The sequence below is a fragment of the Mesorhizobium sp. SEMIA396 genome (assembly GCF_024518615.1).
GTDB lineage: Bacteria > Pseudomonadota > Alphaproteobacteria > Rhizobiales > Rhizobiaceae > Mesorhizobium.
The window spans coordinates 849463-906813 of record NZ_JANIFC010000001.1 but is presented as its reverse complement, the minus strand read 5'-3'; the positions used below and the strand labels follow the sequence as shown (position 1 = coordinate 906813).

The window sequence follows — 57351 nt, the reverse complement described above, 5'->3', positions numbered from 1 at the left end:
CGGACCTCCTGACGCGCGACGAGTTGCACTGGCTGGACTCGTACCATGCGCGCGTGCTGGCCGAGATCGGCCCGATGCTCGACGGCGAAACGCTGGCCTGGCTGGAAAAGGCCACCGCCCCGCTGCCGCACGACGCGAAGATTTGAAATCAGTCTTGGAAGGTCGGCGCCGCCCCTCATCGCCCTGCCGGGCACTTCTCCCCGTATAGTGACGGGGAGAAGGATGCCGTCATCGACGATTTCGCCAACCACCAACGTTGCAGAAAAGCGCCGAGGTTGAGACAAATCCCTTCTCCCCGTCCCTATACGGGGAGAAGATGCCGGCAGGCAGATGAGGGGCAGCGCTAACGGTTCAAGTCGATCGCGCCCAGACCCTAGCCCACAAATTGCCGCGCCAAAATCAGAACGGCCGCGCCGGCCAGAAACATCGCCATCAACCCACCGCGCAGCGAAACCACGGCGGTGACCACCAGTGCGGCCCATTCCGCCGGCCCGGCATTCAACAGTTCCGGCGCCACCAGCGTCGTCAGCACCGCCGCCGGCACGGCGTTGAGACCAGCCTCGACGCGCGGATGGATTGTTTCGAAGCGGGAGATGACCAGATGCCCGCCGATGCGCGTCAGATAGGTGGCGACCGCGCCGGCGATGATGATCCAGAAGGTCGTGCTCATGGCCGCGCCTTTACGCCGCTGTGATGGGGAGGCAGGATGACCGCCAGCAGCACACCGGCAACAGCGCCGATCGAGACATGCCAGGGCGAGCCCACGGTCTTATAGGCGATGATCGAGGCGGCGGCGCTGGCGATGACCACCGGTAGCCACAGCGGCCGCTTGCGGAAGCCCAGCACGAGACCGAGGAAATAGATCGGCAGCAGGAAATCGATGCCGAGCACATGCGTGTCGGGGATCAGCTTGCCGAACATCGCGCCAAGCGCGCTCTCGACGATCCAGAACAGATAGACCGGCAGGCCAAGTCCCAGATACCAGGCAAAGCCGACCGTCTGGCCCGATTGCGCCCGCGCTTCGGCTACCGCGAATTGCGGATCGGTGAGGATGAAATAACCAAGTGCCTGCTGGATGACAGGCCAGTGCGCGATGCGCCGGCCGATGCCTGCGGAATAGAGCACGTGGCGGAAATTGACGGCGAAGATCGACAGCACGATCAGCCACGGCGCCACATGCTGGCCGAACAGCTGGATGCCGACCATCTGGCTGGCGCCGCCATAGACCAGCGCGCTCATCAGGAAGGCTTCCAGGACCGAGAAGCCATTGTCGACGGCGAGCGCGCCGAACAGCACCGCAAACGGCGCCGACGCCACCACGACAGGCATCGACAGCCGCACGCCCTGCCAGAAATCGCTTCTATCGCCGCTCTCGGAAATTGCTTGCGCCGACATGGCCTCTCCTTGATCAGGGCCTGATGTAGGAAGCGCTGCCTGCCTTGTCACACGAATTCGCTTGAGCCAAACGATCAGCGGAAATGATCGTCGGGTTACCGGAGCCGGAGGCTAGTCAAGCGAACCCTTGCCCTCGATCGCCCTGCCCCAGTCGAGCAGCGGCTTGGCGCGCAAGGTGAAATCGACGAGTTCGTCGACCAGATCAGCCGTATGGATTCCCGCCGGATCGATGACATGCTGGACATAGAAATGCCGGTGGCGGATGGCGGCGACCAGATCGGGATCACTGATTTCCTCGAAGCCGCATGGCGTACGCTTCATACGGCCTTCGGTCTCGAGTTCAAGCCGGTTCTTCTTCAACGCCGCCACCAGGCCGCGAAAATTGTCCGGCTTTGTCGCGATGGCTTTGCGCATCGCCAGCAGCAGCGCCGGTTCCGGCTGCCACCAGGCAATGTCGGCAAAACAGCGCTCAAGCCCGATATGCACGTAGAACACACCCTGCTCCATCTTGGTGCCGTCGGGCGACAGGATGGCCGACAAATGCCTGTTGTAGGGCCGCTTGTCTTTGGCGAAGCGCACGTCGCGATTGATGCGGAACAGCGACTTCTTGCGATCACCGCGCAGGCCGAGCCCGGCCTCTTGGAAGCGTTCGGTCAGCGTGTCCACGAGATCACTGAGCGGATCGCGCAATTCCTGTTCGAACAGGTCACGGTTCTCCAAAAACCACTCTCGGCTCTGGTGGAAATCCAGCGCCTTCAGGAACGGAATGGCTTTCGGGCCGAAACCCTTGAATGCGCCTTCCATCACGCCTTGCCGATCCGTACCAGCCAGCCATCCTCGTCGATCACCTCGATGCCGAGTTCGCTGGCGAGCTTGAGCTTGGAGCCGGCACCCGGCCCGGCGACCACCAGATCCGTCTTTGCCGAAACCGAGCCCGCGACCTTGGCGCCCAGGCGCTCCGCCATCGCCTTGGCTTCGGAGCGTGTCATCTTCTCCAGCGAGCCCGTGAACACGACCGTCTTGCCGGCGACCTCGCTGTCGGCCGAGACGTTGACGATATACGGCTTCGGCTTGACTTGGCGGAGCAACGCGTCAAGCACGTCGTCATTGCGCTCATTGCCGAAGAAGTCGCGCAACGCATCGATCACGGTATCGCCGATGCCGTTGACCGAGGGGAAAACCGTGTGTGGATCCTCCGCTGCCGCTGTCTCCTTGCCGACCCGGATCATCTCCTCGATGGTCGAGAAGGTGCGGGCAAGCACGGCGGCCGTCGTTTCGCCGATATGGCGGATGCCGAGCGCGAATATGAAACGGTCGAGCTCCGGCTCGCGGCGCGAGTCGATGGCGGCGAACAGCTTGTCGAGGCCCTCATAGTTGCGATCCTCGACGCTGCGCACATTCTTGCGCGTCTTGCCCGATGCGGCCTCGCGCTGCCTTGCCTGCTCCTCGCGGCGTTCGGCCAGCGCCCTGGTGACGGCCGGACGGCGATCCCTGAGCGTGAAGATATCGGCGGCGGTCTTGATCAATCCCGCATTGAAGAACGTGTCTATGTTCTCCGCGCCGAGGCCTTCGATGTCCAGGGCGCCGCGTGACACGAAGTGGCGCAATCCTTCCACCGCCTGCGCCGGGCAGATCAGTTCGCCGGTGCAGCGCCGGCGGGAATCTTCCTTGCCGGTCTTTTCGTTGATCTCGCGCGTCGCCGGCGAGCCGCAGATCGGGCAAGTGTGAGGGAACTCGTAAGGCACCGCATCAGCAGGCCGCTTGTCGATGACGACGCTGACGATCTGCGGAATGACATCGCCTGCCCGCTGGATCACGACCGTATCGCCGATGCGCACATCGATGCCGTCGCGGATCGGCTCGCCGGTCGAGTCCAGGCCCTTGATGTAGTCCTCATTGTGCAGCGTGACGTTCTCGACCACGACGCCGCCGACAGTGACCGGCGCCAGCCGCGCAACCGGCGCCAGCGTACCGGTACGGCCGACCTGGATGTCGATCTTCTGCACGGTCGTCATCGCCTGTTCGGCCGGAAATTTATGCGCGACCGCCCAGCGCGGTTCGCCGGTGACGAAACCCCAGCGGCGCTGCAACTCCAGCTGGTCGACCTTGTAGACGACGCCGTCGATATCGTAGCCGAGCGCCGAGCGCTGCTCCTCGATCCGATGATAATGCGCGATCAGCTCCTCGGCCGATTTCGCCCGCACCATCAGCGGACTGATCTTGAACCCCCACTCGGCGAATTTCTGCACCGAATCATATTGGGTCGGAGCGGGATCAGCCGTCGTGTAACCCCAGGCATAGGCGAAGAATTTGAGGTTGCGGCTGGCGGTGACGGATGGATCCTTCTGGCGCAGCGATCCGGCCGCCGTATTGCGCGGATTGACGTAGTCCTGGCCGCCGGCCGCAGCCGATCGCTGCTTCAGCGCCTCGAATTCCGCATAGGTCATGTAGACCTCACCGCGGATCTCGATGATTTCGGGCCAGCCCGAGCCTTTCAGCTTCGCTGGAATATCGGCGATCGTCTTCAAATTGGCGGTGATGTCTTCGCCAACGGCGCCGTTGCCACGCGTCGCGCCCTGCACGAACACACCGTTTTCGTAACGCAGCGAAGCCGACAGCCCGTCGATCTTCGGTTCGGCTGTGAAGGCGATGTCGAGCTCCTTGTCGCGATCGAAGAACCGCCGCCCGCGTTCGATGAAATCCGTGACGTCATCGTCGGTATAGGCCTTGGCAAGGCTGAGCATCGGCACGGCATGGCGCACCTTGGTAAAGCCTTCCGCCGGAGCGGCTCCGACCCTGAGCGATGGCGAATCCTCGCGCACCAGCGCCGGAAAGCGCTCCTCGATGGCAAGGTTGCGCCGTGCGAGCGCATCATACTCCGCATCGGTGATAACAGGCGCATCTTCGGTATGGTAGCGCCGGTCGTGCTCGGCGATCTCTTCCGCCAGCCGCTTCAGCTCGGCTTCGGCCTCGCTTTCGGTCAGGGCATCAACTGGTTTTTCGGACATGCTTTCTTCCCCGAACGGTGGCGCTACACAATAGATCAGCATTTCAAGAAAATCATTCCTGAACAGCAGGATGGAGCCATATCCTGACTCGATCCCTGACATCAGCCGTTCTTATGCAGCTGTGGTGTTCTCGCGCAGCAACCGTTCGGCGGCCGCGCGCGCTTCATCGGTGATGGTGGCGCCGGCCAGCATGCGCGCGATCTCTTCCTGCCGCGCCGGCCGGTCCATCTCGGCGATGCCTGTGGCGACACGGTCGGTGGTGCCTGATTTGGAGATCAGGAAATGCGTCGCCGCGCGTGCCGCCACCTGCGGTGCGTGCGTCACCGACAGCACCTGGACGCGTTTCGACAGTCGCGCCAGCCGCTGGCCGATGGCGTCGGCGACAGCACCGCCCACGCCGGTGTCGATTTCATCGAACACCAGCGTCGGCGCCGAACCGCGGTCGGCCAGCGCCACCTTCAGCGCCAGAAGGAAGCGCGAAAGCTCGCCGCCGGAGGCCACTTTCATCATCGGCCCGGGCCGCGTGCCTGGATTGGTGCGCACCCAGAACTCGATCTGGTCGATCCCCTCTTCCATGCGGCTCTCGGCCTCGCTCTTCATTTCCACGATAAAGGCGGCGCGTTCGAGCTTCAGGGCCGGCAGTTCGGCCATCACGGCCTTGGTCAGGCCGACCGCCGCCGCATGACGCAGCGAGGACAGCTGCGCGGCGGCAATGTCGTAGGTCTCGCGCGCGGCGGTGGCCTGCTTTTCCAGCCCATGCAGGCGCTCCTCGCCGGCATCGAGATCGGCGAGATCGGCCGACATCGTGTCGCGCAGCTGCGCTAGATCGTCGACGGCGACGCTGTGCTTGCGCGAGGCGGCGCGCAGCGAAAACAGCCGCTCCTCCGCTTTCTCCAGCCGCTGCGGATCATATTCGGTGGCGCGCAGTGCTGCCTCGACGCCCGATTGCGCCGCGTCGAGCGACAGCATCGCCTCGTCGAGCGATTTGACGACATCGTCGAGCAGGCCGGGCGCCTCCGACACCTTGCGCTGCAGCCGCCGCAACAGGCTGGCCAGTTGCGGCAGGGGCGAAGATGGGCCCGACAGCACATCCTGCGCGTCATGGATTTCGGAAGCGATCTTTTCGGCCCGCATCATCGATGCGCGCAGTTCGGCAAGGTCGGTCTCCTCGCCCGGCTGCGGATCGAGCTTGGTCAATTCCGCCACCGCCGCGCGCAGATAGTCGGCCTCGCGCGCGGCCGCCGCCACCTTGATGCGGTGGCGCGACAGCTCCTGCTCGCAGGCGCGCCAGTGCCGCCATGCCTCGGCGGTCGAGCGGACGGCGCCGAGATGGCCCCCGAAAGCGTCGAGCACCTCGCGGTGTGCTCCGGGATCGACCAGCGCGCGCTCGTCATGCTGGCCGTGGATCTCGACCAGCGCGCGCCCGACATCGCGCATCAGCGTGACGCTCGAAGGCTGATCGTTGACGAAGACACGGGTGCGGCCGTCCGCCGTCTGCAGGCGGCGCAGGATGATGTCGCCGTCGTCCTCGATCGCATTGTCGGCAAGCAGCGTACGCGCCGGATGATTGCGCGGCACGTCGAAGACGGCGATGACCTGGCCTTGCGCCGCGCCATGGCGCACCAGCGAAGCATCGCCGCGCGCACCGAGCGCCAGCGAAAGGGCGTCGAGCAGGATGGATTTGCCGGCACCGGTTTCGCCGGTCAGTACCGAAAGACCCGGCTGGAAGTCTATATCCAGCTTCTCGATCAGGACGATATCGCGGATCGACAGTCTGGAAAGCATCAGAACCCGAATCTAGAACGGCACGCGACCATTTGCAGTCGCAGCGCCGCACTATCTTTTTGTTTGAGCACCGGATCAATCCGAAAAGCGCTGTGGCGCTTCAGTCGATGCTCATACGTCAGGCGCCGGTGATCATCTTCCCGGCTTTGGATATCCACGACCCGGCATTCTCGCGCGGTGCAAGCCCATTGCTCTGCAAGAGCTTGTAGGAATCCTTGTACCATGGGCTGTCGGGGTAGTTGGTGCCGAGCACGGCGGCGGCGGTTTGTGCCTCCGAGGTCAGACCCATCGCGTAATAGCTTTCGGTCAAGCGGGCGAGCGCCTCCTCGACATGGCGGGTGTTGGAATAGTTCTCGACCACGGTGCGGAAGCGCTTCACGGCAGCGATGTATTCACGCCGCTCAAGATAGTAACGGCCGATCTGCATTTCCTTGCCGGCCAACTGGTCGTTGGCGAAGCGGATCTTTTCCTTGGCGTCTTCGACATATTCCGATGTTGGCCAGCGCGTGACCAGATCCTGCATCGTCTGGACGGTCTGGCGCGCTTCCTTCTGGTCCTGCGTCACGTCCTTGATCTGACGGTAGTAGCTCAAGCCGATGATGTACTGCGCATAGGCGGCGTCATCGGTCGACGGGTAAAGCGTGAGATAGCGCTTGGCCGAGCCGATCGCCTCATCGTAATTGCCCTGGCGATAGTCGGCGAAAGCGCCCATCACCATCGATTTGCGGGCCCATTCCGAATAGGGATGCTGACGGTCGACGGCGTCGAACTTCCGGCTCGCCTCCTGCAGGCGCCCGGCATTGAGATTGGCAAGGCCCTGATTGTAGAGAACATCGGCCGGCTCGGTCTGCTCGACATAGGTCGACAGGTCGATATCTTTCTCCGACGACATGCAGGCCGACAGAAAGAGCGATGGAACAACTACTGAAAGCGCCAGGAAAACAGCCCTCTGCGGTGCTTTCAATTGACCAACTCGCTTGAAGAACATGATTGGATCTCGCCCTTTCGGCGCTATTTCAATGCCAGTTGCACGCCATTGTTTCAAAACTGGTCCCCACTTTTGAATGACATGCATTAATCGACGGCAGCAGCCATAAACCATAACCGCCTTGCCCGGCAACGCTATCTCCGGCCAATCGCGCATTTTTGTGGCGGCCGGACGCCACTTGGACATCAATGCAATTTCACTGGCGGGTGGTGCATTCCTGCAACATTCGCTATCACCATGGAACCCGAAAAAAACCTGGGAAATCAGATCATCCAGGGTGCGTAGAGTGGCGCATTGACGGCGTTCATCTCGGCGCTGCGGCCACGCTCACGGCGCGTCGTCTCGACGATCTCGAACGCCGTGCGGTCCGAGAGCAGACGGCGCAGGGCCGCGGCATTCATCCTGTGGCCGCCGCGATAGGAGCGGAAGCAGCCGATGAAGCGGGCGCCGGCCAGCGCCAGGTCGCCCATGGCGTCCAGCGTCTTATGTCGCACGAATTCGTTGGGGTAGCGCAGGCCGCCCATATTGATGACGCGGTTGTCGTCGCCGATGACCAGCGAGTTCTCCAGCGAGGAGCCGAGCGCGTAGCCTGCGGCCCACAGCCGCTCGACATCCTTCATGAAGCCGAAGGTGCGGGCGCGCGCGATGTCACGACGGAAAATATCGGCATTGAGGTCGGAGGCAAACAGCTGACGACCGATCGCCGGGCTTTCGAAGTCGATCTCGATCTCGAAACGGGTCCCGTCATAGGGCCGAAACTCCGCCCACGAGGCGCCGTTCTCGATGCGGACCGGCTTGATGACCCTGATATAGCGCCGCTTGACCGAGAGCGTCTCGATACCCGCCTGATCGATGGCTTCGACGAACGCCATGGCGCTGCCATCGAAGATAGGAACCTCGGAACCATCGATCTCGACAGCGACATTATCGATGCCGAGCCCAAACAGCGCCGCCATGATGTGCTCGACCGTGGCGATATGCTCGCCGGCGGGATCACCAAGCATGGTGCACAGGTCGGTAGCGCCGACTTCCGAAACCAGGGCACGAAACTCGCGGCCCTGTTCCGCACCGTTGAAAAGCTGGAAAACGATGCCGGTGTCGGCATCCGCGGGCACGAAGCTGATGGACACTTCCTTGCCGCTGTGGACGCCGGTGCCGGTAAGCGACGCGCGCGTCTTCAATGTCGTCTGATAGTCGTGCAAGACAATCCCCATAAGCCCGTAATGCCTAGGTCCGCTTCTCCAGCCCGAGGGCGCGGCTCTTGTGTGAATCGGCTGGCAGGGTGACTTCCCCCGAAATCCCGGCAAACCGATGATGGTAGGCAGCGAAGATAATGTCCCGTCAGGGAGACTCCAAATCACGGTTTCTTACTCTGTGTAACCGCAAAATGGAACGAGTGCGACTTGGTAAGTCGTTGAAATCACATCATTTAAAACATTAACAGGCAAGCGATTCCTCGCTTGCCTGTTAACAAATGTTACAGTCCGTTTACCAATCAGTTGGCCTGGCGGCGCAGGAACGCCGGAATCTCCAGCTGATCGTCTTCCTGAGTCGTCCTCACCTGCGGCGTCAGGCGGCCCTGATCGTCGAGCTGGCCGCGGCGCGGCGCATAGAGCTGCGCATCCTGGCTGGCGAGACGGCGCACTTCGGGCGCGGCCTGGCGCAGCTTGGGCTCGCGCGGCTGCGCCGGCTGCAGCCGTGCGGGTTCTTCCTCGCGACGGGTCAGGCCATTGGTCAGGCGCTTCAGCAGGCCCATCGGTCCGCTGTTGTTCTCGTGGTCGACCGGGCGGCTCTTGGCATCCACCTCGGCCTTGACGACCGGCGGAAAGTCCTCGACGCGCGGCATGCGCTGCGGCGCCATGGCAACCGGCTGCGGCGCCTCGCGCTGCAGCATCTCGCGCGGCTGCGGGGCCGGCTGCATCTGCTGGACCACCGGCTGCGGCATCGGCTGGGCGGGCGGCGCCTGGAAGATCTTGCTCTGCGGGCGGAAATCTTCAGCGTGGGCGACCGGGGCCGGGCGCGCCTGCGCCATGGCCGCCGCATTGGCTTCGGCCAGATGGATGGCTTCCGCGACCGGGTCGATAGCGCGTGGCTCGTATGCCGCCTGCTGGACAGGCGCCGGACGAACCTCCGCGATCTGAGCCGCCGGGCGGCTGGCCGGCTTCGGAGGCGCCGTGCGGATCGAGATCGGCGCGGCGGCGATTTCAGCCGCCGACTTGTCGATGCCGGTGGCAACCACCGAGACGCGGATGACGCCTTCGAGTTCCTCGTCGAAAGTGGCGCCCAGGATGATGTTGGCGTCCTGGTCGACTTCCTCGCGGATACGGGTCGCGGCTTCGTCGACTTCGAACAGCGTCAGGTCGCGGCCGCCGGTGATCGAGATCAGCAGGCCCTTGGCGCCCTTCATCGATGTCTCGTCGAGCAGCGGGTTGGCGATCGCCGCTTCGGCGGCGGCCATCGCGCGGCCCTCGCCGGAAGCCTCGCCGGTGCCCATCATCGCCTTGCCCATCTCGCGCATGACGGAACGGACGTCGGCGAAGTCGAGATTGATCAGGCCTTCCTTGACCATCAGGTCGGTGATGCAGGCGACACCGGAATAGAGCACCTGGTCGGCCATGGCGAAGGCATCGGCGAAGGTGGTCTTGTCATTGGCCAGCCGGAACAGGTTCTGGTTGGGGATGACGATCAGCGTATCGACGCATTTCTGCAATTCCTCGATGCCGAAATCCGCTGTCTTCATGCGGCGCTGGCCTTCGAAGTGGAACGGCTTGGTGACGACGCCGACGGTGAGGATGCCCTTTTCGCGCGCTGCGCGGGCAACGACCGGAGCAGCACCGGTGCCGGTGCCGCCGCCCATGCCGGCGGTGACGAAGCACATATGGGTGTTGGTCAGGTGATCGAGGATTTCATCGATGCACTCTTCCGCCGCCGCACGGCCGACTTCCGGCTGCGAGCCGGCGCCAAGGCCTTCGGTGACATGCGCGCCGAGCTGGATCAGGCGGCCGGCCTTCGACATGGTCAGCGCCTGCGCGTCGGTGTTGGCCACCACGAACTCGACACCGCGCAGACCGGCGGTGATCATGTTGTTGACGGCATTGCCGCCGCCGCCGCCGACACCGAACACGGTGATGCGCGGCTTAAGCTCGGTGATGTCCGGCTTTTGCAGATTGATGGTCATTGTCTCCGTCCTTTGCCTTTCACGCCGCTTCGCCGCCGCGGCCGCCTATGGGGCTGTCCCCGTCAATTTTAGAAACTGTCTCTCAACCACTGACTCATGCGATGCAGTTTTCCGCCCGTTCCGGTCATTTTGAGACCGGAAATTCCTTTCGCCGGATGGCTCTCGAAGCTCGCCATCTGCGGATAGATCAGAAGCCCCACCGCAGCCGAGAAGGCCGGCCCCTTCGCCGCTTCCGGCAGACCGGCCACGCCGAGCGGGCGGCCGATGCGCACATTGCGTCCCAGGATGCGGCGCGCCGCCTCCGGCAGGCCGGCAAGCTGGCTGGCGCCACCGGTAAGAACCACACGCTTGCCCACTGCATTGCCATAGCCGGACTTGTTCAGCCGGTCGCGCAGCAGTTCGAGCGTCTCGTCGATGCGGGCGCGCACGATGCGCGTCATCACCGAGCGCGGGATCTGCAAGGGCACGTCACCGTCGTCGCCGATCGGCTGGATCGAGACCAGGTCGCGGTCGTCGGCGCTGCCCGGCAGTGCCGAGCCATGCATCACCTTCAGCCGTTCGGCGGCATCGAGCGAGGTCGACAGCCCCTTGGCCATGTCCATCGTGACGTGGTTGCCGCCGATGGCGATGGCGTCGCCATGGACGAACTTGCCTTCCGAAAACACCGAGATCGTCGTCGTGCCGCCGCCCATGTCGATGCAGGCCGCGCCCATTTCCAGCTCGTCGTCGACCAAGGCCGCCAGGCCGCTGGCATAGGGCGTCGCCACCATGCGCTCGACCGACAGATGCGAACGGTTGATGGAAAGCTCCAGATTGCGCATCGGCGCGGCGTCGCCGGTCAGCACATGCATGTCGACGCCGAGTGCGTCGCCGACCATGCCGCGCGGATCGCGCACGCCGCGTTCGGCATCGAGCGAGAAACCGACGGGAAGCGAATGGATCACCTCGCGCTCGGCCTTCAGCGCCTGCTTGGCGCCGGCACCGAGAACGCGCTTGATGTCGGCCTCGTCGGCCTCGTGGCCGCCTAGATTGATGGTGGCGGAGAAGGCTTCGCTCTTCAGCCGGCCGGCCGTCATGTTGACGATCAGCGAATCGACCGTTAGCCCGGCCATGCGCTCGGCCGCGTCGACGGAAAGGCGGATGGCATGTTCCGCCCTATCGAGGTCAACCACGACACCCGACTTCACGCCTTGCGATTTCTGATGGCCGATGCCGATCACCTGGATCCGGTGCGAGCGGCCGCGCAGCAGCTTGCCGTCATCGCATGGCTTCAGCTTGGCCACCATGCAGCAGACCTTGCTCGAACCGACATCCAGCACCGTCAGGGTGCCGGACCGGCGCGACGCGGCATCGCCAGGACCGCCAAGCCAGTTCATATCTTCGTCTCCGGCTTGCGCTTCAGGCTCTTGGGTTTCTCGTTGAGGGCGGCTTCGCGCTGCGTCGCCGCTTCCGCCGTCAACTGCACGACCAGCCGGTCCGTCAGGCGCATGTCGACGGCGGCGATGTCGCGCGACAGCAAGCCGTTGTCATGATCCATCTTGACGAGTTCGGCGAGCGCCTGTTCCTCGTCATCCTCGGGAAGCTTGATGGTGATGCCATTGTCCAGCTTCAGGTCCCAGCGCCGTTCGCCAACACGGATATAACCCTTGATCCGGCTCGCGAGCTCGGGATATTTCTCGACCTTGGCCAGGAAATCGGGCGCGCTCGCCGGCGCGCCGATGCCGATCAGCAGCGGCAGGAGCGCCTGCTTGCCGCCCGAGAACGGCGCGATCATGGCGCCATTCCGCTCGATGACCGAAAGCGCGTCACCCTGTTGCCAGAGCGCGAAAGCCTCACGCTCCTCGACGCGCACTTCCAGAGTATGCGGGTAGACCTTGCGGACGGCCGCGACCTCGATCCACGGCAATGTCGCAATTCGTTCCCGCGCGGCCTCGGCATTAAAGCCGATCAGCGACGTCCAACCGTCGAGTTCAAGCCTGTCGAGTATGTCGATTTCCGAGGTCTGGCGATTGCCGACCACCTTGACCTGATCGACGGCAAAGCCGGTACGGGCGGTGATGCTCTGCACGATACCCTCGACATGACCGCCGAGATAGGCGCCATAGGCACTGCTCGAGAAAATCAGCACGGCCGACATCATGGCCGCGGAAAAGCGCGGCGCCTGGAATTCCCCGACGCCCAGGCGCGCCAGAATGCGCACCGGGCGGCGCAGCATGCGCGGCAGCACGAAATGGCCCGACGACAATGGCAGGCCGAACAGCGCCGGCCCCGCCGCGCCCCTCTCCCAACCTTGTCTCCATTTCAACGCAGGCACGAAGCGTCCTCCACCATCCAACTCAACAAATCGCCAAACGAGTGCCCGGCCTGGGCGGCGATTTCAGGCACCAAGGACGTCGGCGTCATACCCGGCTGGGTGTTGACCTCGAGCCAGACAATCTCGCCGTTTTCGGAATGACGATCATCGTAACGGAAGTCCGAACGGGAAACGCCGCGACAGCCGATCGCTTGGTGAGCCTTGAGCGCCAGTGTTTGTATTTTTTGGTAAATATTCGGTGAAACTTTTGCGGGGCATTCGTGCTTTGATCCCCCGGCGACATATTTTGAATCATAGTCATAGAAGGAATGGCCGGTCGGGATGATCTCGCAGACCCCCAGCGCCACATCACCCATCACCGCGCAGGTCAGCTCCCTGCCGTGGATGTAGCGCTCAACCATGACGGTATCGCCATATTTCCACTCGGACGAGCCGATCACCTGCGGCGGATGCGACTGGCCTTCATGTACGATGACGACACCGAAGCTCGAACCCTCATTGACCGGCTTGACCACATAGGGCGGCTTCATCGGGTGCTTGTTCTGGATGGCGAAGCGGCTGGCGACCTTCGATTCGGCGATCACGATGCCGACCGACTTGGCAACCCGCTTGGCCTGCTCCTTGTTCATGGCCAGAGCCGAAGCGAGCACGCCGGAATGGGTGTAGGGAATGCCGAGATATTCAAGGATGCCCTGAATGGTGCCGTCCTCGCCAAAAGGGCCGTGCAGCGCATTGAAGGCGACATCGGGCTTGAGCTCGGCAAGCACGGAGCCGACATCGCGCCCGACATCGACACGGGTGACCTGGTAGCCTTCCTTCTCGAGTTCATCGGCACAAGCCTTTCCCGACGAAAGAGACACGGGCCGCTCGGACGAAAAACCACCCAGCAAGACGGCCACATGCTTGTTTTTCATTCCCCGGCATCCCCTCTCTCACGGCGGACCAAAACCAGATTTTCCGCAACATTGAGTCAGAGTCTCCCGGCAGGTTGCCCCCCCCAGACGGAAACCGCTGAAAACGCGTCGAACGACTCAAATCAGGAAACGCTTTCGAGCAGAGAATCAGAGAGTTGATTCACTGGCAAGTGCTTACGATTCCGAGAGATTCACTTTCTGAGAAAATGGATGCGAAAAGCGTGTCGTTGAGTCTTTGCGGCAACGGTCGCGGACCGTTTCGGCCTCGTTGAAGTTCATGCATCACATGAACTTCAACTCGCGCGAAGGTGTGTTGGGATTCAGGTCAGGCCGAGTCGAAAACGATGGCTTTCGAGAACCGGAGCGGAGCGTACTCAAAGTACGTGAGCACCGGAAGCGCAGGAAGCCGTCGTTTGCAGGCCGGCATCACCTGAATATCAACGCACCTTAAAGGAGCTGCCCGAGAAACTCCTGAACTGCATGTCCCGGCCGGAAATTGCCGATGCGCTTGATTTCCCATTGCAGCCGGATACCGGAATTCTCCAGCACCCGCGTACGCACCGTCTCGCCGAGATATTCTAGGTCGTAGCCGGTCGCAGTTCCCGTGTTGATCATGAAGTTGCAATGCATCGGCGACATCTGCGCCCCGCCGATCATCAGGCCGCGGCAGCCCGCTCTGTCGATCTCCTTCCAGGCCGACGTGCCTTCCGGATTCTTGAAGGTCGAGCCGCCGGTCTTCTCGCGGATCGGCTGCACGGTCTCGCGATGGTTCTGCACGGCCTCCATCGCCGCCTTGATCGCCGCTCTGTCCTCGGCAAAGCCCTCGAACACGGCCGAGGTGAAGATCAGCCCGGCAGGCGCCGCCGAATGGCGATAGGCGTAACCCATATCGGCATTGCTCAGCGTCTGCACATTGCCCTTGCGGTCGAGCGCTCGCACTTCGACGACCCGCTCGCGCGTCTCGACGCCGTTGGCGCCTGCGTTCATCCGCAGCGCACCGCCGATTGCACCCGGAATGCCGTGGTAGAAATGAAAGCCGCCAATGCCGGCCTCGAGCGCCACCGCTGCGACGCGCTTATCGGGGGTCGCGGCTCCCGCCTTGATCCTGATCGGCGAAATCACCTCGGCCTCGCCGAAGCCCTTGGCCGAAAGGCGGATGACAAAGCCCTCGATGCCGCCGTCGCGGACCAGAAGGTTCGAGCCGACGCCGACGACGGTCAGTGGTATCTCTTCAGGAACGGCTTTGAGGAATGCTGCAAGATCTTCCTCGTCGGCCGGCTGGAACAGCACCTCAGCCAGACCCCCTGCACGGAACCAGGTGATCTTGTCCATCTCGGCGTTCGGCGTCAGGCGGCCGCGCAGGCCGGCAAGCCGGTCGCCCAGTCTGTCGATCAGGGCCTGGCCGTGCATCATGAGACGGTCCCGCCAAGCTCCTTGGGCAATGCATAGGCCCATTGGGTGATGTTGCCGGCGCCCAGGAAGACGACGAAGTCACCCGGCTTTGCCAGATCACGGATGACGGGCGCGATCGCCGCCGGACCCTCGATGTAGCGTGCGTCGCGATGGCCGCCGGCGCGGATGCGCGACACCAGCGCGTCCGAGCTGACGCCGTCGATCGGCTCTTCGCCGGCCGCGTAGACCGGCGCCACCATCACTGTGTCGGCGTCGTTGAAGCAGGTGGAAAACTCGTTGAACAGATCATGCAGCCGGGTGAAGCGATGCGGCTGGGCAATGGCGATGACGCGACCTTGGGTGGCGCTGCGCGCCGCCTTCAGCACCGCCGAGATCTCGACCGGATGGTGGCCGTAATCGTCGAATATTTCGACGCCGTCCCACGAACCGGTATGGGTGAAGCGGCGCTTGACGCCGGCGAAGGACGACAGGCCCTTCTTGATCGCCTCGGCCGACAGGCCGAGCTCATGCGCGACCGCGATCGCTGCCGTCGCGTTGGAGACGTTGTGGCGGCCGGGCATCGGCAGGCGCAGGCCTGCTATGACAGTCTGGCCGCCTGTCTTGCGGTCGCGGATCACCACGTCGAATTCCGAAATGGCGCCTGCCATGCGGTGATTGGTAAAGCGCACGTCGGCCTGCGCATTCTCGCCATAGGTGATGACCCGGCGGTCCTCGATGCGGCTGACCAGTGCCTGCACCTCGGGGTGATCGGTGCACATCACGCCAAAACCATAGAACGGCACGTTCTCGACGAACTGGCGGAACGCCTCGCGCACCTTGTCGAAGCTGCCATAGTGATCGAGATGCTCGGGATCGATGTTGGTGACGACCGCGATCTCGGCCGGCAGTTTCAGGAAAGTGCCGTCGCTTTCGTCGGCCTCGACCACCATCCATTCGCCGTCGCCCATGCGCGCGTTGGTGCCATAGGCATTGATGATGCCGCCATTGATGACGGTCGGATCGAGCCCGCCGGCATCGAGCAAGGTCGCCACCATCGAGGTCGTCGTTGTCTTGCCATGCGTGCCGCCGATCGCCACCGCCTGGCGAAAGCGCATCAGTTCGGCCAGCATTTCGGCCCGGCGCACGATCGGCAGCAGCTTTTCGCGCGCGGCCTTTAGCTCTGGATTGGATTTCTTGATCGCCGTCGAGACGACCACCACCTCGGCATCACCGAGATTTTCGGCCCTATGGCCGACGAAGCATTCGATGCCCTTGTCGCGCAGCCGCTGCACATTGGCGCTTTCGGCCTGGTCGGACCCTTGCACCTTGTAGCCGAGATTGTGCAGCACTTCGGCAATGCCGCTCATGCCGATGCCGCCAATGCCGATGAAATGCACAAGGCCGATGGTCTGCGGCATCTTCATGCTTGCGTCCCCTTCCTGAAATCCGAAACGGTTTTTTTGGACGCAATAGCCTCTGTAAGATCAGCGAGCAACCGTGCCGCGTCCGGCCTCCCGGCCGATTTCGCACCCGCCGCCATCGCCGTCAGCCGATCGGGGTCTTCCATCAGCTCGCCGATGAGCGCTGCGATGCGTTCGGACGAGAGCGAGGATTGCGGATGCACTTCGCCGCCGCCGGCAGCGGCAAGGGCCGCCGCGTTCGCCGCCTGGTCGTGATCGAGCGCATAGGGGTAAGGCACCAGCAACGCCGGCCGGCCGATGACGGCGATCTCCGAGACGGTCGAGGCGCCGGAACGCGAGATCACCAGATGAGCGGCCGCCATGCGTGCCGCCATGTCGGTGAAGAAGGGCGAGACCTCGACGGCGACGCCAAGCGCGGCATAGGCCGCTTTGACCCGCGCCACGTCATCCGCGCGCGCTTGTTGGGTGATCACCAGCCGCTTGCGCTGGGCGTCGGAAAGCAGCGCGATGGCGCCCGGCACGGCATCGGAAAAGAACTGGGCGCCCTGGCTGCCGCCGAACACCAGCAGGCGGAACGGCTGTTCCCCGGTCGATGCCGCATAATTCGTCCTGGCCGCTTCCAGCACGGCCGGCCTGACCGGATTGCCTGTCGTCACCGTCTTGACCCCGGCAGCACTGGTGTCCTGCGGCAGGAAGCCGCCGGCGATGGCGTCGACACGGCCGGCCAGCGCCCGATTGGCGCGCCCCATCACCGCGTTCTGCTCATGGATCAGCGTCGGCACCTTGCGCCGTGTCGCCGCGTAGAGCGGCGGCAAGGTCGGATAACCGCCAAAGCCGACGACGGCATCCGGCTTGATTCTGCCAATGACGGCAGAAGCCTGGCGCACGCCGCGCCAGATCTTCCAGAAGGCGCCAAGCAGGGCAAAAGGATTTTTCGAGCCCATCGTCGCCGACTGGATCGGGTGGACGGCGGCGGCCGGAAAATGGCCGGCGAAACGCTCGGCACGGTCGTCGGTCGCCAGATGCACCGACCAGCCGCGCTCGTTCAACTCATGCGCCAGCGCCTCGGCCGGGAAAAGATGCCCACCGGTGCCGCCTGCCGCGAGAAGGATGACGCCTCTGGCCATATCACTCCGCCGGCACGGCGCGTTGCGACAGGCCAAAGCCCACCTGCTTGCGCTTTTCCGGCCGCTTGCGTGTCAGCGCCAGCACCATGCCCATCGAGATGGCGATGGCGATCTGCGAGGAGCCGCCATAGGAGATGAACGGCAGCGTCATGCCCTTGGCCGGCACAAGCTGGAGGTTGACGCACATGTTGATGACAGCCTGCAGGCCGAACACGGTGACGAGGCCGCCGACCGCATAGCGGGTGAAATCGTCATGCTCCTTCAGCGCCGTGTTGAGGCCGCGCAGAACGATGAAGGCGAAGATCGACATGATGAAGAAGCACATGATCAGCCCGAACTCTTCGCCGGCAACCGAGAAGACGAAGTCGGCATGGCTGTCGGGGATGACGCGCTTGACGGTGCCCTCGCCCGGTCCGACTCCGAACCAGCCGCCATTGATCAGCGCTTCGCGCCCCATGTCGACCTGGAACGTGTCGCCCTCGCCGGTGAGGAACTTGTCGATGCGCAGGGCAACGTGCGGGAACACCGTATAGGCGGCAAAGACGCCGCCGACGCCGGCCGCACCCAGCGCGACGATCCACAGCCAGGGCAGCCCGGCCATAAAGAACATGATGCCCCAGGTGCCGGTCGTCAGCATGGTCTGGCCGAGGTCCGGTTGCGCCACCAGCAGCGATACGACCAGCACCAGCAGCAGCATGGCAAACAGATTGCCCGGAATATCGGGCTGGCGCTTGTGCTCGGCGAAAAGCCACGCGCACATGATGACGAAGGCCGGCTTCAGGAATTCCGACGGCTGGATCGACAGGCCGGCAAGCGACACCCAGCGGCGCGCACCCTTCACCTCGACGCCGATGTAGAGCACCGCCACCATCAGCACCAGCATCAGGCACAGGATGACCAGCGCCATGCGCCGGATCTGCCTGGAATCGAGGAAGGAGACTGCCAGCATCACACCGAGCGCCGGCACGGTGAAGATGATCTGCCTGGTGGCAAAGTGGAAACTGTCGAGGCCGATGCGTTCGGCCACCGCCGGACTGGCGGCGAAGGACAAGACGATGCCGAGCCCCATCAGCGACAGGAACGCCGCCAGGAACCAGCGATCGATCGTCCACCACCAGGTTGCCACCGGGCTTTTGTCGAGACGGCTTTGCATTATCGTGCCCCTCCGATGGGTTTCACACCCTCGATAGCATTCGCAGCTTGCCTGAAGGCTTCGCCGCGGACTTCGAAATTCTTGAACTGGTCGAAACTGGCGCAGGCCGGCGACAGCAGCACCACCGCCTCGCCGCTGTCGTCCTTAGCGGCATCATGCGCGGCGTGCTCGACCGCGGCGGCCAGCGTGCCTGAGATCTCGTAGGGAACTGCCTCGCCCAGCGTCGCCGAAAAGGCCGGCGCCGCCTCGCCAATCAGATAGGCCTTGGCGATGCGCGGAAAGAAGCCGCGCAACGGCTCGATGCCGCCTTCCTTGGGCAGGCCGCCGGCGATCCAGTAGATGCGCGTAAAGCTGGATAGCGCGGGTGCTGCCGCATCGGCATTGGTCGCCTTGGAATCGTTGATGAACAGCACATGGTCCTTGCGGCCGACCTGCTCCATGCGGTGAGCGAGGCCGGGAAAGCTTTCCAGCCCCGACTGGATTTCGCCAAGCTCCAGTCCGACCTTGAGGCAAGCGGCGACCGCCGCCAGCGCGTTCTGGGCATTGTGCTGGCCGCGCAGCGAGCCGATGCCTTCGAGGAAGGCGACGCGGCTGTAACGGCCGTGCACCGCTTCCATCAGATTGGTGCCATCGGCGAAATAGCCGTCCGTCAGTGGCAGGCGCTTGGAAATGCGGGTGACATGCCGCCCCGCCCGCTCCAGCCGCTCGGCGATCTGCGCGCACCAGGAATCGTCGATGCCGACGATCGCCGTCTCGCTGCCGGCCACCAGCCGCTCCTTGATCGCGGCGTAGTGCTGCATGGTGCCGTGGCGGTCGAGATGATCGGGCGTCAGGTTAAGCAGGATGCCCGCCGTCGGATTGATCGAGGGCGCGAGGTCGATCTGGTAAGACGAGCATTCGACCACATAGTGCCGATCGGGCTCGGGCGGATCGAGCGTCATCACCGCGCGGCCGATATTGCCGCCCATCTGGGTGTCGCGTCCCGCGGCTTTCAGGATATGCGCGGTCAGCGCGGTCGTCGTCGACTTGCCGTTGGTGCCGGTGATGGCGATGAAGGGCGACGTCGGCGCGCTCAGCATCCGCTCGCGGCAGAAAAGCTCGACGTCGCCGATGATCTCGACGCCTGAACCGCGCGCCAGCTCCACCGTCCAATGCGGCTTGGGATGCGTCAGCGGGACGCCCGGCGACAGCACGAAAGCCGAGAATTTCGCCCAGTCGGCGCCGCGCAAATCAGCGGTCGCGATACCGGCAACGGCGGCCTTGGCAACGCTTTCGGGATTGTCGTCCCAGGCCAGCACGTCCGCGCCGCCCTCGATCAGCGCGCGCGCCGTCGCAATCCCCGAGCCACCGAGCCCGAAGAGGGAAACGCGCTTGCCTGAAAAGGATGCGGCGGGGATCAAAGGGCTTCCTATCTCAGCTTGAGGGTCGACAGGCCGACCAGCGCCAGGATGACGGCGATGATCCAGAAGCGGATCACCACCTGGCTTTCGGTCCAGCCTAGCTTTTCGAAATGATGGTGGATCGGCGCCATCAGGAACACCCGCTTGCCGGTCATCTTGAAGTAGCCGACCTGGATGATGACTGACAGGATTTCCACGACGAACAATCCGCCGACGATGACCAGCACGATCTCGTGCTTGGTGGCGACCGCGACGGTGCCGATCAGGCCACCCATGGCCAGCGAGCCGGTATCGCCCATGAAGATCGCCGCAGGCGGCGCGTTGAACCAGAGGAAGCCGAGGCCAGCGCCGATGACAGCGCCGAGCACGACCGCCAGTTCACCGGTGCCGGGCACGAAATGGATCTGCAGATATTCGGCGAACACGGCGTTGCCGGAGAGATAGGCGATGACGCCGAAGGAGGCCGCCGCGATCATGATCGGCACGATCGCCAGCCCGTCCAGACCGTCGGTGAGGTTCACAGCATTGCCTGCTCCGACGATGACGAAGCAGGAGAACGGAATGAAGAACCAGCCGAGATTGACGATGAATTCCTTGGCGAAGGGAAACGTCAGCGACGAAGAGAACGGCGCCTGGCCATTGTGCATGATCACCCAGGCGGCGATGCCGGCGATAACGAATTCAAGCGCCAGCCTTGCCTTGCCGGAAAAGCCGAGATGTGACTGTTTCGTCACCTTCAGATAGTCGTCGTAGAAGCCGATCGAGCCGAAGCCCAGCGTCACCAGCAGCACCACCCAGACATAGATGCTCGACAGGTTGGCCCACAAAAGCGACGAGCCGATGATGCCCGACAGGATCATCAGTCCGCCCATGGTCGGCGTGCCGGCCTTCTTGAAATGCGTCTGCGGTCCGTCGGCGCGGATCGGCTGGCCCTTGCCTTGCCGCAGCCGCAGCGAATTGATGATGGTCGGCCCGAAGATGAAGACGATCAGCGCCGACGTGATCAGCGCCCCGCCGGTGCGGAAGGTGATGTAGCGGAAGACATTGAAGACCGAGACCTTGTCCGCAAAATCGACGAGCAGTGTAAACATGCGCTTTTCGTCCCCCGACCTAGGTCTGTTTTCTGGCTGTCGATTCAGCCGGGAATTTGCCCAGCAGCGCATCGACCAGTTTTGCAAAGCCGATGCCCTTCGACGATTTGATCATCACCACGTCGCCCGGCTTGAGCGCGGCAAGCAGCACCGGCTTCAACTCCTCGACACCGGCGCGGTATTCCGTCTTGATCTCAGCCGGCAGCGCTTCTGCCAGCGCCCGCATTTCCGGGCCGCCGAGAAAGACGGTCCGCGTGCCCGTGCCGACGATGAGGTCGGCAAGGGCTGCATGCAGCTTGGCCGAATGGTCGCCAAGTTCGAGCATGTCGCCGAGCACGGCGATGCGGCGGCCCTCGCCCGTCACAGGCGTCGCGTTGAGCAATGCCATGGCAGCAGCCATCGATGCCGGATTGGCGTTGTAGCTTTCGTCGATCAGCGTGATCAGTCCACCTGGGTAGCTCGAAGTCGAGCCACCTGGGTGGCTCGAAGTCGAGCCACCGGGATGGCGCAGCACATGGCGCTTGCCGCGCCCGCGTTCGGCAGAGAGATCGGCCAGTGCTGAAGCCACCTTGTCGAGATCGGCGCCGACCAGATGCGCAGCACCCAGCACCGCCAGCACGTTCTGCACCATATGGCGGCCGGGCGCGCCGATCCGCGCCGCCACTTCGTGGCCGCCGATCCTGGCGATGATGTCGGAATGATCCGCATGCAGTTCGCATTTGGTGAGCTTGAAGGTAGAGCGCGCATTCTCGCCGAAGCCGTAGACGTGCTCGACACCGGCGGCATGGGCCATCTTGTCGAGCAGCTTGAAGCGCGCATCGTCGCGGTTGAGGATGGCGGCCCCCTCGGGCTCCAGCCCTTCGAAAATCTCGGCCTTGGCCTTGGCAATCTCGTCGAGATTGCGGAAAAAGCCGAGATGCGCCGCCGCGATCATGGTGACGATGGCGACATGCGGCCTCACCATTTTTACCAGCGGCCGGATTTCGTCGGGATGGTTCATGCCGATCTCGAATACGGCATAGTCGCAATCATCAGGCATGCGCGCCAAGGTCAGCGGCACGCCCCAGTGATTGTTGAAGGACTGCGCCGAGGCGTGCACCTTGCCGACGGCTTGCAGCACATGGCGCAGCGCTTCCTTGGTCGTGGTCTTGCCGGCCGAACCGGTCACAGCGATGATTTTCGCGCTCGAGCGGGCGCGCGACGCAATTCCAAGCTTTTCCAGTGCGACCAGCACGTCCTCGACGACGATGATCGGCGCCGTCAGCCGGCCGAGCGACGGCAGCTTGCCTTCGGCCACCACCAGCACGCCGGCGCCGGCCTTGATGGCGGCGGTGGCGAAGTCATGGCCGTCCATCGCCTCGCCCTTGATGGCGAAGAAGGCGTCGCCCGGCTGCAGGCTGCGGCTGTCGATCGAAATGCCGGAAATGCCTTCCGGCATCGGCCCCAACGGCCGCCCGTCCATGGCGGCAACCAGCGCCTCGCAGGTCCACAGCAAGCTCATGCGGCACGCTCCGTAAGTGCCGCGCGAACTTCCTCGTGATCGGAGAAATGCAAGGTCTCGGAGCCGATCGTCTGGCCTTCCTCGTGCCCCTTGCCGGCCACGATCAGCGTGTCGCCGGCATGCAGCATGGCAACCGCCTCGTGGATCGCCTGGCGCCGGTCGCCGATCTCGATGGCACCGGGGGCGGCGGCCAAAATAGCGGCGCGGATCGTTTTCGGCACTTCGGAGCGCGGATTGTCGTCGGTGACGATGACGACATCTGCAAGCCGCGTTGCAATCTCGCCCATGATCGGTCGCTTGCCGCGGTCGCGGTCGCCGCCGCAGCCGAACACGACGATGACGCGGCCGGTGGTGAATGGGCGCACCGAGGACAGCACGTTTTCCAGCGCGTCGGGCTTGTGGGCATAATCGACATAGACCGGCGCGCCATTGCCGGTGGTGCCGACGAGGTCGAGCCGGCCCGGGGCGCCCTTCAATTTCTCCAACGCCAACAATGCCTTGGCTACAGGTGTTCCCGTGGAAATGGCAAGACCCGCCGAAACCAGCGCATTCGAAATCTGGAAATCACCGGCCAGCGGCAGGTCGATCTCGTAGAGCACGCCATCGGCCTCGACCTCGGCCCGCTGGCGGTGGCGCTCGTGCTCGACCCGCTTCAGCCTGAGGAAATCGCCATGGCGGCCGACCGTCAGCACTTCGAGCCCGGCGGCCCGCGCCGCCTGAATCGTCGGTGCCGACCATGGATCGTCGGCGAAGATGACGGCCGGTGCGCCTTTCGGCAGCAGCGCATCGAACAGACGCAGTTTGGCGCGGTGATAGTCCTCGATGGTCGGATGATAGTCCATATGATCGCGGCCGAGATTGGTGAAGCCGCCGGCCGCCAGCTTCACACCGTCCAGACGGCGCTGGTCGAGCCCATGGCTGGAAGCCTCCATCGAAGCGTGGGTAACGCCGGCATCCGCCAATTCCCGCAGCAATTGATGCAGGGCGACCGGATCGGGTGTCGTCAGCGAGCCATAGTCGTTGCGCCCAGGCGCCACCACGCCAGTGGTGCCGATCGAAGCGGCGGCATAACCGGACTGCTCCCAGATCTGCCTGGTGAAAGCCGCGACCGAAGTCTTGCCGCTGGTGCCGGTCACCGCGACCATTATCTCAGGCTGCTTGCCGAAATAGCGGGCCGCACTCAGCGCCAACGCCAGGCGCGGATCGTCGACTGCCAATACCGGGACCGACAGCCCGGCAATGGTGCTGCCCTTGCCCGCTACGATCGCGGCCGCACCGCGCGCGGCGGCGTCGGCGGCATAAACGGCACCGTCGGCCTTGGTTCCCGCGAGCGCAAAGAAGACAACACCCGCTTTTACCTGACGGGAATCCGAAGAAATCCCTGTAACCTCCAGATCGACGGAAGCTATTCCCTCGACGGGCAGGATACCGGCTAGATCTCTGAGCTTCATCGAGTCCCGTTCACCGCAACAAAATAGCGCGCTGTTGCCGGCGCGCCCTAAGAATCACTGATAGGAAACCAGCGTTGCACCATTTTCATGGCTGAAATCTGGCTTCACGCCAAGCATGGCAGCTGAACGCCTGATGATATTGCCGGCCATGACCCCCGCATTTGCGGCCGCGACATCCGTCATGCCAGGCTTTTCCGGGTGCGGGGCATCGGCAATGGTAAACACCAGATACTGCGGATCGTCCATCGGGAAGGCGGCGACGAAAGTGTTGAAATTCAAGTCCTTGGAGTAGCGGCCATTGACGACCTTCTCGGCCGTTCCGGTCTTGCCACCAACGCGGTAGCCGGGGACTCTGGCGTTTCGGGCAGAGCCCTTCTCGGCATTGAGCGAATAGAGGTAGCGCATGCCTTCGACGGTCTTTTCGCTCACCACTTTCTTGGCGGTGGCCATCGCTTCCGCCTGCGTGCGCACCAAAAAGGTAGGGTTCATCAGGAAGCCGCCATTCATCAACGCCGCGCAGCCCACAGCCGCTTGCAGCGGCGTCGTCGACACGCCATGGCCGAAGGCGATGGTGAATGAATTGACCTGTTTCCAGACCTTCGGTTCAGTCGGACGGGCAGTCTCCGGCAATTCGGTCTGCATCCTGTCCAGAAGGCCAAGGCGATGCAGGAATTCGCGATGGCCCTCGATGCCGACCATCTCGGCTTCCCTGGCCGACCCGATGTTGGACGAATAGAGGAACACCTCCGGCAACGACAGCACACGGTTCTTGCCGTGGAAATCGTGAATGGCCTGATGGCCGACGCGGATTGGATGCGAAGCATCGAAGCGGCTCGCCATCGTCGCCTTGCCGGAATCGAGCGCCATGGCTGAGGTGAAGCTCTTGAAGGTCGAGCCCATCTCGTAGAGGCCCGCCGACATGCGATTCAGCCGGTCCTTGTCCTGTGCATTGTAGGGATTGTTCGGATCGAAATCCGGCACCGAGGCCATGGCCACCACTTCGCCGGTCTTGACGTTGAGCACGACGGCGCCGGCGCCCATGGCACGATAGCGCTCCAGGCCGGCGGCGATCTCGTCGCGCACCACATGCTGCACGCGCAGATCGATCGAAAGCTTTACCGGCTTGAGATCCTTGGCAATGGCAAGGCCCGATGCCTGCAGGTCGCTCAAGCCTTGCTCGTCGACATATTTCTCCATTCCGGAGATGCCCTGGTTGTCGATGTTGGTGAGGCCGACAATGTAGGACGAGGTCTCGCCGCTCGGATAGAAGCGGCGCTTTTCGGTACGGAAGCCGAAACCGGGAATGCCGAGTTGCATGATGTCGGACTGTTGCTTGGGCGTCAGCTGCCGCTGCAGCCAGACGAAACCGGCGCCGCTCTTCAGCTTGTGGTAGGTCTGCTCATAGTCGATGTCCGGAAGCACCGTCGACAGCTTCTCGATCGCCTCGTCGGCGTCGACAATCCGGCGTGGTTCTGCAAACAGCGACGCTGTCTTGATATCCGTGGCCAGCACTTCGCCGTTGCGGTCGACGATGTCGGGCCGCGATGCCGTCACCCGGCTCTGCGGACCGCCCGACATGTCGGGGGTCTGGAAGCCGAGGTAGACCAGCCGCCCTGATATGGTCGAGAAGATACCGAAGAACACCGCCATGGTCATGACGATGCGCGTCCTGCCCTTGCCGCCGGTCGCCTTGCGGGCGCCCTCGACCACGATCGATCCATCTTCACTCGTCCTGGCGCGACGCTTCAGCAGTTTGCCGATCATTGGGCGATGCCTCCGGTCACGACGGGATCCTTACTGTCCGAAGGCGCTTGGTCGGAATTGTCGGCCATGCCGCCCTGGCGTCCCGACAGGATGTCCTGGATGTCAAGGGATTTGGCCGGCAGGTCGCCGATGCCGCCGATCTGGCGAGCGCTGACCGGCTCGAGTTCGAGCTGCGACTTGTAGAGTTCGGCGAGCTTCTGCAGCCGCGACGGCTGGGTAAGCAGGCTCCAGTCGGCCTTGAGCAGGTCGATCGTGTCCTCCTCATAGCGTATCTGCGCATGGATCTTCTGCACCGCGGCCAATTGTTCCTCGGCCTCGCGCTTGGCCTTGTAGGTAAGGGCCGCGACCGCAACCATGACGGCGATCAGGACAATGTCGCTGGTACGAAACACTTAGCTACCTCTCCCCCGGCCGGCCTGTGCCAGGAAGTGTTGGGCCGGGAAGCTTTGGAAGGCCGAAAATCGAAAAATCGCTGCTGCGCGCTGGCGCATCCGTGCGGATTGCCGCGCGCAGCCTAGCCGAACGGGCGCGCGGATTGGCCGCCACCTCGGCGTCGCCGGCAGTCACGCCGCCACCCGCCTTGCGGAACGTCGCGGTGCGGGCATGCGCCTCGGGCAAATGCCGCGAGCCGGTCGCGACATCGGCCCGGTCGGCGATGAAACGCTTGACGATGCGGTCTTCCAGCGAATGGAAGGTGACCACGGCGAGCCGTCCGCCCGGCTTCAGCGTGCGCTCGGCCGCGAACAGGGCCTTGGCCAGTTCGCCAAGCTCGTCATTGACGAAGATGCGCAGCGCCTGGAACACGCGCGTAGCCGGATGGATCTTGTCCTTCGGCGCACGGCCGATATGCGTCTCGATGGCGTCGGCCAGTTCCAGCGTGCGCTCGAACGGGCGCTTTTCACGGCGAGCCTCGATCATGCGGGCGATGCGCCCGGCATGACGCTCCTCGCCGAGGAAGCCGAAGATGCGGGCAAGATCGCCCGGCTTGAAGGAATTGACGACGTCGGCGGCGCTAAGGCCCGATTGCGCCATGCGCATGTCGAGCGGCCCGTCGGCGCGGAACGAAAACCCGCGCTCCGCCTGGTCGAGCTGCATAGAGGACACGCCGATGTCGAGCACGATCCCGTCGGCGCTCTCGACATGTTCATCCAGCGTCGAGAACGGCGCGTGCACCAGGCGCAGCCGACCGCCCGATTGCACTTCCAGATCGCGCCCGGCCGCAATGGCATCCGGATCGCGGTCGATCGCCACCACGGAAGCGCCCGTCGCCAGAATGGGCCTGGTGTAGCCGCCGGCGCCGAACGTGCCGTCGATGATGAGGTCGCCCTGCGCCGGCGCCAACGCTTCGAGCACCTCGGCAAGGAGGACCGGAATGTGGCGAGCCGATCCGCCAACGGCGTGCCCATCTACGGCGCGAGGAAGGTCATCGCCGTGGCCTGCCGTCATTCCGGTCGCTCCCCAGGCTTCGTCCCCTGCCGAAGCTGCAAAAGCCGTGCCCGCGCCTGCGCCCCATAGGCGGCAAGCCGTCCCGGCTCCCAGATCTGAAAGAAATTGCCGCGCCCGACAAAGGCCACTTCCGCCGAAATGCCGGTGTGTTCGCGAAGGAAATCGCTCATCGTGATGCGGCCGTCCTGGTCGAGTTTCAAGAAGGTTCCGTCGCCATGGCAGAAGAACGACATATCGTCCGCCGTCTGCAGGAAGGGATCCTCGAGCGCGATGCGCTGCTCGTAGCGGTCGAGCAGATCGAGCCCGCCGACATCCATCGCCGGCAGATCCAGGCAGCGCAGCGCATAGAGTTCCGAATAGCCGCGCTTCTGCACGACCGCACGGAAATGCGCGGGAACGGACACCCGTCCCTTCGCATCGATCCTGCTCACCGTGCTTGACAGAAACCGGTCCATTAAACGCTACAGCCGCTTGCGCCGCCGCACCCCTCTCCATCTTGTCGCACGCGCCGCCGCAGCGCGCTCCCTGCCCCGCATCAGCCTCATCCGCACGGGCAAAAACCGGCAAACGCGCAGCCGCCGCGGCTGCCCGATTGGCGTACGCTTTACCCTGACACGGAACGAAGGCTTTGATGTCTAGATGGGATATCATGGGGCACTATGGGCGTCAACGGGATTAGGCTTCACAAACACGCGCGCCGCGACCAATGAGAGCAGCCTCGCCGACACGTCTCGTCTTTATGGTCTATTAAGCCTAACGAACCGTTTAGAGCCGCCTGGCCCACCCGGACGCGCCTTGCCGCGCGCCGCTGCCGGGCATAGCGTCTCGCCACATATCGCCGGTCGCAAACAGGGTTGGAAATTCGATGTCTGAAACTGCAAAGTCACGCGCTGCAGCGCTTCCTCACCTGCGTCGCAGCGGGCTTGCCATGGGCGATTCCATTCCCCTGCCACTGACCATGGCCGCCATCTTTCATGCGCCCGGCGACGCCACCGGTTTCAACCAGTACGGGCGATTCAGCAACCCGACCTGGGACGCGGTCGAACATATGCTGGCCCATCTGGAGGACGCGCCTTGCGTCGCCTTCCCTTCAGGAATGGCGGCAATCTCGGCGGCGTTTTTTGCCGTGCTCAAGACTGGCGACCGTATCCTGCTGCCATCGGACGGCTACCACACGACAAGAGCGCTGGCCGATCGCTTCCTCAAGCCGCTCGGCATCGCCTACGATGTCAGGCCTACCTCGACCTTCCTCGACGGCGGCTTCGATGGCTATCGCCTCGCCTTTGTCGAAACCCCTGCCAATCCGGGGTTGGATATCTGCGATATCGCCGCCGTTGCCGATGCTGTTCACAAAGCCGGCGCGATCCTTGTGGTCGACAACACGACCATGACACCCTTCGGCCAGCGGCCGCTCGACCATGGCGCCGATATCGTCGTTGCCGCCGACACCAAGGCACCCAACGGCCATTCAGATGTGCTGTTCGGCCATGTCGCCAGCCGCAATGCCGAGATCATCGCCGCCGTGACCGGCTGGCGCGAAGTTTCCGGCAGCATTCCCGGACCATTCGAAGCCTGGCTGGTGCATCGCGGCCTGGAGACACTGGATGTGCGCTTCGATCGCATGTGTTCCTCGGCGGAAGTCATCGCGCGGCGGCTGCAGGGCCACCGGGCAATCAGCGGCCTGCGTTATCCCGGACTGGAAGGCGATCCGTCGCACAACCTTGCCCGTGCCCAGATGGAGCGCTTCGGCTTTCTGATCTCTTTCGAGCTCGCCTCGGAGGACAAGGCCGAGGATTTCATCAACAATTGCGCCTTGATGCAGGCCGCGACATCCTTCGGCGGCGTCCACACCTCCGCCGAGCGGCGCTTGAAGCGAGGCGATGCCGTTGCCGCCGGCTTCGTTCGCCTCTCGGTCGGCTGCGAGCCGGTGGAAGAGCTCTGGAAGGCAATCGAGACGTCGCTGGACAAGATCGGCGGCTAACCGGACCGATCACGGGCCGAGATCGTCGGCTTCTATGTTGCGATAGCCGTGCAGTACACGAATGATCTCGATCGCGTCGTCACCTACACGATACAAGGTGAGATAGTCGCCAACGAGCAGATGACGGACGCCGGGCGCGATGTCATCGCGCGGCGCGCCGGAGAAGGGATAGGTCTCCAGTTGCTGCCACCGTGCCTCGATGCGATCGAGCAACCTATCCGCTGCGACCTCGCTATCGCGTGCAACATGAAGCCAGATCGCGATCAAATCGTCTTCTGCGCGCGCGTTCCGGGCGATGAATAGCGAATTCATGCTGCGTCGTCAGATCGCAAGCGCCTCCGCGCCTCGGCCTTGATTTCATCCATCGACGCAAATCGTCCCGGCCCGCTGTCTATCCCTTCCTGCACCAGCTTGCGCAACTCATCGAGCGTATAGCCGAAGAGATCGCGCCGATCCTTCCATTGCCGCAGCGCATCGCGGATCACTTCGCTGGCGGAGGCATATTCGCCGGCGGCGACGACATCATCCACCGCCTGCGCCAGTTCCGGCGACAGCGTGATGCTGCGTTTGTCGACCTGTCCCATGAGAGGCTCCCGATACCATTTCCCGATCATGGTACGATTTAATCGCACCGGTTTCAAGCAATGGCCGACTCTCGCTCGCACGGATGAACGGCCGGGCAGGCTTGAATCAACAGGCGCGCCCGAGGGCGCAACCTGCTGAATTCAAGAGACTTCTCTTGATATCGGGGGAGAGAAATTGCCAGCTGGCCTGTAAGCCGGGTTCTGTATGGCCCCCGCCCCTTGCGGGGCGAGAACGTGGCGGCCATTCATCTTGGGCGCATGTTGCCATGCGCCTCACGCAACCTACCCGGACGGTGAGCCGGAAACAGCCCTCGAGGGTTTCCCCTCGCACCGTCCCTATTCGGTCTTGCTCCCGGTGGGGTTTACCGTGCCGCTCCTGTTGCCAGTCGCGCGGTGGGCTCTTACCCCACCCTTTCACCCTTACCCCGAATCCGGCAAGCCGGATCGTGGCGGTTTGCTTTCTGTGGCACTTTCCCTGGGGTCGCCCCCGCCGGCCATTAACCGGCACCGTGTTTCCATGGAGCCCGGACTTTCCTCACCCACGACCTTTCGGCGTTTGCGGGTGCGGCCGCCCAGCCAGCTGGCAGAGCGTATAAAGGGGTTCGCGCCCGAAAACGCAAACGAAAAAGCAGACTTATGCGGGCGATCCCAGCGCAGCCATCTGCACCTTGACCTTGCCGCAATAGGCGGCCGACACCGGGTTCATCCGCGTTGCGGCGTGGCCGGCATTGTATTTCAGAATGGTGCCGCAGGTCGTGCCGCCGCCGAGGCTCCGCGCCATGGCAAGGTATTTCATGCCGTATTTGATGTTGGTGTCGGGATCGAACAGGCCCTTGGCGGAGCCGCTATAGCCCATCATCCGAGCCGTGGCCGGCTTGATCTGCATCAAGCCGATCTCGCCGGCGCCGCCAACGATGTTGGGCCGGTAGTTGCTTTCGATCTGGATAACCGCCGAGGCGAGCGATACCGGAACGCCTTCGATCGCCGCATAGCGGGCAACGATAGCGGAATACTGACCGCTGCTGGCCACCGCGGCCGCCGAGGCTGCCGCGTTCCGGACACCGATCGACGCCGTTGCCGTCATGTCGACGGTTTTTCGGCCACGCTTCGTCTGCTTTCTGGCGGACTTCTTCGGCTTGGACCAGCTTGCTTTTTCCATTTTCGCGGAAGCCCGCTTCGTCGCCTTGGCGTCGTGGCCTGCCTTGCCGCTTCTGGCCTGTGGGGCCTTGCCGCTTTTCGCGGATGCCACGACAGGCCCTTGATCGGCTCGCGGGCTGAGGGGCGCGGCATCTGCGGCACTGAAGGCAAAAGTCATTACGCCGGCAGCAAGAGCTGCCGTTAAAACGGTAAATTTCTGCATGTGATCCTGTTCTGTCTGAACCGCGCGAAGATGTTCACGCAGCAACGCCTAACCAACGTCGGAACAACCCGGGGGGCTTGGGGTCCGACATCTACACGTCAGCCGTTTGACGCCCGAATTGGTGTCAAACAAGGCCAGGCAAGTCACTTTGAGTGACAGCTTGTAACTTAAGGATTGGAAAGAATTGCTTGGGAGAGGCTCTCCCGGGGGTCAGCGCCTCATGGAAGCAAGCAGCCTTTGCAGCGTCCGCAGCGTCGAGCCGTCGGCAACGCCGTCCACCTTGCGCGGCCGGAAATGACGCTGGAAGGCCTCGACCACCGCCTCCGTCTGCCGGTCGAAAATGCCCGATATTTCAACGCCATAGCCGTAGAGGGCCAGCATCGACTGCAACGCTTCGACGTCGCCGCCGGTATCGCCGGTTGTCAGAGTGGCGCCTCGCCTGACGGGCGCGGCCGCCACGAGATGGCCAACACCGGCCTCGAACAGCGTCCGCCACGGAAACTTCTCGCCGGGATCGATCTTGCGCCCCGGCGCAACATCAGAATGCGCGAGTACCCGCTCGGCGGCGATCGAATGCCGACCGGCGATCCCACGGCACAGCGCGATCACCGCATCGATCTGCCGCCGGGGAAAACCGGGATAGCCCAGCGAATGCCCTGGATTGACGATCTCGATGCCGACCGAACAGGAATTGATGTCGGCCCGTCCGAACCACGAACTCTTGCCGGCATGCCAAGCGCGGTCGCTTTCCCTGACCATCTGCACGATATGGCCATTCTCGTGGACGAGATAATGTGACGAGACCTCGCTGGCCGGGTCGCAAAGCCAGGCCTCGGCCCCGGCGCCGGTCGCCATACCGGTGTAGTGCAGCACGATCATGTCAGGCCTGGGCGTCTCGCGCCGCGGGCCGAAATTCGGCGATACCCTGACTTCGGCACGTGGCTCGTCGGGCAGAAAGCCGCTCATGCGTGGCGCAGGCCCCGCTCGATCATCTCGTAGGCAACGTTGATCGCCGCCACCCTGGTGGTCGCGATCTTGATGAATTCCTGAGGCAGGCCGCGCGCGATCAGCCGGTCCGGATGATTGTCGGAAACCAGCTTGCGATAGCGCTTCCTGACCTCTTCGAACGGCTTGCCGCGCTCGATGCCAAGCACGACATAAGGATCCCCGGCGCCCAGGTTGACATGTCGCGCCATGATGGTCTCGTAATGCGCTTCGTCGATGCGGAAAATCTCGGCGATGCGGTGCAGGAAGTGGCCTTCGCGCTCGTGCACCAGCCCGTCGGCCTTGGCGATGTGGAACAGACCGTCGAGTATGTCTTCCAGCATCACACAATTGGAATGCCCGGAACCGCACATCTGCGCCATCCGCTCTGCATAGGTCTCGAAACCGGCCACGTCGCGCTGGGCGAGATCGAACAGACGCGCCACATTGCGCGTCTCCTTCGGCGGCACTTCGAATATTTCCTGGAAGGCGCGCACCTCGTCCTGGGTGACGATACCATCGGCCTTGGCCATCTTGGCCGACAGCGCGATCATCGCCACCGAAAAGGCGACACGCCGGCGCAAATCCGCATCGCCGGCGAAAACCGTGCGCACGGCCTCGACCACGTCGGCGACACCCGACGAGGCTGAGGATGAAACGCGGGTGATGAATTCGCCGAGGCGATCCCAAATGGACATGGCCTGCTTCTTAGAGCCACCGCCCGCTCCTATCAAGCCGGGACAGTGCCGCAGGCTTTGCGCGACAAATCGATCGGACTCGAACGCCACGGCGCTCGGACAATATGAAAAAGGCCAGCGCGAGCCGGCCTTTCTCATTCATCACACGAAGTACTGCTTGCTCACTACTGCGCGGGCGCAGGAGCTGGTGTTGCCGGAGCCGGCTCGGCAGGCTTCTCGGGTGTGATGCTCTTCGTGGTAGAATTATCCGTTGCCGGAGGCGTCGCGGCCGGCGGCGTGGCTTCCGGAGTAGCCGGCTTCATCGGTTCCTCGGCGGCCGGCGGATTGGTGCTCTGGGTGGTGGTATTGTCCGTACCGCTGTCACTGCAGGCGGCGACGCCAAGCAAGGCCAGAGCGGAAACGGACGCGAGAATGAGCTTTTTCATTTGTCTCTCCTTCAACACACGCTCACGTTGCCGTGAGCGGTCGAAGGACAAATGCGTCAGACGGCCATGAGTTTCGTAACGTTGCGTTTCGACATGTAACATCGTCTGGTTCATTTGCGATTGCCGCTCAGGCCGTGGCGAACTAACAGCATGTGCCGAACCACCGATTGAACGTAAAAGCGCCAGGGGCTGTCATGACCGCAAAATGGGATTTCTGGATCGACCGCGGCGGCACATTCACCGATATCATCGGCCGAGATCCGGAAGGCGGGCTGCACCCGCGCAAGCTTCTCTCCGAAAATCCCGAAGCCTACAACGATGCTGCCATCCAGGGCATTCGCGACCTTCTTGGCTTGTCGGCCGGCGACACGATCCCGAGCGGCCTGATCGGCGACATCAAGATGGGCACCACGGTTGCAACCAATGCGCTGCTGGAGCGCAAGGGCGACCGCGTGCTTTTGCTCATCACCAAGGGCTTTCGTGATGCGCTGAAGATCGCCTATCAGGCGCGTCCGGACATCTTCGCCAAGGAGATCATCCTTCCCGAACAGCTCTACGAGCGGGTCATCGAAATCAACGAGCGTGTGCGCGCCGATGGCTGCGTCGAACAATTGCTCGACATCGCCGCCTGCCGGCCGGCGATCGAACAGGCCAGGGCCGATGGCATCGATGCGGTCGCCATCGTCTTCATGCACGCCTGGAAATACCCCGACCACGAGAAGGCGGTGGCAAAAGTCTGCCGCAAACTTGGTTTCGCCCAAGTCTCCGTCAGCCATGAGGTCTCGCCGCTGATCAAGCTGGTCGGCCGCGGCGACACCGCGGTGGTCGATGCCTACCTGTCGCCGATCCTGTCCCGCTATGTGCAAAGGGTTGGCCAAGAGCTCGGCGTCCTCTCCCCCCTCGAGGGGGGTGAGGAGCGATGGGCCGAAGGCCGAGAAAAAGCCAGCGATTTGGCTTTTTCAGCGACGAACGCCCGAAGCCATAGCGAAGGGCAGTCGGCAAAGCGGGCAGAGGGGGTCCTCTCGGAAGGCACCGCCACGACGTCGAGCCCGGTCGATCCGACCCCACCCGGCGCCTTTGCCGCCATCCTCCCCTCGAGAGGGAGGGAAAGCCCTCGCCTCATGTTCATGATGTCGTCGGGCGGTCTCACCGCCGCCGACATGTTCCAGGGCAAGGATGCGCTGCTGTCAGGACCGGCCGGCGGCGTCGTCGGCATGGTCGAGACAGCCAGGCTCGCCGGCTTCGACAAGGTCATCGGCTTCGATATGGGCGGCACCTCCACCGATGTCGCCCACTATGACGGCGAATACGAACGCGCCTTCGACACCGAGGTCGCCGGCGTGCGCATCCGCGCGCCGATGATGCGCATTCATACCGTCGCCGCCGGCGGCGGCTCGATCCTGCATTACGAGGCCGGCCGCTTCCGGGCCGGACCGGATTCGGCTGGCGCCAATCCCGGCCCGGCAGCCTACCGGCGCGGCGGCCCGCTCGCCGTCACCGACGCCAACGTCATGCTTGGCAAGCTGCAGCCCGATTTCTTCCCGGCGATTTTTGGACCCGGCCAGGACGAGCCGCTCGACGTCGAGACGGTGCGAGCAAAATTTGCGGCACTCGCCGCCGAAATCGGCGATGGGCGGTCGCCCGAGACTGTCGCCGAAGGGTTCGTCACCATCGCCGTGGAGAACATGGCCAATGCCATCAAGAAGATCTCCGTGCAGCGCGGCTACGACGTCACCGAGTATCTCCTCAACTGCTTCGGTGGCGCCGGCGGCCAGCACGCTTGCCTGGTCGCCGACGCGCTCGGCATGGAGGCGGTGCTGATCCATCCCTTCTCTGGCCTGCTGTCGGCCTATGGCATCGGCCTGTCCTCGGTCTTTGCCTCGCGCCAGCAAGCGCTGCTGAAACCGCTTGCCGAAGAGTCCAGAACGGAGATCGGCAACCTCATTGCCATTTTGAGAAAAGCCGTTGTGGCCGAACTCGCGGCGCAAGGCATCGGCGAGGATACCGTCGCCACGAAGCCGGTGCTGCACATTCGCTATGATGGCACCGACACGACACTGCCGGTGAATTTCGAGGCGGATTCGATTTTCCAGGCCAGGCGCGATTTTGAAGTCGCCCACAAGGCGCAGTTCGGTTTCGTCTATGACGACAAGCCGATGATCGTCGAGACCGTCGGCGTCGAAGGCACCGACACCGGCGGTACCGGGCGCGACGAAACTGAATCACGAACCGAAGACCTTGCCGTAAACCCTTCGCAAACCCGCGAAATCTTCACCGAGGGAGAGTGGCGCACTTCACCCATCTTCCGCCGCGAAGCGCTGAAACCGGGAAACAGGGTTGCCGGACCTGCCTTGATTATCGAGCCTAACCAGACGATCGTCATCGAGCCGGGCTGGCTGGCCGAAATCACCGCCAGGAACCATGTGCTCCTGCGCCGTGTCGAGAAAAAGCGCCGGCAGGCAGCGCTCGGCACGGAGGCCGATCCGGTCATGCTGGAGGTCTTCAACAACCTGTTCATGTCGATCGCCGAGCAGATGGGCGTGACGCTGCAGAACACCGCCTATTCCGTCAACATCAAGGAAAGGCTGGATTTTTCCTGTGCAGTCTTCGATCGCACCGGCGCACTGGTCGCCAATGCGCCGCACATGCCGGTACATCTCGGCTCGATGGACCGCTCGGTCGAAACCATCATCCGGCTGAATTCCGGCGACATCCACCCCGGCGACGTCTTTGCCCTCAACGCGCCCTACAATGGCGGCACGCATCTGCCCGACATCACCGTGGTGACGCCGGTGTTTTCCCTCCCCCTCGAGGGGAGGGTGGCCGCGCAGCGGCCGGGTGGGGTCCTCTCAGAAGGCACCGCAAGAGCGTCGAACCCGGTCGATCCGACCCCCTCCGCCGCCGTCGGCGGCACCTCCCCCTCAAGGGGGGAGGAAATCCTGTTCTGGGCCGCCTCGCGCGGCCACCATGCCGATATTGGCGGCACCGCACCCGGCTCGATGACGCCGCTCGCCACCACGGTCGACGAGGAAGGCGTGCTGTTCGACAATTTCCGCATCGTCGATCGCGGAAAATTCCGCGAGAAGGAGCTGGAAACGCTGCTCACCGACCACCGCTATCCGGCCCGCAATCCGCACCAGAACATCGCCGACCTCAAGGCGCAGATCGCCGCCAACGAGAAGGGCGTCGCGGAACTGCGCAAGATGGTCACGCATTTCGGCCTCGATGTCGTCGAGGCCTATATGGGCCATGTCCAGGACAATGCCGCCGAAAGCGTGCGCCGCGTGCTGGAGCGGCTGCCCGACAGTTCTGAGTATGAGTACCCGACCGACACCGGCCAAATCATCAAGGTGAAGATCACGGTCGACCGGCAAAAGCGCGAGGCGACCGTCGACTTCACCGGCACCTCGCCGGTGATGAAGAATAATTTCAACGCGCCGGAACCGGTCGCCCGAGCCGCCGTGCTCTATGCCTTCCGCGTCATGGTCGAGGACATGATCCCGATGAATGCCGGGTGCCTGCGGCCAATCAACATCATCATTCCCGATGGCTGCATGCTGAAACCCGCCTACCCCGCCGCGGTCGTCGCCGGCAATGTCGAGACCTCGCAGCATGTCACCAACGCGCTGTTCGGCGCCATGGGCGCCATGGCCAACGCGCAAGGCACGATGAACAACCTGACCTTCGGCAACAAGATCTACCAGTACTATGAGACGATCTGTTCCGGCTCGCCGGCCGGCCAGATGAACTCGGGCCGCGGCTTTGCCGGCACCTCAGGCGTCCACACCCACATGACCAATTCGCGCCTCACCGATCCCGAAGTGCTGGAACTGCGCTTTCCCGTACTGCTCGAGGATTTCCACATTCGGGAAAATTCCGGCGGCAAGGGCAAATGGAACGCCGGCGACGGCACCAAGCGCACCATCCGCTTCCTCGAAAAGATGGAATGCGCCATCCTGTCCTCGCATCGCAACCGGCCGCCGCAAGGGCTGGATGGGGGCGGCGATGGCGAGGTCGGCTCGACCAAAGTCCGCCGCAAGGACGGCACAATCGACATGCTGAAAGCCTGCGACCAGACAGTGCTGCAGGCAGGAGACGCCGTCATCCTGACGACGCCGACGCCGGGCGGGTTCGGAGGGCAATGACGAATGCTTGCCGGGCGCGGACATGGCGAGCCAGAGGCGGGCGCATGTCCGCAATATTCTGAGGAGAAGTCGCCATGTCCATCGTGAAGAACATTCCTGCCTACCCGAGCAAGACCTTCAACGACGGTTATCTCGATGGATACCAGTCACTCAAGCCCGGCATCGTCCCCTCAATGCCTTCCTACAGCAAGGTGCCAATCGGCCTCACTCCGTATCAATGGGGCTTCACACTTGGAGAGGATGACGCACGTGCAACTGGTTCGCAGTAAGGGGTGTGTTCGCGGCGGTATCATGGGCTTCGATAGTGCGCAAGTTGATGCCAGATGAAGTTGCGCGGCGGTATCAACTGATTTTACGCGCCACCTCTGTCAGGAGGCGTCAACAGGCTGTCACCGGCTTGTCATGACCCTAGGCTACCCGCTTGCGGCAAAGCAAATGGGGAATCATCTTGCCATGACGGACGTTTCCGCAGATCTGGTTTTTCGCCGCGGCAAGGAAGTTGGAAAGGCCGTCTACCAGAACCGCCCGCTGTCGAAGGCCGGCATTTCGGAGCGGCTGTTCGCCTTCCTGTTCTCCGGCCTCGTCTATCCGCAGATCTGGGAAGACCCCGATGTCGACATGGAGGCGATGCAGCTTGGCCAGGGCCACCGCGTCGTCACCATCGCCTCGGGCGGCTGCAACATTCTGGCCTACCTCACGCGCTCGCCGGCCCGGGTCGACGCCGTCGACCTCAACACCGCGCACATCGCGCTGAACCGCATGAAGCTGGAGGCGGTGCGCCATTTGCCATCGCAGGGCGACCTGTTCCGCTTCTTCGGCGCCGCCGACACCAGCCACAATTCGAAAGCGTATGACCGTTTCATCGCGCCGCATCTCGATCCTGTCAGCCGTCACTACTGGGAGCGCCGCAACTGGCGCGGCATCAGGCGCATCACTGTGTTCGACCGCAATTTCTACCAGACCGGCCTGCTCGGCCTGTTCATCGCCATGGGCCACCGCACGGGAAAATTCTTCGGCGTCGACCCCTCCGGCATCATGCAGGCCAGGAACATCGGCGAGCAGCGCCGATTCTTCAACGAGGAGCTGGCGCCGGTCTTCGACAAGAAGCTTTTGAGATGGGCGACGTCGCGCAAGGCTTCGCTGTTCGGCCTCGGCATTCCACCGGCGCAGTATGATTCGCTGATCACGTCGGGCGACGGCACCATGGCCAGCGTGCTGAAAGCCCGGCTGGAAAAACTCGCTTGCGATTTTCCACTGGAGAACAACTATTTCGCCTGGCAGGCCTTCGCCCGGCGCTATCCGAACCCCGGCGAGGCCGCCCTGCCCGCCTATCTCGAAAAACAGAATTACGAGACCATCCGCGGCAATGTCGACCGCGTCGCCATCCACCATGCCAATCTGATCGAATTCCTCGCCGGCAAGGATGCAGGCTCCGTTGATCGATTCGTCCTGCTCGACGCGCAGGACTGGATGACCGACGATCAGCTCAACGCACTGTGGACGGAAATCACCCGCACCGCTTCCGCAGGCGCCCGCGTCATCTTCCGCACCGCCGCCGAGCCCAGCCTGTTGCCGGGCCGTGTCTCCAGCTCGCTGCTTGACCAGTGGGATTATCAGGACCAAGCTTCGCGCGAATTTTCGGCCCGCGATCGCTCGGCCATCTATGGCGGCTTCCATCTCTACGTGAAGCGCGCCGCATGAGCACCAGCGAGTTGCCGGCCAGCCCCGAATTCAAGGCCAACCATGCCGAACTGATGGACGGCGTCTACCGCTGGCAGCGCCACATCTACGACCTGACACGCAAATACTATCTTCTCGGCCGCGACCGGCTGATCGCGGGGCTCGATGTGCCCGCCGGCGGTACCGTGCTGGAACTCGGCTGCGGCACCGGCCGCAACATCATCCTGGCTGCCCGCCGCTATCCCGATGCCCGCTTCTACGGCCTCGATATCTCGGCCGAAATGCTGGAAACGGCCGGAAAGGCGATCGATCGCGAGGGCCTGTCCGGCCGCGTCGTGCTGGCAAGGGGCGATGCCACCGATTTCGATGCCCGTGCACTCTTCGGTGTCGAACGCTTCGACCGTGTCTTCGTGTCCTATTCACTGTCGATGATCCCCGGCTGGGAAAAAACAGTATCGGCAGCGCTTGCCGCCCTGTCGCCGAACGGTTCGCTGCACATCGTCGATTTCGGCCAGCAGGAAGGCCTGCCTGGCTGGTTCCGGGCGCTGCTGCGCGGCTGGCTGAAAAAGTTCCACGTCACGCCGCGTGAATCGTTGCGCGAGGTGCTGGAATCAGAATCGCGGCGAACCGGTGCAAGCTTCCGTTTCCGCACGCTTTATCGCGGCTATGCCTGGCTGGCGGTTATCAAGATCACTTCCTGAATATTGCCGTGGGAAAGGCACATAAAGGCGAAGCAGCCACGATCCGTTGGATCAACGTTGCCTTATGACCCCGAGAGCGGTACACTATCTCACATGCATGGAAGCATGTGGTGATCATCGGCTTCAGGGATGAATGGCTGCGGGCCTTCTTCGTGGAAGACACCCATTCTCGCAACATTCCGTCCGATCTCGAAAGCCGTTTGTTCCGCAAGCTCCAGATGATTGACGACGCGATGATCGATCAGGATTTGCGTGTGCCGCCCAGCAATCATTTCGAGAAGCTGCGCGGCATTCTCGAAGGCTTCCATTCAATACGCGTCAACAAGCAATGGCGGCTGATCTTCCGCTGGGACGGCGGCCGCGGTGAGGCGTCGGACATCTATCTCGACGACCACAGCTATAGATGAGGTGAGAACATGTTGATGACCGCACGCAAGCCGGCAACGGTTGGCGAAATTCTCACGGAAGAATTCATGCAGCCGCTTGGCCTGACGCAGGCGGCTTTGGCCGAGGCGATGGGGGTCCAGCGCAAGCATGTGAACGAATTGTGCAACGACCGCCGCAACGTCACGGCGGCGACCGCGCTTATTCTGGCGCGGGTGTTCGGCAACAGCCCGGACTTCTGGTTGAACGTCCAGCGCCGCAGCGATCTTTGGCAGGTCATGAACTCGCCCGACGAGCGGGCGCGAGTTGACCGCGCCAAGCCATTGGCGACAGCTGCATAGCAAAGAGTTTGCGCCGCGCTAATGCAGCGCCTTGATCAGCGCCCCCACCATCGTCTGCGGCCGGTAGCCGAGTTTGGCAGGCGTCAGCCCCAGCCGCACCACCACCAACTGCTCCGAAGGGATGATGGCAACCGTCTGCCCGTCATGGCCTTCCATCCAATACGTGTCCTTGGGCAGGCCTGCCGCGACGCCGGCGCCGGGGTTTTCCTCATCGCCCGGGGCCTCGATCCACAACTGACCCTTGCCGTAGACCTTCGAGGCGGATGCCGGCTCGCGCATCCAGTCGACGAAACCGGTTGCCAGGATCTGGTTGCCGTTCCACACCCCGCCCTGCAGCAGGAACTGGCCGAAGCGCGCCCAGTCATGCGCGGTTGCGTAGAGATAGGACGAGCCGACGAAAGTGCCCTGCTCGTCGGTCTCTAGCACCGCGCTATGCATGCCAAGCGGCTCGAACAGGGCCGTGCGCGGCCATGTCAGCGCCTTGGCCTTGTCGCCGATCGCGTGCTGCCAGAGCCGCGACAGCATCACCGCCGTACCGCTCGAATAGGAAAACACCTTGCCGACCTCGGCCGCCAGCGGCTTTGATTCGGCAAAGCCCGCCATGTCAGGTTCGAGATAGAGCATGCGCGTGACGTCGGCGACGTCGCCATAATCCTCGTTGAACTCCAGCCCGCTCGACATCGCCATCATCTCGGCAAGGCTGATGGCGGCGCGGCCGTCCGCCTTCCACGGCGCAAACAGGTTTTTGTCGTCGAAAGCCATCTTGCCGTCCTTGACCAACGTACCGACGATGGCGGCATTCACCGTCTTCGTCATCGACCAGCCGAGCAGCGGCGTCTTGGCGGAAAAGCCCGCGCCGTAGCGCTCGGCGACGACGCGGCCATTCTTGACCACCACCACCGCCCGCATGCCGGTGCCGGTCAGCGCCGCATCGTCCAGCAGCTTGGCAACAACCGGATCCTGCGATGCCTCAACCCGCTCGCCTTCCGGCCACAGGTCGCCCATGGTGGCCGCCGACGGCTCCGCCTGGATCACAGTCCGTCGCGCCTTGCCGACATCGCCGTCCGGAACCGAAGCGCAGCCAAGCCCGTCGCGGGCGACAGCGACGCTCTTGCCGAGGAACCCGAACAGGCCGGCAGACACCGTTCCCCTGTTCTTGTCCACCGAAACACGCATTAACCGCAGCAGGGGATGCCCGGGCGCCTGCACGTCGACGGCCAGCACCTCATTGGCGTCCCGGCCGGCGATGAAGACATTCGAGCAGACGATCTTGGCCGAATAGCCGGAACCGACGCGGATCAATTCGGGCGGCGCGATGTATAGCCACGCAAACAGCGCGGCGACCGCCAGCACGATCAGACCAAGCAGCCATCTGACGATCTTGACGACGATCCGCATTTATTTCCTCCGGGCCCTGCGCGAGCCCTTATGTCATCGATTTGCCGCCATTGCTTCCGCAAATCACAATGCTTGTCGAGCGCCATCAACGGATTATCAACCATGATCGGCGATCACAGGATATGCTGAGCGATGCTGTGGGGCGATCGCTCGGAGGGGGCCCAATCACAAGCCGGCCATCAGGTATAGACCCATCAGCGACCGGCTGAATCCGGCTCGGGAATTGCGATGCGCCGTCTTGCGGGCCTCATTATGCTAGCGCTGCTTGGCGCGTGCTCGACAGTAGACGATCTCTCGCCACTGTCGCCGTCGGCGTCGAGCAGCCCGACGGTCACTGTCCGGGCGCCGCGCTTTGCCGATTCCAAGCCGCATGAATGGGAGAGCGGCGCGCCGTGGAACTATGCCGTCCACGGCACCGATGTTTCCAAATACCAGACCTCGGTCGACTGGCCGGCGGCCAAGGCCAGCGGCATCTCCTTCGCCTTCATCAAGGCGACCGAGGGCGGCGATCGCTTCGATGAATACTTCAACGAGCATTGGACCCGGACCAAAGCTGCGGGCGTTCCCCGCGCCGCCTATCACTTCTACTATTTCTGCACCCCGGCTGCCGTGCAGGCGCGCTGGTTCATCCGCAACGTCCCCGTCGATCGCTCGGCGATGCCGCCGGTCCTCGACATGGAATGGAACCCACAATCGCCGACCTGCAGGCTGCGTCCCGACGCCGCCACGGTGCGCGCGGAGATGACCACCTTCCTCGAGATCGTCGAACGCCACTACGGCAAGAAGCCGATCATCTACACCTCGGTCGACTTCTTCGACGACAACGGCCTGGCGGGGTTTCGCGGCTATCCGTACTGGCTGCGTTCTGTCGCCGGCCATCCACGTGAGAAATACGGCAGCCACCCCTTCACATTCTGGCAGTACACAGGAACCGGGATCATTCCGGGCATGACCGGCAAGGCCGACATCAACGTCTTCAACGGCAGTGAAGCCACCTGGAACAAGTGGCTGCGGCAGAACACCCGTTGACACCGGTTCAACGGCAGCACCGCCATGGATCAAATCACTCCAGCAGAGCTTCCGTTGAACCGGTGCAACGGCAGCGAGTCCGTCCGAGATAAGAAGCTCCGCAGAACACTGTTGACACCGGTGCAACGGCAGAGAAGCCGGCGGAATAAGGGGCTGCGGCACAAGAACCGTTGACACCGGGCCTGCCGCCTGCTTTTCGACACAGCCAGCGGTGAAAAGTGCAACCGCCGGCAATTCAGGGCGTTGGGCCTCCGGGGGAGCACAACAACTGCCCGCTATTCGTTTCGAGAGGAAGCTGATGCGACTGCGTTCCAAAGTCCTCGCGGCTGCGCTGACCCTGTGTGCCACGGCCTTGCCGGCGATGGCGCAGGAATGCGGCGGCGACTTCGAGACGTGGAAGCAGGGCGTCGCCGCGGAAGCCAAGGCGGCCGGCGTCGGCACTGCCGGTCTCGACGCCCTTGAAGCGGCAACCTTCGACGACAAGGTGTTGGCACGCGACCGCGCCCAGGGCGTCTTCACCCAAACCTTTGTCGAGTTTTCCAACCGCATGATCTCGGCCTATCGCCTGAAGCAAGGTGCGGCGAACATGAAGAAATACGCGGATGTCTTCGCCCGCGCCGACCAGCAGTTCGGCGTTCAGGCGCCGATCATCGCCGCCTTCTGGGCGCTGGAGACCGATTTCGGCGCCGTGCAGGGCGACTTCCACACGCTGAGCGCCCTGGTGACGCTGTCGCATGATTGCCGCCGCCCGCAACTGTTTCGGCCTCAGTTGATACCGCTTCTGCAATTGATCGATCGCGGCGTGCTGCCGGCCGATGTCAGGGGCGCCTGGGCCGGCGAGATCGGCCAGACGCAGATCCTGCCCTCAGATTATCTGGCACGCGGCGTCGACGGCGACGGCGACGGCAAGATCGACCTGCGCGGCAGCGTGCCCGATGTGATCATGACCACCGCCAACAAAGTGCTGTCGCGCGGCTGGAAACGCGACCAGCCCTGGATCCAGGAAGTCCGCGTGCCCGAAGACATGCCGTGGGACCAGACCGGTCGCACCAACAAGCTGCCGCTGTCGCAGTGGGCGCAATGGGGCGTCACCTACCCCAGCGGCGCGCCGCTGGTCGACAACGGCCTCAAGGCAGGCTTGGCGCTGCCGATGGGCCGTAAGGGGCCCGCCTTCCTAGCTTATGACAATTTCGACGTCTATCTCGAGTGGAACCAGTCCTTCACCTATGCGCTGACCGCGGCCAACCTCGCCGCCAGGTTGGCGGGAGAAAAACAGTTCGATCCGCGCAATCCCGAGACCGGCCTCAACAACGAGCAGATGAAGGCGCTGCAGACCAAGCTGGAAGCCAGGGGCTACGATGTCGGCACTGTCGACGGCATTTTGGGTACCAACACCCGCGAGGCGATCCGCAAGGAGCAGATGCGGCTAGGCTTGCCGGTGGATGGCTGGCCGACGCCGGAGCTTTTGGGGAAGCTTTAGCGAATAGCGAATAGCGAATAGCGAATAGCGAATAGCGAATAGAAGGTAGTCCTTCCTTGCTGCTGTCTCGGCAAATCTTCCCTATTCGCTACTGGCTATTCCCTATTCGCTAATCCGCCATCGTCTCCAAACTGGCAAACCCCTGCGGCGCGTCGCCCTCGTCGAACGGCGTCGTCACCTCGACGAAGGTGTCGGGGTAAAAGCCGTTGAAGCGGGTCCGCAGCGAGAGCGAATAGGCGCCGATATGGCCGATCTCGATCCAGTCGCCGGTATCGACCGTTTCCGGCAGCCAGAACGGCCGCGACAGGATGTCGACGGAATCGCAGGTCGCGCCGCAGACCTTGAACGGCACGATGTTCTTCTCCTCGCCATTGCGCGAGCGGATCGCAGGATCGGGAATGAAGCGCGCCGGCAGCGTGATCTTTCCGGTCCATGAATCCGACAGCGACGCCCAGATGCCGTCATTGATGTAGAGCCGCTTGCCCTTGCGCAGCAGCACCCGCACGATCAGCGACAGGCAGCGCGCCACGATCACGCGGCCCGGCTCGGCCACCAGCGGCATCTGGTCGAACTGATACTCTTTCAGATCGCCCGAAAGCCGCGACATGATCTGGCCGAGCGACGGCATCTCGATCTGCTTGCGGTTGGGGTCATGGCCGTATTCGGCGGGGAAACCGCCGCCGACGTCGAGCCCGGCAATATCGAAGGTCAGCCGGTTGCGCACCCAATCGGCGGAAGCCAGTGCCCGCTCATAGGTGTCGGGATCCTCGATCTGACTGCCGACATGGAAACACAGGCCAACCTTGTAGCCGGTGCGGTTCAGCCGCTCGGCCAGTTCGACGGCATAGGCCGGCCCGGCGCCGAACTTCTTCGACAGTTCGTAGGCGGCATGGCCCTTGGTCTGCACCCGCACGAACACGCTGATCGAGCCCGGATCGATATCGAGCGCCCGCACCACTCGCGTCAGCTTGGTGATCTCGTCCTCGTGATCCAGCGAAATGACGCGGATGGCGTATTTCTCCAGCGCCAGCTTGATGTCCGACTGCGCCTTGACCGGATGCATGTAGAGCATCTCGGCATCGGGAGAGACGGCACGCACGGCAGCGAACTCGCCCGGCGACGCGACGTCGAAAGCCTTGACGCCGGCTTCGACCAGGGTCTTCAGCACGATCTGCTCGCCATTGGTCTTGACCGCATAGGCGGTCTTGCCCGGGAACATGCCCATGAACTGCCTGGCATCCGCCATCAGCACCTGCGGGCGGAAGCAATAGACCGGATCGTCCGGGCGAAGCGCCAGTGCCGCCTCGCGGGCATTCTCGAATCGCTGCATCGACGAATCCTTGATCTAGCCTGCGCACAATTAATCCAAGCTAGCGGCTAATGAAAACAATTCTGTGTCTCGTACGGCTGACGCTGGGGCGCTAGGTCTTGGCGGCAGGCGTTTGCCATCAATCACGTTTCGGGTGGCCCTTGTCGCCGAACCGGATATGGCTTCTGCCTGACTGGCATACGTCTGGGAGGGCGACTCACATGGCAATGGCCGCGACATCCGCACCACGCGGGCCGATGGTGCTCAAGGATTGGGGGCAACTCCTGCTGCTCGGCGCGATCTGGGGCGGCTCGTTCTTCTTCGCGCGCATCGCGGTGGCGGAGCTCCCCCCGCTGGTGCTGGTGCTGTTTCGCGTCGCCATTGCCGCGATTGCGCTGCAGATCTATCTCGGTCTGCGTGGCCCGTCCTTTCGCCTCGCGCTTCCGCATGCCGGCCTGTTCTTCCTGCTGGCGCTCACCAACAATGTCGTGCCCTTCTCGCTGATCTTCGCCGGCCAGACGGAGCTCGGAGCCGGCATCGCCTCGGTGCTCAACGCGACAACGCCGTTCTGGACGTTGATCCTCGCCAACGCGCTGACATCGGACGAAAAGCTGTCCTGGAACAAGCTCGCCGGCATTGCGCTCGGCATCGCCGGCACGGCTGTCATGATCGGCCCCGGCCTGCTTGCCGGGCTCGGCGGCTCGGTCTGGGCCAAATTCGCGCTGATCGGGGCTTCGCTGTCCTATGCCGTCGCGCTGATGGTTGCCCGCCGCTTCAGGGGCGTGCCCTCGCCGATCATCGCCACCGGACAGTTGACGGCATCGACCATCATCATGATCCCGATCGTGCTCTTCACCTACGGTCCATCCGGCCTGTTCTCGGCCTCGCCGCCGGTCTGGGCGGCGGTGCTGGCACTGGCGCTGCTGTCGACCGCCTTCGCCTACATCCTCTATTTCAACCTCGTCGCCTCGGCCGGCGCCACCAATGCCTCGCTGGTCACGCTTGTCGTACCGGCCAGCGCGATGCTGCTCGGCTTCCTGTTCCTTGGCGAGCGGCTGGAACTGTTCGAAATCGGCGGCGTGGTGCTGATCGCGCTCGGCCTCGTCACCATTGACGGGCGGTTGTTCGGCCGACGTTAGAGCGCCGCGCGTCCACTGGACGCGCAAAGGATGCTCTAACCACCCAATTGCCCCCCGCATCGCGAAAGTTGAATTCGGCTTCCGCAGCGGTAGCGCTGCCATGACACGGCAGCGACACGAGTCGGCCACATTTTATTCACAGGCCTGAAGCCGGTTTTTGCTTAGGAGTTTCAAAGCCTAACGGCAAAAGACATGTCGCGGATTTCACAATCACGTCGCAATGCAGCACATTTTCCGCTTGCCTGTGGCACAAATGAACCTAGACTCCGTGACATAGCTCTTTAAGAGGAGGCTATGTCATGGGACTTACGAGGCCTATCAACGCATTGATGATCTGTGCTGCGTTCGCCTTTATCGGAGCCCTTATTATGGGCTTCCTTCCCTGACCGCCAAAGCGGGGAAGACCAGCACCCAAATAGTCCAACCAATTCAAAAGGCCGGGTTTTTCCCGGCCTTTTGTCGTTCAACCCACTCTCATGCCGCAGCTGATCCGGCGGCCGCCGCCTCGTGCGAGCGGATGCCGATCATATGACAGATGGCAAAGACCAGATCGGCGCGGTTCATGGTGTAGAAGTGGAAATCGCCGACACCGCGCTCGACAAGGTCCATCACCTGTTCGGCCGCCACCGCCGACGCCACCAGCGCATGCGTCTGCGGGTCCCGGTCGAGGCCTTCGAAACGCTCCGCCAGCCAGCCGGGCACATGCGCGCCCGCCCTCGCGGAAAAGTTCGCGACCTGCTTGAAACTGTGAACCGGCTGGATACCCGGCACGATCGGGATGTAGATGCCGGCGCGGCGGACGCGCTCGACATAGCGCTCGTAGAGATCGTTGTCGAAAAAGAACTGAGTGATGGCACGCGTCGCGCCATTGTCGACTTTGCGCTTCAGCATCTCGATGTCGGTGGCGAAATCGGGGCTTTGCGGATGTTTTTCCGGATAAGCCGCGACGGAGATGTCGAAATCAGCAATCGCCTTGAGCCCGGCGACCAGTTCCGCGCCGTTCTCGTAGCCACCGGGATGCGGCCGATACGGTCCGCCGACGCCGGAGGCCGGGTCGCCGCGCAGCGCCACGAACCGGTTGATGCCGATCGATTTGTAATCCTGGATGACCGCGTCGACCTCGTCGCGCGTTGCCCCGACACAGGTCAGATGCGCCGCTGCAGGAATACCGGTTTCCGTCAGGATGCGCTTTACAGTGCGCGCGGTGCGCTCTCGCGTCGAGCCGCCGGCGCCGTAGGTCACCGAGACGAATTTCGGCTTCAACGGCTCCAGCCTCGTCACCGTCTCCCACAGCCTCGCTTCCATCTCGTCGGTCTTCGGCGGGAAGAATTCGAAGGAAACCCTGACCTTGTCGCCAATGTCGGGGCGGCGGGAAAAGCGGAACTGGTTCATCAGGCGGTTTCCCTTATCTGCCTTGTGTCGTTGGAAGGATCGGCGATCAAGAGGCGCCGGTCGCGGCCAAGCCAGAGTTTTACGGTGAGCCTGGCCTCGTTGCCGCCACGCGGCTCGAATTCCTGACTGTCTTCAAGATCGAGGCCGGCTTCCGAAAACCAGTCGGCGATCTGCCGGTCGGAAAAGCCGAGCCGCATATGCGCGTGTTCCTCACGCAGGAATTCCAGCGCATGCGGCGCGAAATCGACGATGACCAGGCGTCCGGCCGGACGCAAAAGCCGCGCCGCCTCGTGGATGGCACGGGCGGGATCGTCGAGATAGTGCAGCACCTGATGGATGGTGACGAGATCGAAGGCATCGCGCTCGACCGGCGGTGCGAAGATGTCGCCCTGCCGAACCTGCGCGTTCGAAACGCCTGCCTTGTCCAGATTGGCGCGCGCCACGGTCAGCATCTCGCGCGACATGTCGATGCCGACACCACGCCGATAAAGCGGCGAGAAGATTTCAAGCAGCCGCCCGGTGCCGGTGCCGAGATCGAGCATCGACTGGAACGGCCGCTTGCCGACCAGTTTCAGCATTGCGGCTTCGACGGCGCGGTCCGGCACATGCAGCGATCGGATATGGTCCCAGCTTGCCGCATTCACGGAAAAATACGCGACCGCCCGGTCCTGCCGCTTGCGCTTGACCGAGGCCAGACGCTCAAGATCGCGCTCGACCTGCGGATCGGCGCCGCGAATGCCGGAAACCAGCCCCATGACGAAGTCCCGCGCGGAATCCGCATCCGACAGGCGGAAGAAGGCCCACGACCCCTCCTGGTAGCGGCCGATCAGTCCGGCCTCCAGAAGCAGCTTCAGGTGCCGCGAAACGCGCGGCTGCGACTGGCCGAGAATTTCGGTAAGATCGGAAACCGTGAGGTCACCGCGCGACAGAAGTGCCAGTATGCGCAATCGGCTGGATTCGGCCGCCGCCTTTAACGTATCCACCATAGTGTCGAGCGAGACATGCATCAGCGTATTCTCTTTGAAAAGATATAAACATATGTTTATGTCGATTTTAGCGACCTTGCAAGCGCTATGTCGCTTCCGGACAAGAAAATGCCGCTTGTGTGGCGTTTTAAGAGACGTGGACCATGACTGAAACGCGTGAGATGTTCGAGGCGCGCGAAGGCGAGCAGAGGCTGGAGAACGATCCGGCCTTGATGCCGCCTGATGGCGGGATCGTCTTCATCGGCCGCATTGCCTCGCCATGGACGACGCGCGAAACCTGCCCGAAGAACATGCGCGCCGCGCGCGAGACCGGGCAGAAGGCGGTGCTGACCATCGACACAGCCTACCGAAGTGGCCTGCAGGGGCTGGAGCGCGCCAGCCACGTCATCATCCTATCCTGGCTGCATCATGCGCCGCGGGACCTGATTGTGCAGAAACCGCGCCATGCCGCTGAAGCGAAAGGTGTATTTTCGCTGCGCTCCCCTGCCCGCCCCAACCCCATCGGGCTGCATGTGGTCCGGCTCGTCGCGCTCGACCAACGCACCGGCCGCATCGATCTCGACGCCATCGATGTGCTCGACGGCACGCCGGTCATCGACATCAAACCTTATTTCGCCTCGACCGACGCTATTGCCGAGGCGACCATCGAAGGGCGCGACGAGCCCGATCGGACCCGGCGGTGACGGCGCCGACCGGCCGCCGCCGCGCCATAGCCAAGGCGCTGACCGCTCTTCTGCCGCTGGCTCCCTATGCCGACATGGAGAAGATCCGCACCGACGCCGGCGCGGTCCACATGAAGACCTTGCCGCCGGGCATCGCCGTATGGCTGGCGACGATTGCCCATATCCGCCACATGCACACCGATTACGAGAAACTGCTGAGCGAAGGCTATGACCGCGACTCGGCGCGTTTCTTCGTCATCGAGCAGACCAACATCGTGCTCACCCGCTGGCGCGCAACCCGCCTGCTCGACGCCGACGACGAGGAGGAATGACCACGGCTACTTCCGCTTTAGCACGGCGACCGCATTGTAGGTCTGGCCATCGGCGTGGCCGACCCAAATCCAGGACAGATTGCCCTTGTAAAACCTGACGGTGATGTTGCCTCCGTCGATGCATTTGTCCCGACCGTAGGTGATGTTCTCGTGGTATTCCGCCGAAATGTCGTCCCTTGACGTCTGCGACAGCGATCCGCCGCAGCCGAGTGACGGATAGTCGATCGACGCGCTGCCATCGTTGATGGTCATGGCGATCGCCCAGTCGGCGCCGGCGTCACCCGCCGGGCTCTGGTGGCCATTGCCTACCCAGGTGCCGCTCAGCGACAGCACGTTCACCGCGCAAGGCAGGTTCTGGAAGATCGGAGTCAATTCGCCGCCGGTTTTCTCGCAGCGATAGGTCTGCCCGCCCTGGCACAATTCCTCGCCTTCGCGCGCGCACTGGGCGCGGGCGTCGCCCGCAGCGGCGAACATCATCATTGCCGCTGTGACGGCCCCAAACCTGCCCATTTTCCCCTCCCGTTCAGACCCGGAACGATACGGCAATCGCGATCGAATGTATCGGCCAGATCGTCATGGAGGCCGAACAGCGCCGGGCGGGTGGCTCTATGCCTTCTGCCCAGCGCCGCTAGCCTCTCGCCTGCGTGACAGGAGGCCCCGATGAGCCGGACAATGGCAACACAGGACGAGAAGCGACCGCCCGTCGTCGACGACCGCCATGTCGACCCGCACTCCTATCCCGAGGGGGTCGCTTTCCTCGACGGCCAATACCTGCCGATGTCGCAGGCCAAGATCTCGGTGCTGGACTGGGGTTTTCTGCATTCCGACGCCACCTACGACACCGTGCATGTCTGGAACGGCCGCTTCTTCCGCCTCGATTTGCATCTCGACCGCTTCTTCGGCGGGCTGGAAAAGCTGCGCATGACCATCCCCTTCGATCGCGACGGCGTTACCGAAATCCTGCACAATTGCGTGGCGCTGTCGGGTCATCGCGCCGCCTATGTCGAAATGCTGTGCACGCGCGGCGCCTCGCCGACTTTCAGCCGCGACCCGCGCCAGGCGGTCAACCGCTTCATGGCGTTCGCCGTGCCGTTCGGCTCGGTCGCCAATGCCGAGCAGTTGCAGCGCGGCCTGCGTGTCGCCATCAGCGCCAAGATGCGCATTCCGCCGGCCTCGATCGACCCGGCGATCAAGAACTACCACTGGCTCGATCTGGTGCGCGGCCTCTACGATGCCTATGATCGCGGCGCCGAGACCGCATTGATCCTCGACTTCAACGGCAATGTCGCCGAGGGCCCGGGCTTCAACGTCTTCTGCGTCAGGGACGGCAAGCTGTCGACGCCTTCCATTGGCGTGCTGCCGGGCATAACCCGCCGCACCGTCTTCGATCTCTGCGCCGAACAAGGTCTTGCCGCCACCGCGGCCGATGTCAGCGTCACTGCATTGCGCGAGGCCGACGAGGTCTTCATCACCTCGACCGCGGGCGGCATCATGCCGGTGACCGAGATCGACGGCGCGGCGATCGCCAACGGCAAGGTCGGACCGATCACCAGCCGGCTGATGGCGCTCTATTGGGAGAAGCACGAGGATCCGGCGTGGTCGTCTCAGGTGAATTATCCCTGATAATTCAGGCGTCTTTTTCGAAAGATTCCGGTCGCCTCTGGAAAATCAGAGGACGGACCGTATATGCCCGAAAGCGGAGAGGCCTCCGCTTTCACGCAAAATCACGCCCGCAGGGGCAAGGTCTCCAAGATCATGACATCAAAGGTTTGGTTCATCACCGGATCGTCGAAGGGCTTTGGTCGCGTCTGGGCCGAGGCTGCACTCGCGCGCGGCGACAGCGTCGCGGCCACCGCCCGCGATGCCGGCACGCTCGCCGATCTCGTCGAGAAATACGGCGACAGGATTGCCGCGATAAAGCTCGACGTCACCGACAAGAAAGCCGTCGATGCCGCAGTCGCCGAGGCGCACAAGCGTTTTGGCCGGCTCGACGTCGTCGTCAACAATGCCGGCTACGGCCATTTCGGCGCCATCGAGGAGGTCAGCGAACAGGAAGCTCGCGACCAGATCGAAACCAATGTCTTCGGCGCGCTGTGGGTCACTCAGGCCGCACTGCCGATCATGCGGGCGCAGCGTTCCGGCCACATCATCCAGATTTCGTCGATCGGCGGCGTCAATGCCTTTGCCTCGCTCGGCCTCTACCACGCCTCGAAATGGGCGCTGGAGGCCTTCAGCCAGTCGCTGAGCATCGAGGTCGCGGAATTCGGCATCCATGTGACGCTGGTCGAACCGGGCGGCTTCTCCACCGACTGGGCCGGCCCGTCGGCCAAGATCTCTCAGCCGATCGAGGCCTATGCGCCCGCCCGTGCGAAGATGGCAGAGCGCCGCGCCAATTCCGTTGCCGGCGATCCAGAGGCCACCGGGCCGGCGATGCTGGCCATTGTCGACGCCGCCGAGCCACCGCTCAGGGTGTTCTTCGGCGACGGCGGCCTGCCGATGATACGCCAGGAATACGCCAACCGACTCGCCACATGGGACAAGTGGGACCATGTTTCCGTTATGGCGCAAGGCGCCAAGAAGAACCGCAAAGCTAACGCCTAGTGAGCTTGGCTACGCCGCGACGGCGGCGTAGCTCCTGCCCTCTGGTTGCCGCACAGCTATGCCGAATAGATCCACTGCTCCGGCACGCGCACCGAGATTTCTTCGCGGACCCTGACCGTTCCGGGCTTCTCGACCCAGGCGACGACGCCGCGCAGCCGTTTCGCGACTTTTGGGAACAACAGCGCGCCGGCTTCGACGTCGGCCATTCCGGCATTCTCGGCGATCGACCGGCCGGCGATGCGGCAAGGTCCGTTCTGTACGTCAATCTTGATGGTGACGCCGCCCTTGAAGAACAGCAGCGTGCCGGCCGGCAGCATCGAGAGGTTCGGCACCCCTTCGATCACAAGATTGGCGCCGATCCACTCCGGCCTGATCTCGGCCAGGCCCATGCGTTGGGCAACAACCGCCAGTTCGTCCGCTGCCACTATGGACAATTGCCGTTCGTTGCGCATTTCGGTGCCGCGCGGATACCAGGGCTCGCGCCCGCCCGCGCGGCGTGTCGGTCCGGCATGAAAATCGCCTGCTATGCCATCGAAATCCAGCAGCAATTCGTCCACCGGGCGCGTCTGAAAATGATCCGCCGGCGCCACGTAAAGCGCTGCCGCCTTGGCGGCAAGCTTTCGCGCGGGGATGATTTCGATCGGCTTTTCAGCCTCGGGGAAGAGATCCAGCATGGCGTTCTTTTCTCTCGTCATCCAGCGAATTAGCCGGGCGGACTTCGCGGCGTCCAGTCGAAAGTGCTGATCGTCCGATCAACGTCACCGATGGGATGGCGATCGCCAGGCGAGTGCCGTTCGCACCAGCCTAACGCAACAAGACGTATTGAGCGCCAAGGTGTATTCCGAGCACAGGAACGGAGCGTACTTTTGGGTACGTGAGTTCAGCCCTACCGCGACGCGGGGAAGCGTAGCCATTCGCCGGGCGGCCTCACCTGAATATCGACATACCTAGAGCATCCGCAACAGCGCACCGCCTATCGAATACCCCGCGCCAAAGGCGCAGATCAGGCCGAAATCGCCAGGCTTCATGTCGGCGTGGTTTTCCGACAGCGCGACGATGGCGCCGGCGCCCGCCGTGTTGCCAAGCCGCTCCAGCACCATCGGCGCGCGGTCGTGGTCGACCTCGTGGCCGAACGACAGTTTCAGGATCATCGCATTCATGCGTGCATTGGCCTGATGCAGCCAGAAGCGCCTGATCGCCTGCGGCGTCAGCCCGTGCTCGGCCAGGAATTCGACGATGAATTTCTGCCCGGCAACGGTGACTTCCTTGAACACCTTGTTGCCGACCTGCTTGATCAGATTGCCTTCCAGATTGATCATGTAAGGATCATCCTGGGCGGTGCGGGTGTGATAGCCCAGATTGGTGCGGATGTTGTTCGACATCTGCGTCCAGACGCGCGTGTCGAGCACTTCGAAGCGCCCCGGCCGCTTGTCGCCCTTGGCCAGCCCTTCGACCACCATCGACACCGAAGCGTCGCCGAAGATGAAATGCGTCTGCCGGTCGCGAAAATTGAGATGGCCGGTGATGATCTCGGGCGTCGTCACCAGAATGCGCTTGTGCGCGCCCGACCGCACCAAATTGACGGCTATGTGCAAGGCGGCCGCCGCCGAAGAACAGCCAAGCCCCATGTCAAAGCCCGCGCCCTTCGTCCCCAGCGCCTCCTGCATTTCGATGGCGATCGCCGGATAGGGCCGCTGGTGATGCGAGGCCGAGCAGATCACCAGGTCTATATCCGACGGCTGCAGCCCGGCATGGTCGAGGGCCTTCTTCGCCGAGGCTATGCCGAACTCGGCCTCCAGCGACAGCGCATCGTCGGGCCGTGCGGGAATGCGCGGCGCCATCCGGGTCGGGTCGAGGATGCCCTCGCGCTCGATCACATGACGGGTGCGCACGCCCGAGGCGTGGACGATGAAGTCGCTGTCCGATTTCGGCAGCGGCGGCTCGCCAGTATCCTGGCGACGCGCGTTTTCCAGGTCGACCCAGGCATTGAAGCTGGCGACCAGTTCTTCATTGGTGATTGTGGGTTCGGGGATCTCAACGCCGATGCCGCTGATGATGACGCGATGCATGTCCAGTCCGTCCCATCCGCAGGCGTTGCGGGCTTCATGTGGGCGCCGGAACGCTCCGGCGCAACAGTTTTCTCACCGAGGCGGTTTACGCCGGCTTAAACCAAAGATCTGGGCCGACTGAAGCCGATCCCTCGACATGGCCACAGCCAAAGCCAAGCGGCCCTAAGGCGCCGCGCGACATGGATAATCAAGCTCGTTTTGCGACAATGAAAATGCGCGGAAAGCGCAAGAGCACCTTGCCATCAGCCGTCTTCTGATAGGCCTTGGCGATCTTGGCCGTGTAACATTCGAGGAACATCGCCCTCTCCTCGGCGTCCAGCGGATCGAGGAACGGCTTCAGGCCCGTCGATTTCACCCATTCGACGATCGCCTGCGCGTCGGCAAGCGGATGGTTGTAGATGGTGTGCCAGATATCAAGCCGGTCGCTGAGCGGCGACAGCAGGTCATAGTAGAACGACACCGGCGGCAACGGCCCGCGTGCCGCGCCCTTGAGCTTTTCGGCAAATGGCATTTCGGCGGCGGTCTCCCGCATCAGGCGGTGGGAGTCCTCGCCCAGATTGTCGGGCATCTGGACGGCAAGCGCACCGCCTGGGGCGAGGAAGCCCATCAGCCGCTGGAACACCGCCGGATGGGTAGGCAGCCATTGGAACACAGCATTGGCGAAAATCACGTCGACCGGCTCCGCCGGCTGCCATTCGGAGGCATCGGCGAGATCAAAGGTGACCTCGGGCAGGCGCGCCCGCGCCTTCTCGATCATGTCGGGCGAAGTGTCGAAGCCGCTCACCTCAGCATCCGGCCAGCGCTCGACAAGCAGTTCGGTCGAGTTGCCAGGCCCGCAGCCGATGTCGACGACCCGGCGCGGGAAGTCCACCGGCACCTGCGCGACCAAATCCCGCGCGGGCCGCGTGCGCTCGTCTTCGAATTTCAGATATTGGGCGGCGGACCAATCAGCCATTTGAGCTCCTCATGCTGGTTGAGATCGCCGCCCTAAAACCCCTTACCGCGTCAGCCTCTTGTAGGTCATGCGGTGCGGGTTGACGGCATCCGGCCCGAGGCGGCGGATCTTGTCCTGCTCGTAATCCTCGAAATTGCCTTCGAACCATTCGACATGGCTGTCGCCCTCGAAGGCGAGGATGTGCGTCGCCAGGCGATCGAGGAACATACGATCGTGCGAGATGATGACGGCGCAGCCGCCGAAGTTTTCCAGCGCGTCTTCGAGTGCGGCCAGCGTTTCCGTATCGAGATCGTTGGTCGGTTCGTCGAGCAGCAGCACATTGCCGCCGGTCTTCAGCATCTTGGCCAGATGCACGCGGTTGCGCTGACCGCCGGACAGATTGCCGACCTTCTGCTGCTGGTCGCCGCCACGGAAGTTGAACGACGCGCAATAGGCACGCGTGTTGGCTTCGAACTTGCCGAGCTTGACCACTTCGGCGCCGCCGGAAATCTCTTCCCACACCGTCTTTGACGGATCGAGCGCATCGCGGCTCTGGTCGACATAGCCGAGCTTGACCGTTTCGCCGACGCGCACAGAACCCGCATCCGGCTTTTCCTGGCCGGTGATCATGCGAAACAGCGTCGTCTTGCCGGCGCCGTTCGGGCCGATGACGCCGACGATGCCGCCGGGCGGCAGCTTGAATTCCAGGCCGTCGATGAGCAGCGTGTCGCCAAAGCCCTTCGACAGGCCTTCCGCCTCGATCACCACATTGCCGAGCCGCTCGCCATGCGGAATGACGATCTGCGTATCGCTCGGACGCCGCTTGTCGGCTGCATCCAAAAGATCCTGGAACGCCTGGATACGCGCCTTGGACTTGGTCTGGCGAGCCTTCGGGCTCGACTGGATCCATTCGCGCTCGCGGCCGATGGCGCGCTGGCGGGCATCGTCCTCGCGGCCTTCCTGCTTGAGGCGCTTGGCCTTGGCTTCGAGGTATTTGGTGTAGTTGCCCTCATAAGGAATGCCGCGGCCGCGATCGAGTTCGAGGATCCAGCCGGTGACATTGTCGAGGAAGTAGCGGTCGTGGGTGATGATCATCACGGCGCCCGGATAGGCACGCAGATGCTTTTCCAGCCACGCCGTGGTCTCGGCGTCGAGATGGTTGGTCGGTTCGTCGAGCAGCAGAAGGTCGGGCTGGCGCAGCAGAAGCTGGCAAAGTGCGACGCGGCGGCGTTCGCCGCCCGAAAGCTTGGTGACTTCCGAATCCTTGGGCGGGCAGCCCAGCGCTTCCATCGCCATCTCGACCTGCTGTTCGAGATCCCAAAGGTTGAGCCGGTCCATTTCGTCCTGGAGCTTGGCCGACTCGTCGGCCGTCTCGTCGGAATAGTTCATCATCAATTCGTTATAGCGTT

The 57351-nt window shown here is 63.3% G+C and carries 53 protein-coding genes and 1 other RNA gene (2 of these 54 cut by a window edge); 15 read left to right on the top strand and 39 right to left on the bottom strand.

Annotation, left to right across the window (positions count from 1 at the left end; genetic code table 11):
* Positions 1–146 carry the final stretch of an aminopeptidase P family protein gene (locus NP503_RS04455; protein ID WP_127270952.1) on the top strand. It extends 1699 nt beyond the left edge of the window, so only the last 146 of its 1845 coding nucleotides appear in the window; its start codon lies beyond the left edge, outside the window; the stop codon is at positions 144–146.
* Between the two features lie 227 nt (positions 147–373).
* Here the strand turns inward: NP503_RS04455 and NP503_RS04450 are convergent, their stop codons facing one another.
* The 23 genes from NP503_RS04450 to mraZ all read right to left on the bottom strand — a co-directional run bounded on the left by NP503_RS04450 (position 374) and on the right by mraZ (position 27783).
* A complete protein-coding gene (locus tag NP503_RS04450) occupies positions 374–670 on the bottom strand; it encodes an AzlD family protein (RefSeq protein ID WP_127270950.1) in 297 nt (98 codons plus the stop codon).
* Entirely contained in the window at positions 667–1395 is a 729-nt protein-coding gene (locus tag NP503_RS04445; protein WP_127270948.1) for an AzlC family ABC transporter permease, read from the bottom strand. The genes NP503_RS04450 and NP503_RS04445 overlap by 4 nt, the downstream gene beginning before the upstream one ends.
* Positions 1396–1506: 111 nt before the next feature.
* Positions 1507–2199: a DUF2461 domain-containing protein gene (locus NP503_RS04440; protein WP_127270955.1), complete on the bottom strand. Its 693-nt coding sequence runs from the start codon at positions 2197–2199 to the stop codon at positions 1507–1509.
* Positions 2199–4403, bottom strand: a complete 2205-nt coding sequence (gene ligA, locus NP503_RS04435; protein ID WP_127270946.1) for an NAD-dependent DNA ligase LigA — start codon at positions 4401–4403, stop codon at positions 2199–2201. Before ligA ends, NP503_RS04440 begins: the two co-directional genes overlap by 1 nt.
* A gap of 111 nt (positions 4404–4514) precedes the next feature.
* Positions 4515–6188, bottom strand: coding sequence for a DNA repair protein RecN (recN, locus tag NP503_RS04430; protein ID WP_127269548.1), 1674 nt, complete (start codon positions 6186–6188; stop codon positions 4515–4517).
* A gap of 118 nt (positions 6189–6306) precedes the next feature.
* Positions 6307–7176 (bottom strand): outer membrane protein assembly factor BamD, encoded by an 870-nt coding sequence (locus NP503_RS04425; RefSeq protein WP_127269547.1) that lies wholly within the window; start codon positions 7174–7176, stop codon positions 6307–6309.
* A 263-nt stretch (positions 7177–7439) separates the two neighbouring features.
* The gene (lpxC, locus tag NP503_RS04420) at positions 7440–8390 is read right to left on the bottom strand and encodes a UDP-3-O-acyl-N-acetylglucosamine deacetylase (protein WP_023813134.1); all 951 of its coding nucleotides are present in this window, start codon (positions 8388–8390) and stop codon (positions 7440–7442) included.
* A 281-nt stretch (positions 8391–8671) separates the two neighbouring features.
* Entirely contained in the window at positions 8672–10354 is a 1683-nt protein-coding gene (ftsZ, locus tag NP503_RS04415; RefSeq protein ID WP_127273569.1) for a cell division protein FtsZ, read from the bottom strand.
* 68 nt (positions 10355–10422) lie between these two features.
* The gene (ftsA, locus tag NP503_RS04410) at positions 10423–11730 is read right to left on the bottom strand and encodes a cell division protein FtsA (RefSeq protein WP_127270576.1); all 1308 of its coding nucleotides are present in this window, start codon (positions 11728–11730) and stop codon (positions 10423–10425) included.
* Positions 11727–12668, bottom strand: a complete 942-nt coding sequence (locus tag NP503_RS04405; protein ID WP_127270941.1) for a cell division protein FtsQ/DivIB — start codon at positions 12666–12668, stop codon at positions 11727–11729. Before NP503_RS04405 ends, ftsA begins: the two co-directional genes overlap by 4 nt.
* A complete protein-coding gene (locus NP503_RS04400; RefSeq protein WP_127269283.1) occupies positions 12656–13582 on the bottom strand; it encodes a D-alanine--D-alanine ligase in 927 nt (308 codons plus the stop codon). Before NP503_RS04400 ends, NP503_RS04405 begins: the two co-directional genes overlap by 13 nt.
* 447 nt (positions 13583–14029) lie before the next feature.
* A complete protein-coding gene (murB, locus tag NP503_RS04395) occupies positions 14030–14995 on the bottom strand; it encodes a UDP-N-acetylmuramate dehydrogenase (protein ID WP_027034937.1) in 966 nt (321 codons plus the stop codon).
* Positions 14992–16398 (bottom strand): UDP-N-acetylmuramate--L-alanine ligase, encoded by a 1407-nt coding sequence (gene murC / locus NP503_RS04390; protein ID WP_023813140.1) that lies wholly within the window; start codon positions 16396–16398, stop codon positions 14992–14994. Before murC ends, murB begins: the two co-directional genes overlap by 4 nt.
* Positions 16395–17522, bottom strand: a complete 1128-nt coding sequence (gene murG, locus NP503_RS04385; RefSeq protein WP_127269282.1) for an undecaprenyldiphospho-muramoylpentapeptide beta-N-acetylglucosaminyltransferase — start codon at positions 17520–17522, stop codon at positions 16395–16397. The genes murC and murG overlap by 4 nt, the downstream gene beginning before the upstream one ends.
* Before the next feature lies 1 nt (position 17523).
* Positions 17524–18675 (bottom strand): putative lipid II flippase FtsW, encoded by a 1152-nt coding sequence (ftsW, locus tag NP503_RS04380; protein ID WP_127270939.1) that lies wholly within the window; start codon positions 18673–18675, stop codon positions 17524–17526.
* Positions 18675–20075: a UDP-N-acetylmuramoyl-L-alanine--D-glutamate ligase gene (murD, locus tag NP503_RS04375; protein WP_127270938.1), complete on the bottom strand. Its 1401-nt coding sequence runs from the start codon at positions 20073–20075 to the stop codon at positions 18675–18677. The genes ftsW and murD overlap by 1 nt, the downstream gene beginning before the upstream one ends.
* Before the next feature lie 8 nt (positions 20076–20083).
* The gene (gene mraY, locus NP503_RS04370; protein WP_013530954.1) at positions 20084–21166 is read right to left on the bottom strand and encodes a phospho-N-acetylmuramoyl-pentapeptide-transferase; all 1083 of its coding nucleotides are present in this window, start codon (positions 21164–21166) and stop codon (positions 20084–20086) included.
* 19 nt (positions 21167–21185) lie between these two features.
* The gene (locus NP503_RS04365) at positions 21186–22667 is read right to left on the bottom strand and encodes a UDP-N-acetylmuramoylalanyl-D-glutamyl-2,6-diaminopimelate--D-alanyl-D-alanine ligase (RefSeq protein ID WP_127269411.1); all 1482 of its coding nucleotides are present in this window, start codon (positions 22665–22667) and stop codon (positions 21186–21188) included.
* Positions 22664–24118, bottom strand: coding sequence for a UDP-N-acetylmuramoyl-L-alanyl-D-glutamate--2,6-diaminopimelate ligase (locus tag NP503_RS04360; protein ID WP_127269410.1), 1455 nt, complete (start codon positions 24116–24118; stop codon positions 22664–22666). The genes NP503_RS04365 and NP503_RS04360 overlap by 4 nt, the downstream gene beginning before the upstream one ends.
* 54 nt (positions 24119–24172) lie before the next feature.
* Complete coding sequence (locus tag NP503_RS04355) at positions 24173–25882, bottom strand: penicillin-binding protein 2 (RefSeq protein WP_027034944.1); 1710 nt, start codon at positions 25880–25882, stop codon at positions 24173–24175.
* Positions 25879–26274 carry a hypothetical protein gene (locus NP503_RS04350; protein WP_127271473.1) on the bottom strand — a complete coding sequence of 132 codons (396 nt, stop codon included), beginning with the start codon at positions 26272–26274 and terminating at the stop codon, positions 25879–25881. The genes NP503_RS04355 and NP503_RS04350 overlap by 4 nt, the downstream gene beginning before the upstream one ends.
* Positions 26275–26278: 4 nt before the next feature.
* Complete coding sequence (gene rsmH, locus NP503_RS04345) at positions 26279–27328, bottom strand: 16S rRNA (cytosine(1402)-N(4))-methyltransferase RsmH (protein ID WP_127271471.1); 1050 nt, start codon at positions 27326–27328, stop codon at positions 26279–26281.
* Positions 27325–27783, bottom strand: a complete 459-nt coding sequence (gene mraZ / locus NP503_RS04340) for a division/cell wall cluster transcriptional repressor MraZ (protein WP_127271469.1) — start codon at positions 27781–27783, stop codon at positions 27325–27327. Before mraZ ends, rsmH begins: the two co-directional genes overlap by 4 nt.
* Before the next feature lie 410 nt (positions 27784–28193).
* Here mraZ and NP503_RS04335 point away from each other — a divergent pair, with 410 nt between their 5' ends.
* Entirely contained in the window at positions 28194–29309 is a 1116-nt protein-coding gene (locus tag NP503_RS04335; protein ID WP_127271467.1) for a cystathionine gamma-lyase, read from the top strand.
* 9 nt (positions 29310–29318) lie between these two features.
* Here NP503_RS04335 and NP503_RS04330 read toward each other — a convergent pair whose 3' ends face one another.
* The 7 genes from NP503_RS04330 to NP503_RS04300 all read right to left on the bottom strand — a co-directional run bounded on the left by NP503_RS04330 (position 29319) and on the right by NP503_RS04300 (position 33360).
* Entirely contained in the window at positions 29319–29621 is a 303-nt protein-coding gene (locus NP503_RS04330) for a type II toxin-antitoxin system RelE/ParE family toxin (RefSeq protein WP_127271465.1), read from the bottom strand.
* Positions 29618–29893, bottom strand: coding sequence for a type II toxin-antitoxin system ParD family antitoxin (locus NP503_RS04325; protein WP_027034949.1), 276 nt, complete (start codon positions 29891–29893; stop codon positions 29618–29620). Before NP503_RS04325 ends, NP503_RS04330 begins: the two co-directional genes overlap by 4 nt.
* Positions 29894–30067: 174 nt before the next feature.
* Positions 30068–30477, bottom strand: an RNA gene (gene rnpB, locus NP503_RS04320) — RNase P RNA component class A.
* A 50-nt stretch (positions 30478–30527) separates the two neighbouring features.
* Positions 30528–31253, bottom strand: a complete 726-nt coding sequence (locus NP503_RS04315) for a lytic transglycosylase domain-containing protein (protein WP_127268666.1) — start codon at positions 31251–31253, stop codon at positions 30528–30530.
* 210 nt (positions 31254–31463) lie between these two features.
* Complete coding sequence (locus NP503_RS04310; protein ID WP_127268667.1) at positions 31464–32219, bottom strand: N-acetylmuramoyl-L-alanine amidase; 756 nt, start codon at positions 32217–32219, stop codon at positions 31464–31466.
* A complete protein-coding gene (locus tag NP503_RS04305; RefSeq protein WP_127268668.1) occupies positions 32216–32935 on the bottom strand; it encodes a DnaJ family molecular chaperone in 720 nt (239 codons plus the stop codon). The genes NP503_RS04310 and NP503_RS04305 overlap by 4 nt, the downstream gene beginning before the upstream one ends.
* Positions 32936–33099: 164 nt before the next feature.
* Positions 33100–33360, bottom strand: coding sequence for a hypothetical protein (locus tag NP503_RS04300; RefSeq protein ID WP_081734943.1), 261 nt, complete (start codon positions 33358–33360; stop codon positions 33100–33102).
* Positions 33361–33554: 194 nt separating this feature from the next.
* Here NP503_RS04300 and NP503_RS04295 point away from each other — a divergent pair, with 194 nt between their 5' ends.
* From NP503_RS04295 to NP503_RS04270, 6 genes are all read left to right on the top strand, one after another.
* Positions 33555–37505 carry a hydantoinase B/oxoprolinase family protein gene (locus NP503_RS04295; protein WP_127271463.1) on the top strand — a complete coding sequence of 1317 codons (3951 nt, stop codon included), beginning with the start codon at positions 33555–33557 and terminating at the stop codon, positions 37503–37505.
* A 74-nt stretch (positions 37506–37579) separates the two neighbouring features.
* A complete protein-coding gene (locus NP503_RS04290; RefSeq protein ID WP_127271246.1) occupies positions 37580–37774 on the top strand; it encodes a hypothetical protein in 195 nt (64 codons plus the stop codon).
* 133 nt (positions 37775–37907) lie between these two features.
* A complete protein-coding gene (locus NP503_RS04285) occupies positions 37908–39206 on the top strand; it encodes a DUF3419 family protein (RefSeq protein WP_127271244.1) in 1299 nt (432 codons plus the stop codon).
* Positions 39203–39886, top strand: a complete 684-nt coding sequence (locus NP503_RS04280; RefSeq protein WP_127271461.1) for a class I SAM-dependent methyltransferase — start codon at positions 39203–39205, stop codon at positions 39884–39886. The genes NP503_RS04285 and NP503_RS04280 overlap by 4 nt, the downstream gene beginning before the upstream one ends.
* 110 nt (positions 39887–39996) lie before the next feature.
* Positions 39997–40293 carry a type II toxin-antitoxin system RelE/ParE family toxin gene (locus NP503_RS04275; protein WP_127267190.1) on the top strand — a complete coding sequence of 99 codons (297 nt, stop codon included), beginning with the start codon at positions 39997–39999 and terminating at the stop codon, positions 40291–40293.
* Between the two features lie 9 nt (positions 40294–40302).
* Positions 40303–40611 (top strand): HigA family addiction module antitoxin, encoded by a 309-nt coding sequence (locus NP503_RS04270; RefSeq protein ID WP_023813159.1) that lies wholly within the window; start codon positions 40303–40305, stop codon positions 40609–40611.
* An 18-nt stretch (positions 40612–40629) separates the two neighbouring features.
* On the opposite strand, the gene NP503_RS04265 is transcribed toward NP503_RS04270, so the two are convergent.
* On the bottom strand, positions 40630–42009 hold the full coding sequence (locus NP503_RS04265; protein WP_127267191.1) for a serine hydrolase: 1380 nt from the start codon (positions 42007–42009) through the stop codon (positions 40630–40632).
* Positions 42010–42237: 228 nt separating this feature from the next.
* Between NP503_RS04265 and NP503_RS04260 the strand changes: the two genes are divergently transcribed.
* A complete protein-coding gene (locus NP503_RS04260; protein ID WP_023813161.1) occupies positions 42238–43038 on the top strand; it encodes a GH25 family lysozyme in 801 nt (266 codons plus the stop codon).
* Positions 43039–43336: 298 nt separating this feature from the next.
* On the top strand, positions 43337–44518 hold the full coding sequence (locus NP503_RS04255; protein ID WP_023813162.1) for a lytic murein transglycosylase: 1182 nt from the start codon (positions 43337–43339) through the stop codon (positions 44516–44518).
* Between the two features lie 109 nt (positions 44519–44627).
* Here NP503_RS04255 and NP503_RS04250 read toward each other — a convergent pair whose 3' ends face one another.
* Positions 44628–45848: an alanine racemase gene (locus tag NP503_RS04250; protein WP_013530936.1), complete on the bottom strand. Its 1221-nt coding sequence runs from the start codon at positions 45846–45848 to the stop codon at positions 44628–44630.
* 200 nt (positions 45849–46048) lie between these two features.
* Here NP503_RS04250 and NP503_RS04245 point away from each other — a divergent pair, with 200 nt between their 5' ends.
* A complete protein-coding gene (locus NP503_RS04245; RefSeq protein ID WP_127267192.1) occupies positions 46049–46966 on the top strand; it encodes a DMT family transporter in 918 nt (305 codons plus the stop codon).
* A 474-nt stretch (positions 46967–47440) separates the two neighbouring features.
* Here NP503_RS04245 and metF read toward each other — a convergent pair whose 3' ends face one another.
* A complete protein-coding gene (metF, locus tag NP503_RS04240; protein WP_023813165.1) occupies positions 47441–48358 on the bottom strand; it encodes a methylenetetrahydrofolate reductase [NAD(P)H] in 918 nt (305 codons plus the stop codon).
* A complete protein-coding gene (locus tag NP503_RS04235; protein ID WP_023813166.1) occupies positions 48358–49365 on the bottom strand; it encodes a metalloregulator ArsR/SmtB family transcription factor in 1008 nt (335 codons plus the stop codon). Before NP503_RS04235 ends, metF begins: the two co-directional genes overlap by 1 nt.
* A gap of 122 nt (positions 49366–49487) precedes the next feature.
* Between NP503_RS04235 and tsaA the strand changes: the two genes are divergently transcribed.
* Positions 49488–50027: a tRNA (N6-threonylcarbamoyladenosine(37)-N6)-methyltransferase TrmO gene (tsaA, locus tag NP503_RS04230; protein ID WP_023813167.1), complete on the top strand. Its 540-nt coding sequence runs from the start codon at positions 49488–49490 to the stop codon at positions 50025–50027.
* The gene (locus tag NP503_RS04225; protein ID WP_127260329.1) at positions 50024–50338 is read left to right on the top strand and encodes a DUF2293 domain-containing protein; all 315 of its coding nucleotides are present in this window, start codon (positions 50024–50026) and stop codon (positions 50336–50338) included. The genes tsaA and NP503_RS04225 overlap by 4 nt, the downstream gene beginning before the upstream one ends.
* Positions 50339–50344: 6 nt before the next feature.
* On the opposite strand, the gene NP503_RS04220 is transcribed toward NP503_RS04225, so the two are convergent.
* The gene (locus tag NP503_RS04220) at positions 50345–50848 is read right to left on the bottom strand and encodes a hypothetical protein (RefSeq protein WP_127267193.1); all 504 of its coding nucleotides are present in this window, start codon (positions 50846–50848) and stop codon (positions 50345–50347) included.
* A 150-nt stretch (positions 50849–50998) separates the two neighbouring features.
* On the opposite strand from NP503_RS04220, the gene NP503_RS04215 reads away from it, so the two are divergent.
* Both NP503_RS04215 and NP503_RS04210 read left to right on the top strand, forming a co-directional pair.
* A complete protein-coding gene (locus NP503_RS04215; protein WP_127267194.1) occupies positions 50999–51961 on the top strand; it encodes a D-amino acid aminotransferase in 963 nt (320 codons plus the stop codon).
* A 132-nt stretch (positions 51962–52093) separates the two neighbouring features.
* On the top strand, positions 52094–52939 hold the full coding sequence (locus tag NP503_RS04210) for an SDR family oxidoreductase (RefSeq protein ID WP_127272444.1): 846 nt from the start codon (positions 52094–52096) through the stop codon (positions 52937–52939).
* Positions 52940–52995: 56 nt separating this feature from the next.
* Here the strand turns inward: NP503_RS04210 and NP503_RS04205 are convergent, their stop codons facing one another.
* From NP503_RS04205 to ettA, 4 genes are all read right to left on the bottom strand, one after another.
* A complete protein-coding gene (locus NP503_RS04205; protein WP_127271384.1) occupies positions 52996–53613 on the bottom strand; it encodes an MOSC domain-containing protein in 618 nt (205 codons plus the stop codon).
* Positions 53614–53886: 273 nt separating this feature from the next.
* Positions 53887–55008: a beta-ketoacyl-ACP synthase III gene (locus NP503_RS04200; protein WP_127272443.1), complete on the bottom strand. Its 1122-nt coding sequence runs from the start codon at positions 55006–55008 to the stop codon at positions 53887–53889.
* A gap of 187 nt (positions 55009–55195) precedes the next feature.
* The gene (tam, locus tag NP503_RS04195) at positions 55196–55963 is read right to left on the bottom strand and encodes a trans-aconitate 2-methyltransferase (RefSeq protein ID WP_127271532.1); all 768 of its coding nucleotides are present in this window, start codon (positions 55961–55963) and stop codon (positions 55196–55198) included.
* A 42-nt stretch (positions 55964–56005) separates the two neighbouring features.
* Positions 56006–57351: the 3' portion of an energy-dependent translational throttle protein EttA gene (gene ettA, locus NP503_RS04190; protein ID WP_027034974.1), read on the bottom strand. The gene runs 304 nt beyond the window's last position; the window shows 1346 of its 1650 coding nt (coding positions 305–1650); its start codon lies off the right edge, out of view; its stop codon occupies positions 56006–56008.

Bases quoted from the DNA above. Each gene is read 5' to 3' on its own strand.
- NP503_RS04450 (WP_127270950.1), bottom strand. From the start codon at position 670: ATGAGCACGACCTTCTGGATCATCATCGCCGGCGCGGTCGCCACCTAT.
- NP503_RS04445 (WP_127270948.1), bottom strand. From the start codon at position 1,395: ATGTCGGCGCAAGCAATTTCCGAGAGCGGCGATAGAAGCGATTTCTGG.
- NP503_RS04440 (WP_127270955.1), bottom strand. From the start codon at position 2,199: ATGGAAGGCGCATTCAAGGGTTTCGGCCCGAAAGCCATTCCGTTCCTG.
- ligA (WP_127270946.1), bottom strand. From the start codon at position 4,403: ATGTCCGAAAAACCAGTTGATGCCCTGACCGAAAGCGAGGCCGAAGCC.
- recN (WP_127269548.1), bottom strand. From the start codon at position 6,188: ATGCTTTCCAGACTGTCGATCCGCGATATCGTCCTGATCGAGAAGCTG.
- NP503_RS04425 (WP_127269547.1), bottom strand. From the start codon at position 7,176: ATGTTCTTCAAGCGAGTTGGTCAATTGAAAGCACCGCAGAGGGCTGTT.
- lpxC (WP_023813134.1), bottom strand. From the start codon at position 8,390: ATGGGGATTGTCTTGCACGACTATCAGACGACATTGAAGACGCGCGCG.
- ftsZ (WP_127273569.1), bottom strand. From the start codon at position 10,354: ATGACCATCAATCTGCAAAAGCCGGACATCACCGAGCTTAAGCCGCGC.
- ftsA (WP_127270576.1), bottom strand. From the start codon at position 11,730: ATGAACTGGCTTGGCGGTCCTGGCGATGCCGCGTCGCGCCGGTCCGGC.
- NP503_RS04400 (WP_127269283.1), bottom strand. From the start codon at position 13,582: ATGAAAAACAAGCATGTGGCCGTCTTGCTGGGTGGTTTTTCGTCCGAG.
- murB (WP_027034937.1), bottom strand. From the start codon at position 14,995: ATGATGCACGGCCAGGCCCTGATCGACAGACTGGGCGACCGGCTTGCC.
- murC (WP_023813140.1), bottom strand. From the start codon at position 16,398: ATGAAGATGCCGCAGACCATCGGCCTTGTGCATTTCATCGGCATTGGC.
- murG (WP_127269282.1), bottom strand. From the start codon at position 17,522: ATGGCCAGAGGCGTCATCCTTCTCGCGGCAGGCGGCACCGGTGGGCAT.
- ftsW (WP_127270939.1), bottom strand. From the start codon at position 18,675: ATGCAAAGCCGTCTCGACAAAAGCCCGGTGGCAACCTGGTGGTGGACG.
- mraY (WP_013530954.1), bottom strand. From the start codon at position 21,166: ATGTTTACACTGCTCGTCGATTTTGCGGACAAGGTCTCGGTCTTCAAT.
- NP503_RS04365 (WP_127269411.1), bottom strand. From the start codon at position 22,667: ATGAGCTTGCTGTGGACCTGCGAGGCGCTGGTTGCCGCCATGGACGGG.
- NP503_RS04360 (WP_127269410.1), bottom strand. From the start codon at position 24,118: ATGAAGCTCAGAGATCTAGCCGGTATCCTGCCCGTCGAGGGAATAGCT.
- NP503_RS04355 (WP_027034944.1), bottom strand. From the start codon at position 25,882: ATGATCGGCAAACTGCTGAAGCGTCGCGCCAGGACGAGTGAAGATGGA.
- rsmH (WP_127271471.1), bottom strand. From the start codon at position 27,328: ATGACGGCAGGCCACGGCGATGACCTTCCTCGCGCCGTAGATGGGCAC.
- mraZ (WP_127271469.1), bottom strand. From the start codon at position 27,783: ATGGACCGGTTTCTGTCAAGCACGGTGAGCAGGATCGATGCGAAGGGA.
- NP503_RS04335 (WP_127271467.1), top strand. From the start codon at position 28,194: ATGTCTGAAACTGCAAAGTCACGCGCTGCAGCGCTTCCTCACCTGCGT.
- NP503_RS04330 (WP_127271465.1), bottom strand. From the start codon at position 29,621: ATGAATTCGCTATTCATCGCCCGGAACGCGCGCGCAGAAGACGATTTG.
- NP503_RS04325 (WP_027034949.1), bottom strand. From the start codon at position 29,893: ATGGGACAGGTCGACAAACGCAGCATCACGCTGTCGCCGGAACTGGCG.
- NP503_RS04315 (WP_127268666.1), bottom strand. From the start codon at position 31,253: ATGCAGAAATTTACCGTTTTAACGGCAGCTCTTGCTGCCGGCGTAATG.
- NP503_RS04310 (WP_127268667.1), bottom strand. From the start codon at position 32,219: ATGAGCGGCTTTCTGCCCGACGAGCCACGTGCCGAAGTCAGGGTATCG.
- NP503_RS04305 (WP_127268668.1), bottom strand. From the start codon at position 32,935: ATGTCCATTTGGGATCGCCTCGGCGAATTCATCACCCGCGTTTCATCC.
- NP503_RS04300 (WP_081734943.1), bottom strand. From the start codon at position 33,360: ATGAAAAAGCTCATTCTCGCGTCCGTTTCCGCTCTGGCCTTGCTTGGC.
- NP503_RS04295 (WP_127271463.1), top strand. From the start codon at position 33,555: ATGACCGCAAAATGGGATTTCTGGATCGACCGCGGCGGCACATTCACC.
- NP503_RS04290 (WP_127271246.1), top strand. From the start codon at position 37,580: ATGTCCATCGTGAAGAACATTCCTGCCTACCCGAGCAAGACCTTCAAC.
- NP503_RS04285 (WP_127271244.1), top strand. From the start codon at position 37,908: ATGACCCTAGGCTACCCGCTTGCGGCAAAGCAAATGGGGAATCATCTT.
- NP503_RS04280 (WP_127271461.1), top strand. From the start codon at position 39,203: ATGAGCACCAGCGAGTTGCCGGCCAGCCCCGAATTCAAGGCCAACCAT.
- NP503_RS04270 (WP_023813159.1), top strand. From the start codon at position 40,303: ATGTTGATGACCGCACGCAAGCCGGCAACGGTTGGCGAAATTCTCACG.
- NP503_RS04265 (WP_127267191.1), bottom strand. From the start codon at position 42,009: ATGCGGATCGTCGTCAAGATCGTCAGATGGCTGCTTGGTCTGATCGTG.
- NP503_RS04260 (WP_023813161.1), top strand. From the start codon at position 42,238: ATGCGCCGTCTTGCGGGCCTCATTATGCTAGCGCTGCTTGGCGCGTGC.
- NP503_RS04255 (WP_023813162.1), top strand. From the start codon at position 43,337: ATGCGACTGCGTTCCAAAGTCCTCGCGGCTGCGCTGACCCTGTGTGCC.
- NP503_RS04250 (WP_013530936.1), bottom strand. From the start codon at position 45,848: ATGCAGCGATTCGAGAATGCCCGCGAGGCGGCACTGGCGCTTCGCCCG.
- NP503_RS04245 (WP_127267192.1), top strand. From the start codon at position 46,049: ATGGCAATGGCCGCGACATCCGCACCACGCGGGCCGATGGTGCTCAAG.
- metF (WP_023813165.1), bottom strand. From the start codon at position 48,358: ATGAACCAGTTCCGCTTTTCCCGCCGCCCCGACATTGGCGACAAGGTC.
- NP503_RS04235 (WP_023813166.1), bottom strand. From the start codon at position 49,365: ATGCATGTCTCGCTCGACACTATGGTGGATACGTTAAAGGCGGCGGCC.
- tsaA (WP_023813167.1), top strand. From the start codon at position 49,488: ATGACTGAAACGCGTGAGATGTTCGAGGCGCGCGAAGGCGAGCAGAGG.
- NP503_RS04220 (WP_127267193.1), bottom strand. From the start codon at position 50,848: ATGGGCAGGTTTGGGGCCGTCACAGCGGCAATGATGATGTTCGCCGCT.
- NP503_RS04215 (WP_127267194.1), top strand. From the start codon at position 50,999: ATGAGCCGGACAATGGCAACACAGGACGAGAAGCGACCGCCCGTCGTC.
- NP503_RS04210 (WP_127272444.1), top strand. From the start codon at position 52,094: ATGACATCAAAGGTTTGGTTCATCACCGGATCGTCGAAGGGCTTTGGT.
- NP503_RS04205 (WP_127271384.1), bottom strand. From the start codon at position 53,613: ATGCTGGATCTCTTCCCCGAGGCTGAAAAGCCGATCGAAATCATCCCC.
- NP503_RS04200 (WP_127272443.1), bottom strand. From the start codon at position 55,008: ATGCATCGCGTCATCATCAGCGGCATCGGCGTTGAGATCCCCGAACCC.
- tam (WP_127271532.1), bottom strand. From the start codon at position 55,963: ATGGCTGATTGGTCCGCCGCCCAATATCTGAAATTCGAAGACGAGCGC.